Genomic DNA, 50,111 nt, shown 5'->3' on the forward strand with positions numbered 1-50,111 from the left:
GCAGGTCGCGGCCACCGACACCACCTCTACTCTGGCGACCGCAGGGGGAGCGACGCGATCATGCATCAGATGCAATAGCGGACGTTCTGGTTGACGTAAGCAACGTTATCGGCGGCCGAGCAGTGGTAGATCCGCTGAGGCCTGAGGGTGCTTGTACAAGCGCGCTGAAAGCTCCTCCTCTAGACGTCCCGTTTGACTGAAGGAGCCGTGTCAAATAGGACGTCCTCCCTCAACGTGTAGACGTTGCGCCGGCGTGGGGCAGCGAGGAGCGAAGTAGTCAAGGGGCGACGGCTGACGGTGACCAGGCCCAGCGCGCGCAGGCTGTCTAGTCCGCGTCTCCGCGTCTCCTCGGACAGTCTGTAATGAGCGTCGGCGATCCCCGGAGAGAACCAAATGGCCTCCTGCTGGCGGCCGGAGGCGCGGGAGAGAAGGATCAACAGCATCGCGAGCGCTGGTCCCCCGAGAGTTGCGATCCAGCCTTGAGTCCACAGCTCGCTCGGCACCTTGAAGTACCGGTGACGGCCGAAGTCGTCGCCCTTCTGCTTCAACTCCACGATCCGCTGGCCCGGAAGCGTGTACGGCAGCCCGCTCGCTGAGTCTTCAAGGAGGAGGATCCGCGGCGGGCCTCCGACCTTCGCCTCCACCTTGATCAACTTCAACTTAGCCAGCTGCCGGATAGCCGCGTTGACGCGCTGCGCTCCCCGTCCTCCGGGGTCGGGCAGTCCGATGAGCATCGCCCAGGCTCTCGCCGCCGCTACGACGTCATGCGGCTCGCCAACGGCCACCCAAAGCAGTGAGAGAGCGATCTTGAGTTTGACTTCGCCTCCTCGTCCGCCGCGGACGAGCTGCGCCATGGGCGGCGGCGGGCCGTTTGGGTCGTTCTGGTCCAGGAACGCGGCCCTGACCTGCGCAGCAGGGCGGTTGACCCGCTCCTTCAGTTCGCGAGCCACCTCGATCGAAGTCCTGACCCGGTCGCCAGTGTTTTCAGGCGGAGAAGAAACTGGCTGTGCCACCCGCTGTCCCTGGTCATCACTTAGGTCATTCCTAGTCTCCGCCACGGACAAAGGGTAGCACCGCCACAGGCCATGGGTATGACCGCTCCGAAGCATGGCCACGCAACGCTAAGCGCGTGTACGCTGCATGGAGCCTCCAGGGCGTGGGCCTCGCTGTCGAGCGAGGACACCAGTATGCCCTTGACAAGCAACGGGTCACGTGCGACTCTGCAGATGCTCATCACGTGAGGACGCGTCGGATCCCTGGCCGAAGCTCCTCATGAGGCGGGCAGATGGGGACCCATTACTCGCTATCTGTCCCGCCTCGGCGTGATGGCCAGGTAGGCCCCTCGCCTTCGGGCGAGGGGCCCTCTTGCCTGAGGAGGCCCAAGCCTGCGACTCCGCGAGCGCCGGCTAGCACCAGTCGATCCTCGTGCTGGTCGGCAGTAACCGAGGGCGCTCATCCTGGCCGGGCCGGCCGGGCGACGGTCCATGCATCTGGGTCCAGACGCACTTAAGGGGTCCGACCGCTAGGTCAGACCCCTCATGTGGCCATCCACATTAGGCACGCGGGACCCGGATGGCTGGGGAGTCCACATGCACGAACACCACTACGTTACATGCCGTCAAGGGAGGTGTCCAACCAATGAAGCCACGAGATGAGTTGGCCACCAGCTCGGAGCAGCAGAAGGATCTTGACAGGCTGTTGTCCGAGGCGCGCATGGGCAGCTACCAGACCGCGGCGGCGGGAGCGCCTGGCGCGGCCCTCTCGTCGCTCGACGTCTACGTCTACAACATGAGGCTTGCAGGCGCCCTCCTCGGCCCGTTGCACCTGCTTGAGGTGGTCATTCGGAACGCCATGCATGAGCAACTGACCAGGCACTTGGGACGCCCCGATTGGTGGGAGTCGGACGCCGTCACCTTCGAGGACTGGCAGGACAGGAGTCTGGAGAAGGCGGAGTTGGACGTCGACAGGGTCTGTAGGAACGGGGGGCGTGACCCGGTGCCGGGCGACACAGTCGCGGCGCTCGAGTTCGGATTCTGGGTAGGGCTGCTCGGGCCGGGCTTTGAGCGAGATCTGTGGCGCCCAGCCTTGCAGCAAGCGTTCCCCAACAACCGGCGCGGCCGCGACGGGCTGTACAAGATGCTGAGCAGACTCCGTCGGCTACGCAATCGAGTCGGCCACCACGAGCCTGTACATGACCGCGTCAACCTGCGGCAGTACGAAGACATCATCAACGCCATCAAGTTTGTGAGCGTGCCGGTCAGTGTATGGGTGGACGACCGATCACTTGTCCCAGTGGTGCTGCAACAAGCTCCCGGCACAGGACTCAAGGTGCAGCACTTCTAAGCGGCCGCTGTTTCTCTGACTGGAGTATCGCCGCGCCCATGTAGATCACCGACTTGCGTCGGCATGTGTGCCTGGCGACGGGTAGCTGCGTTGCAGCAGCGACGCTCGGTACACCCAGTCGCGGCAGGCCTATCGTTGCGCTCGTCCCTCGGATCCGGGTGGCGGAGTGCGCCCGGGGGCGGCCATAGACGGTGCTGATCGCGCCGGACCTGCCGCAGTCCTCAGGGCTGCCAGGCCTTGCCGGGGCGGGCTCTGTTTGCCGCCGAGGGATCTCAGACAGGATCCTGCTCACGTGATCAGCGAAGTTCCACGCCCACCCCAAGCCACAACTCTCTCTGGTGACGAGCCTCTAGCTGGTGTGGGCTGCACCGTCCGCGATTTCTGGGCGTGGTCGTTGTCAGACCTGCGCTCGAACACGGCCCGATCCAAACTGGCTGAGTTTCTCGTATCGCGAGCACTCGATGCCACCGGGTTCCCGCATGTCGAGTGGGACAGCTGTGATGTCCGGACGACCGACGGCATCGCTGTCGAAGTTAAGGCAGGCGCCTACCTGCAGACGTGGGAACAGCGCACGCTGTCGGCGGTCAGCTTCGGGGGCCTACGAGCACGTACGTGGTCACCCCAAGAGCGGCGCTACACCCCCAGCTCCACCTACAACGCCGACGTTTACGTGTTCGCCCTGATGCACGCGAGCGACCACGGCTCGTATGCCGCGCTAGACGTCGCGCAGTGGTCCTTTTGGGTCCTCTCCCAGGCGCACGTCGCGGCCACTGGTCAGAGTTCACTCGGCCTCAACCGAGTGAAAGCTCTGGCCGGGGAGCCCATTCCGTACGGCTTACTGGCCGCCGGCATACGCGCCGCAGCAAGCGCCTGACGGGGCCGAGTCTCGTCCCGGCGTCATCGGCGGACACAGCGGTGCGACTGAAGGATCTTCAGCAGAGTGTCGGCGAGCTGCGTTGGCGCCTCAAGGACGCGGGACGAAACGGAAGCCATGTCGAGCACAGTCCGGAGGCTCGACCGTCCAGGCCCTGAGCCTTGCCTACGGCTCATGCCGCCGACAGGGGGCGCGGCAACGTCTGCGCGCAAGCAGCGAACGTAAGGCACCACGCCGGGCGGGGTGTCACTGCGCGCTGTGCGACGACAGCTCTTCTGACCAAGCGGGCAGTGCAAGCAGCGGAAACTGCGCCTGTCTAGCAGTCAACTAGGCGTGCAGTGGCGCAAGGCCAGCTGTACTGACACTCCTGACAGACCTGCAGCCCATCAGCGTCTGCCCCCAGCGGGCGGTGCAACGCGCGCAACTCGTCCACCAGACACTCGTACGGACGACCACCGAAGTGTCGGTCGAGGTGCGGCTGCGCCGCCCGCAGCATGGCCCGAGCCACCTGGTACTGGCCGCCCGGCTGGGACAGTAGTAGGCAGCATGCGCGCGGCTGCCTCTACCGCCTCAGCCAGGTGCTCACTCACCGCAGCAGCATCGGCCGATTTGTGCGTGGTCTGAGCAGCCCACGACAGACCTTTCCGGCCTGGGGGTCTACAGCAGCGCCTCTGCGGCGGCCCGGTACGCCTCGTCTCGGTGCGTCTGCCGCCGCTCCCGTTCCTCGGGGTCCGGATGGCGCAGTGCTCCACGGGCGGGGTGGTAGGTCGGGATGACGGTGAGCGCGCCGGACCGGGCGACGTCTCGAAGGCTCGGGCGACGTCGCACAGCGCGGCTCCAACTGGATTGAGCCTCCTTCCCTTGCAACAGCACGACCTGTACGTGAGGCATGAGATCGAGCAGCTCGAGCAGCGGGTCGACGCCGGCGTTGAGCTCGGCGCCGGTCGGCGGTGTCTGAGACTCCTTGAACCAGGGGTAGGCGTTCCATGGCGTGACGTCTCGCGGTTCGATCCCAGCCTGGGCGAAGGCGAGGGCCTGCCGTTCTGCGGTCGGGTCGTCGTTCTCGATGCACAGGAAGCCAGAACCAACCCCGTCCTGGGTCGCTCGTCCGGGATCGCGAAGCACGGACAGGACGCGGGCCTCCACTCCCCCGTGCCAGGGGGCGACATGCGGCATCCACCCGCGGCCGTCTCGGTCGCGGAGCCGGTCGACGAGCTCGTTGACCGGGCGGACGTGCGGGGCGTAGCGGTCGCGTTCTTGAGCTTGGCGGAACTCAGCTCTCGCCATGAGTCGGTGGTCGGTCGTCATATGCCACGGCGGGCGCTCGGAAGCTCGAGCAGCGTCGGCTGCAGAAGATCGCGGCGCAGTCGAAGGGCAGCGACAAGTCGGTCATGCAAGGCGGCGTCGGAGCGGTCGGTGTCCCAGGCGTCCGCGAGCACCGCGATCCGGTGCTCCAAGGTCACGAGTTCGGAGTCCACACGCGACACTCTGCAGCACGGGTCAGACACAAACGCCTGGGACGACGACCACCACCGCCGCGGTTGGAGGAGTCCGCACGCCTACAGCCGCACCGACCGCCCCTGCGGCTGGCGCTTCGTCGTCGCGATCCGGGGCTCGTCCAGCTGACCGGCCCGAGCGCCGGCACCAGCCGCGGCGGGAAAGGCTGCCGCGGCGAGAGCCACCGGTGACGTCACGCCCGCTGCCGCGGGCTCGGCTCGCCCCCGAGGGGACGCTCCCCCGCGCTCGTCAGCAGCCTCGCGGTACGCCTCGAACACCGTGGCCGGCAGCAGCCCATGCAGCGTGGTGGCGCGGGCCATCTGCTGCGCCGCGCGCTCGAGCGGCATCGCTGCCAGCTCGCGGGCCAGGGCACGGGTGGCGGCGACGGTCCCCTCGGCGGTGCCCAGGTCCCATCCCTGCAGGTGCGCGTCGGTGACCCGATTGGCGAGGGGGCGCGCCGCGGCCGCTTCGAGGGACTGCTGCAGGACGTCGGACCCGTACTCCGCATACAGGGTGGAGGGGTCCGCGCCGGGTAGCCCGGGCGCGTAGGTCGGCCACGCATCTACAGCGCGGAGGAGGGGGTAGGCGGCGAGCGATGCGGCCGCGCCGGCGGCGTCCTCGTCGAAGGCGGTCACCACTCCCCTGTCAGCGAGCGAGAGGCGGGCGTCGAGCTGCGCGACGTGCTCGGCGGTGAGCGCGGTGCCACCGGGCGCGACGCCGACGTGCCGGCCTTCGCCGGCGGCGGTGACGGCGAGCGCGTCCCACGGCCCCTCGGTGATGACTGGGATGGCGCCCTGGTCGAGCGCAGCAGAGACGGCGGGGGCGCCGAGGCCGTAGAGGTGCTCGCTCTTGCGGTAGAGCGCCGTCTGTGGGGAGTTGAGGTACTTCGGGGCGGCGCCGTCCTTGCCGGCGTCGGGCTCGAGGGATCGGCCGATGAAGGCGATGACCCGGCCTGCTGCGTCCGGTGTCCCTGCCGTGGCGACGTCGTGCACGGGGAACATGACCCGGTTGCGGAACCGGTCGACGACGGTGCCGCGGTTGGTGCGCAGGCCGAGGCCGGAGTCGAGGAGCTGTTCGTCGCTGTAGCCGAGCTGGCGCAGGTGGTCGGTGAGGCTGGTCCAGGTGGCGGGCGCGTAGCCGACCCCGTAGCCGGCGAGGACCTCGGCGGGCAGCCCGCGGGCGTGGACGTGGTCCGCGACGGCGGAGGTTGGCTGCTGGAGCTCGTGCAGCATCCGCTCCATGTAGAAGACCTCGGCGTGCGCGTGGATCGTGAGCAGGACCGCCCGGTCGGTGCCGTAGCCGGAGCTCAGTGAGGTGGGGCCGGCCGCTGGCTGCTCGTGCAGGGCCGCGCGGGTGGCCTCGGCCCATTCGCGCAGGTCGACCGTGGCGGTGGTGCTGGCGGCGACGTGCTCGACGAGGTCGGAGTCGAGGGTCTCGGCCTGCTCAGGCTGGGTGACGGCCAGCACGGTGGTCGCGGCGGACAGCACCCGACGGGCGGTGTCGCGGACGACCTGCTCAGGGTCGGTGGCGTCGCGGCCGGCGGCCCAGCCAGCGACGTAGGCGAAGGTGTAGTCCTCGGTCGGCAGGCCGTGAGCGGCGGCGACGAGGTAGGCGACGGACTCAGCCTCGACCTCCTGCTCCGGGCGGCCATGCGCACGGCCGGGCTCGCCGTGCTCGCTGCCCGCGCCATGCCGGGGATCGTGAAGCAGGACGTGGCCCAGCTCATGCGCGAGGGTCTTGACGGCCTGAGCGTCATCGACGTCGGCGCGGATGACGACCTCGTCGGCCGCGAAGTCGGTGTAGCCGTTCGCCGGCGTCGTGTCCCCGCGGCTCACGGTGAAGCTCCGGTCGGCGGCGAGGGAGGCGAGCGCGTCCCACAGGCCGTCGGGCGCTGCGCCTTCGAGCAGCTGGGGTCGTGGTGGCTCGGGCAGCGGTTCGCCGGTGGTCTGGGAGACGTCCCACACGTAGGTCGGGCGGAAGCCGACGATCTGGCCGGTGCGCCGCTCGGCGTCACTGCCGCTGCTATCAACGCTAGGGGTGCTAGCCGCACTAGCGTCCCTATCCGCCGGGGTCGGCTGCTCCCCTGTCTCGCCGTCACGGCTGCGGCGGACGACGGGGGCCAAGATCGCTAGGCCCTTCTCGCCCTTGGTGACTTGGCGTCCGAGTGCCTGCCAGGCGCGGTAGCCGGCGACGGCGGTTGCGTCGGGCTTCTGCGCCGCGATGAGCAGCTGGTTGTTGAACGAGTACGTCGGAAACTTGGCGGCGGTATCGAGCCAGCGCTTCCAGTCCGAGCCCGTGGAGAGGGACCGGACCTGGGCGGCGAGTGTGTCGTGCAGGTCCGCGAGCTTCTCCTCGCGTGCCTGCTCCCTCTTGGCCTGCTCTGCGGCCGATACCGGCCGCCGCTTGGTGGCGGCCATCACCGCCGCCCGAAGTCGCGGGCTCCGGGGGCCCGGCGCTGTGCGGCGACCAGCTGGTCGATCGTGTCCTGCTGGGCGGTGACGGTGCGGCGGAGCTCGTCGAGCTGCTGCTGCAGGTCGGCGAGTACGGCCCCGGCGTCAACGGGCAGCGTGGGGGTGGCCATCGGTTCCTCCGGAGCGGGTGCGGGTGGCGGTCGGTTCGGTGCGGTCGAGCGAGGGCGCGGCCGCCAGATCGAGCAGCGGCACCGGATAAGCGGCAGCGGCGAGAGCGGGTGCCGTTGCGGTGGACCCTGGAGCGTCCTCGGCGGGAGTCGCGGGCAGCGGCGGGCTCTCGCAGGCAGGGTCTAGGTCGGTGGTCACCGTCGCGGGCCCTTGCGCTGCTGCGGTGCGGTGACCGGCGCGGCCGCGGTCGCCGGTGCAGATGCCGTGCGGGTGGCGGCTGCTGCGCCCTGCTCCAGGACCGGGGAAGGGGCGCCGGTGATGCCGGCGCGGGCGGCGGCCGCGCCAGCGGCGTTCATCGGCTCGGGGTAGGCGAGGGCGGAGAGCTCGGCGGCGGTGGCACCGTCGGCACGGGCCGCGCGCGCCTGGCCGCCATCGACCGCGGCGGCGACCCGCTCCGGCACCGCCCTGGCTACACCTTGCCTGTGCTCGTCGACGCGGACCGTGGCCGGGTTGTCGACCGTTGTCTCGTCGGTGATGGCGGCTGCCGTGTGCACCGCGGCGTCGCGGCCGCGGGCCGCCGCGAGGTCCTGCAGCTGAGCGGCGGCTCCCTGCTGCTGGGTGGGGACCTGGTCCACGCCGGCGGCCAGCTGCCCGGCCGCTGCCCGCTGAGGTGCGGGCTGCTCAGTGAGCAGGTCCCGCACCTGCCCGCGCAGCCGGTTCTCGACCTGCCGGTAGTCCTCCGGCGTGGCCGGCTCGAGGGGAGTCACAAGAAGGTCTGCCCCGGCGCGGGCGCGCTCGGCTGCGCGGTCGTAGAGCTCGGGGAACCCCTCGACCCGCTCCTGCGGCGAGGTCGGGTGGGTGAGGAAGTGCTCGACGGTGGCCTCGATCGCCTCTTCCCGACGGTTCGTGTCGCTGCCGGTGGCGGCGGCGAGGGCCCGGCTGTAGACCTCGGGCAGGTCGGGGCGGTGCGCGTCGATCCGGCCGGTGGCGCCAAGAACGGCTGCGGTCTGCTCGGCTGCGGCCGCGGCCGGAACGCCACGCTGGCGGGCGTCTGCGTAGCCGGCGTACGCCTCCCAGGACAGGGCCGAGCCGACCGCGGCGTGCAGCGCGTCACGAGGCGGCAGGCCGTAGTCCTTGAGTTGCAGGTACTGCAGGACGTTCGACTGCCCGGCGACCTCAGCGAGGGTGGGAACGCTCGCCGTCGCTCCGGCGGGCGCGGCGAGGACCGCTGGCCCGCCGCCGGCCGAGCCCGGTCGGGTCTGCTCGGCGGCGTCGACGGCCGCGACAATCGCCACCGCGGCCGCGGTCTCAACACCGCCCGCGGTCTCGTTCAGCGCTCCTCGGCGCTGCCCGGGCTGGCCTTCCCAGACGCGGGTGGCGGGCTGGTCGAAGTAGGGCGCCACGCGGCGCATGGCGTCGACGGGGGTCGCCCCGTCGGCGCGGAGCCGGTCGTAGCGCTCCATCACGTCCGGGCGCAGGGTCCGCAGCCGGTCCTCGGCGAGGCCGGAGACGCGCTCGGCCTCGGGCTGGGGCCGCCAGCCCTGCGCGGTCGCCCAGATGTGCCCGGTCTCCTGCAGGGTCACGGTCTCCCGGGTCCGCGGGTCGAGCAGCGGCGCCCACGTCGCGGTCGCCTGTGCCTGCCGGGCAGCCATCTCCGCGCGGGCAACACCGGCGGCGCGCTCGTCGGCGGCAGCCCGCAGACGCTCTCGGGACGCCGCGATCTGGGCGAGGGCTTCCGCGGCCATCGTCGCGACGCTCACCCACTGCACGACCTTGTTGCTGGCGTGGGCGATCGGGTCCTCGTGCTGCTCGTGGGTGGGCACGCTCATCGGGTCCTCCTGCAGGGTCGAGCTCGGGTGTCGGGATGGCAGAGTCAGGCAGCCGGTGTCGGGTCAGCTGTAGGTGTGGGTCATGGGCTCCCACCAGCCCTCCGGGGCCGGCAGCGAAGGCAGCGGCGGTGGCGGGCGGTGCTCGTCGGGCCGGCACTGGCCGAACGGGCCCGAGCTGGACAGCAGCACAGGGAGGTGGTGGTCCAGGTGGTGCGCGAACCAGGTCGCCATGCCCTTGTCAGGGTCGAGGCGGGCGGCCTCGAACGTCCGCCACAGCGCCTCCAGGCGCATGATCGCCTCGGCGTGGTCCCACCACTGCGCGCACCACATGCCGGACGGACCACCCAGGGTTCGGGCAAACGCGACGACGAAGAAGCCCTCGACGAACTCGGCCAGCGAGCCGAACAGCGGCACCCACTCATCCCTGGGCGCGACCGGCTCCCGCGGTGGCACCCCAGCAGCTGGAGCGGCGGGCTGGCGCTGCAGCAGGTCACCCACGAGGTCGTCGACGTCGCTGAGCCACTGCTCGACGACGACGAGCCGGTTCCCGGCCTCCTCCAGGGTGGTCGGCGCTCGGCGCTCGGGCTCCTCGTCGTCGAGCACGACCTCCGGCACGTCGGCGCTCACGACGACGCGCCCGCGGTCGTCGTGGCACCGACACTGCGCGCGTGCCAGGCCGGGTCGGGGATGCGCGCCTGCCGACCTTCCAGAGACGCCGCCTCGATCTCGGTGTTGCTGCGCGCGAGCGCTGCGGTGATCTCGTCCTTGCGCGGGCCGGAGTACCAGGGCGCGGAGTGCAGCAGCGCCGGCTTCGAGCCGGTGGACAGCACGATGACCCGGCCCTTGGGCAGGGCGCGGATCTCGGCAGCCGAGAGGATGCGGCGCTGCTGCACCGAGCGGGAGCGGGAGCGCGTCCCGTCGCCGGAGGACACGGAGATGACCTCGACGTCGCAGTCGCCGACCAGGCGGGAGATGTCTTCGGCGAAGGCTGGGTCGTCGGTGCCGGAGCCGATCACCTTGATGGTCGCCGCGCCGAACAGCGCCTTCATGCCGGACTCGCCCCACACCCCGACGCCCTGCGGGTAGGACTGCAGGATCGTGATGGGGATGATGCCGCGGCTGCCGAAGTGGCTGTAGAGCTGGGGAAGGTCCCCGATGCGGCAGATGTTCGCGGCCTCGTCGAGCAGCGCGAGCAGCGGTGCGTCGAGGCGCCCGCCGCGGGAGCGTTCCGCGGCCTGCACCGCCTCGCGCAGCACCCGGTCTGTCAGCGCCGTGACCAGGGGGGCGGCGGAGCCGCCGCCGTCCTTGGACAGCAGGTAGAGCGTCTGCCGGGACCCGGGCAGCGTCGAGGCGTGGAACTCCTCGATCTCCGAACCCGCGGCGGGCGGGTTGACCCACGCCATGATCGCGTCGTTGCGCAGGCAGGACACCGCGGTCTGCGCGGTGAAGAACACGCTGGTGCGGGTCTCCTCCGCGCGGTGCCGGGTAGCGTCCAGGGCACTCGCGATGACCGGGTAGCCGGCCTCCCGCAGCAGCTGCGCCGGCAGAGGTGAGGTCTCGTCGTTGACCCAGCGGTAGACGTCGCGCATCGTGCCGCCCGACACCGCGGCGGCGAGCAGCAGCCCCGAGAGCAGCTCCCGGCCGGCGGGGCCCCAGATATCGCGCTTGGTGCCGTCCTCGACGGTGCCGACGAAGTGACCGGCGAGCCGGTCGGCTTCCTCGACGTTGATCACCGCGCGCAGCGGGTTCCACCACCAGGTCTGCACGACCCGGCCGATGGACTGCGGGTCGAACACCCACACCCGCTCCCCGGTCTGCTTGGCGCGGAGTTCGGCGGTGGCGGCGAGCAGGTCCGGCTTGTTGGAGGTGGCGACCACCGCGCCGGGCGCTTCGAGGAGCTGGGGGATCGCGAAGGCGGTCGTCTTGCCCGAGCGCGGGGCCATGAATGCGAGCGCGACGTCTTCCCAGGAGCCGCGCAGCAGTCCTGCGCCGGGCTGCAGGCGTCCGAGCTGCCAGCCGACCAGCGACCCGGACAGGTCTTTGAGCTTCACCCCGGCCAGCGACGGGCGCAGCCGCGGGACCTGGCGGGCCAGGTGCAGGCGGGTGAGGTGTTCGACGTCGGCGCCGCGGGCCATGAGTCGGCCCGGGTCGGCGGGGCGGCGCGACCCGCGCACGAAGCCGCTCACGACGAAGGCGACCGGCACCACCAGAACGACCAGCACAGCGCCGGCCACGGAGTAGAGGTGGGCCGGGTCGGTGTGCGGCCACTGCGTCGCGAAGTGCTGCGCGGAGTGGCGGGCCATGTCGAGGGCGAGCAATAGGGAGAACGGGCCGGGGTTCCAGCTGCCCGGCCATGAGTTGGTGTGCCCGTGGTGGTGCGCCCAGAGAGCCTCGAGGACGCCGCCGGCGACCCACAGCGCAACGGACGCGGCGACCTGCAGCCCGAACGCGCCGAGAAACAGCCAGGTGCCGGCGACGCCAGCGCCGGCGCCCGCCGGGGCGACCGTGCGGGTCGGGGTCGCGGCCATCAGCGCCCACCCCCAAAGCCGCTAGCGGCTGCGGCCTGCTCGGCCTTGGTGAGGTCGATCGTCCAGCGCTTGTTGGTGTTGTGGACGTTGGACGCCTGCTCCGCGGCAGTCAAAGTGACGCGCACCGGAATGCCGGGGCGCTGCCCGACCTTGATGAGGAACTTCCCGCGCCCGGGCGGGGCGTCGTTCTCATCCCAGCCCGGCGGGGTCGACCAGGAGGTGACCTGCGCGGCCTCCGCGGCGGTGAAGGCGAGGACCTCGCGCAGCTCGGTCAGCTCCGCCGGCGGCAGCCCGCCGACGATGACGAGACCGGAGCGCTCGACGAACCCGCGGGCCTTGGCCCGGTCCTCCTCGTTCTTGAGCGCCCGCAGGTCGGCCATGGAGTGCGAGATCATGGCCTGCCCGACGCCCTCCTGCCGGTTCAGGCGGGTGAGGGAGTCGACCTTGTCGACCATGCCCTCACCGGAGCGCAGCACCCGCCACAGCTCGTCGAGCACGATGAAGAACCGGCGCTGCGGCGCGACGCCGGCGTCCGCGAGCTCGTTCGCGGCCTCCACCGAGCCGAAGCCCTCGTTCCAGCACGCCAGCAGGACCGCGGCCTGCAGGGCGTGGTCGTTGGAGGAGATGCCCGAGACGTCGACGCAGACGGCGGTCGCATCGAGGCGGAGACGTTCGCTGGTCGGGCGGGCGAAGATGCCGCCCAGCGGGCCGTCGATCAGCGCGAGCAGGGAGCGCTGCAGCGGGTCGACCACGCCGTCGTAGCGTTCCCGGTCGCCGCGGTCCAGCGTCGGGAGCCGCACCTCGGCGGGCGCTTCCTCGAGCAGGGCGACGAGGTCACCGAGCAGCGGCGCCGAGGCCACTGCCCCGGCGGCGATGCTGGCCTGGTGGCGGCGCTCGGCGAGCAGGCGCAGCGCGGCGGAGAGCACGGTGCGCTCGGTGTCGGTGGTGGCCGACCCGCGGACGAGCACGATGAGTGCGTCGACCATGTTGAGCCGGCGGCCGTGGGCTTCCTCCCGCAGCCGGGTCGCGCGCTCGTGTAGTCCGGCGGCGTCGAGCTGGGCGGCGGCGTCGTCGAGCGCGCCGGCGTCGAGGACGTTGAGCGAGCCGAGACCGCGGCCCAGCCGAATGATCTGCCCGCCGATCGCGCCCACGAGGTCTGCGTAGTCCGGCTTGAGGTCCCCGAGCACGAGCGGGACGACGCCCTGCCCGGACAGGCCGAGAACCAGCCGACGCACCAGCGTCGACTTGCCCAGCGCCGGGAGCCCGAGGACGAACATGCTGGGGTTGAGGATCAGCTTGGCGCGCTGGAACCACGAGATCGGGTCGCAGCACACCGTCGCGCCGGTCAGCAGCGACGGGCCGAGCGGCACCCCGACGTTCGGGGCCCCGCCGCCGATGACGAACGGGTAGAGCCCGCACACCTGCGTCGTGGAACCACGCCACTCCACCGGTGCCTCCACGTAGGAGACGCGGCCGTGCCCCGGCCCGGCGAAGCCGCGTGAGGTGAGCCGCGGCAGCTGGGCCGCCCCCTGAGCCGGCTTGGGCTTCCCGGCGGCTTTGTTCGCGGCCGCCTCGGACGCTGCCGTCCGCCGTGACCGCCGCCCCGCCGGCGGGCTGCCGTCGCCGTCGCGTGGGGCGGGGACTGTGGCGTCGGTCGGAATCAACCCGGGCGCCTGCGCTGCGGACCGGCGAGCGGCCCGGGAACTCCGGCGGAACGTGCGCATCGCTGCTCCTGAGTCGTTGACGGGTTAGAGGGCGTTGCGGAACACGTCGGGCATGACGACGTGCTTGGGGAGCACGACACCGACGCCGAGGGCGGCGGCGAACGAGGCGGCCTGGGAGCCGTAGCAGCGGCGCAGACGCAGTCGCGACGCGCCGCCGAGCTGGTCAACCGCCTCCGCGGCGGCCGGGAGCTGGGCGGGGTCGTCTACGGTCGCGGTCACCAGGACCGCCTGCCGCACGAGACCGGCGCCGGCGGCCTGCTCCGCGGCCGTCTGGCGCGCAGCGCTCAGGGCGAGGGTGTCGGCGGCGCCCGGCTGCCCGCGGCGAGCAGTGGCCACGGTGTTCGCGGTCTTGACGGCTTCGTCGGCGATCCGGGCGGCGGTCGCCGGGTCGAAGGGCCGGTAGACGAACGTGACGCGCTTGCGCGACAGGCCGGGGTGCGGGGCGAGCAGCCGCCCGAGGACCGAGGACTGCACGGCACCGGCCGGGGGGCTGATCGCCGCCCAGGTGATCGAGGCTGCGGACTCGTGGCGCAGCGCCCCCCACGACTCGACCTGCGCCATCGGCCCCGCGGTCTCCCACGTGACTCCTGAGTCCTCACCGGCGGCGTGCGCCTGCTCCAGCGCGAGCGCGGCGGCCGGGTCGTAAGCGACCCGTACGGTCTCCGCGAGTTCGGTCGGGGTCATCGCCCGCACCGCGCCGGCGCCCGTGCCGCGCAGCTGCGCGACCAGGCCCGGGAGGCGCTGCCCGATCTGCTCGGCCATCTCCCGCGCCGTCCGTACGCCCTTCGGCTTCGCCGCCGGAGCGGGCAGCATCGAGGGCAGGTCCTCGTCATCGGTGCCCGCAGCCGGGTCATGACCGCGCTCCAGTGCCGTGAGGTCGAGGACCGCCTGCGCGTCCTTGGACACCTTCGCCCGGCGCCCCTTGCGCAGCGGCGTCTCGTCCTCGACGGTCGCGGAGCGACGGGCGGTGAAGGTCAGGGTCACCCACGCGCGCACGGAGGCGGAGCCGGACGGGAACGTGGCCGCGGCCTCGCGGAGCATGGCCTGCGCCAGCGCCGGCGAGGACGGGTCGATCTGCCGGTGAATCTCCGCCGCCAACCGGGTGCCAGGATCGGGAGCCGTCTCTACCGTCACCGAGCACGCCTCGAGACCCGGCTCGTGGGCGAGGTCGGCGAGGAACCGGCCGAACAGCGCCACCCAGGTGTCGACGGTGTCTTGGTCGACCAGCTGGGAGCCCTCGGGCTCGCAGCGCAGCACCACCGCGTAGTGCCGGGCCGAGGGCATCGAGAGCAGCGCGAAGTGCTCCCCCGTGGAGCTCTGCGCGAGGAACAGCTCGGAGCGGGCCAGCAGGCCCGGGAGCCTGGCGGCACCGAACGCGACCGGTGCGACCGTGCCAGCGAGGTAGAGGTGCTGACGCTTGCGCTTCCCACGCCACCACGCCACCCGCGTCGTCGAGGTCTGCCACACGTTGCGCCCCGCCCGGTTCTTCTTGGCGATGCCACCGATGACGAGCAGGAACAGCACCAGAACGACACCGGCCCACACCCACCCGCGGCCCAGTTGCACCAGCACCGTGGCAGCGAGCCCGACGAAGATCAGGACGGTGCCGAGGGTGCCGAGCCCGAACAGGCCCGGGGACACCGGCACTGCCCAGTTGCCGTAGGTGCGGACGGGGTTTTCGGTGCCGGTTGTGGTGGTGGTCATGGCAGGAGGACCTCTTTCAGGGCGCGCGAGGGCCACGAGCGGGCGTCACGCGCCCGGCCGAGGAGCTGGATGAGTCGTGCCCCCGTCGGGGAGGGCTTGTCGGGTCGGCCTAGACGCCTAGGTCGACGGAGGAGTTCGTAGCCCCGGAAGCGGTGTTGCGCACCGCGGAGGCCGCCTGCATGCCGTAGTCGGCTGCGGTCGCCGCACCTGCGGTCGCCGCGCCAGCACCAGCTTTCGCGGCCCCGGATGCTCCGGCGCGAGCCCCGGCTCCGGCAGAGCCGGCCTTGCCGCCGAGGTCGGTGACGTTGAAGGACCCGTTCTTGCCCTGGCTGGCCGTCATCACGGTGGGGCTGCCCGCGTGGCCGGCTCCGGTCGGGCTTCCCGTTCCGACCAGGCCGGGCTGGTGGCTTCCGGTCTTGCTGGTCGACGAGCTCGAGGACGACTTGTGGTCGGCCAGCATCCGCGCGCCGGTGACTGCGGCCATCCCGGCCGCAGCCAGGGCCCCGCCGCCGCCGTGCGACGTGGCGGCCGCGACCGCTGGAGTGACCAGGCGCATCAGCGCGGGCAGGGCCAGGATGGACAGCATCATCATGAACATGCCGACGAGGACCTGGAACGTCGTCGAGCCGTCCCCGATCATGAAGAACGCGGCGGCGTAGACGATCGCCGCAGCCGGCTTGTAGAGCAGGTAGGCGACCGTCCAGGACACCAGCCGGTTGAACCACGCCTTGCCTGACTCGGTGCCCGAGCCCGCGGCCGCCAGCGGCAGGACGCCGGCCACGATGGTGAGCATGCCGACGCGAGTCAGCATGAGCATCATCTGCACCAGCGAGGCCAGGATGCCGACGAACCCGACGAGCATCACCAGCCCGGGGCCCATGCCGTTCGGGCCACCCGCCGCCGACGTGATGCCGGCCATCAGGGCGATCCGCTCGCCGAGGTGCCCGCCTGCGGCGTTGTCGAGGATGTAGGAGGAGAACTTGTCGGACGCCGTGCCCAGGGCGTTGATCGCCGCTACGCCGGCCCCCGCGGTCAGCACCCACGTCAGCGTGCCACGCACCGCCTGGTAGCCGTGCCGATGGTCACCGGAGTAGGCCATCCTCAGCCCGGCGACCATAATGCACAGCACCGCCAGAGCCACGGTGTACCAGTGCGTCGACGCCTGCAGATCATGCACCGGACCCGAGGACTTGCTCACAGTGGGCAGGTCGACGTCAGTCCAGAACGTCAGCGCGAACTGCGTCGCCTTCGCGAACCCATCGGCGATCCGCTGAGCCGCCGCGTCGAAGGCGCTGCCAGCCGCCTTCGACACTGCATCGCCAGCGGCACCGCAGACTGCTCCTGCAACAGGCACATCGCAGAGGCTCACTAGACACCTCCCCATGGGATGAAGCCGCTGAGGCTGGCGACCGGCTGCACATTGGGCGTCGTGCTTCCGTCGGGCTGAAGTTCGAGCCTCCAGTCGCCGTCCACCCACCTGACGGTGTTGGTGGACACGTGCATCGTGCCGTTGCTAAAGCGGCTCACCAGCTCGACGACCGCGAGGTCCGGCGAGTAGGTGACGAACTGGAAGCCAGCGATCTGGCCAAAGGTGCCCGAGGGGTCGTCCGCCGTCGCCTTCGCACGCAACTGCACGAACCTGTCGCGGCCGGCTCCAGCAAGAACCTGCTGCTCCACGACCTGCCGCCACCCCTCACCTGGGGTGATGAGGTAGCGGAAGACGAGATTGCTCGCCGAGAGCAGTGCACCGGTGGGTGTGCGGCTGTAGCCGGCGTAGACCGGGCCGTTGATGCGGCTCGGGCCATCGGTCGCGCTGCTGGGCAGAGCGACGCCCTGGAACAGCGACCAGGTCACGCCACGCGGCGCAGCGGTTGGCACCGTCGTGTCCAGCGGGGCGGGTGCGGACGGCGTGGGCGAGGCAGACTGCGAGGACCGCGTCGCTACCGACGCGGAGGGCTGGGGAGCCGCTTGTCCCGGCTCCCCAGCCCCGTGTCCGTGCGTCACCACAGCGAGGACAACACCGAGCGCCACGATCAACGCCACGACGATTCCTGCCACCACGACACCGGCCCGCGCCCGACTCGACTCCACGCTGTCCTCCTCGAACTGCTCCCGCAGGGGGTGGAGGTCCAGCATGGTCTGTGGCCCCTGTCAGGCGTCGAGGGCGTTGACGATCGGGCCCGCCGCCACCGCGACGATCAGGCCCATGCACACCTTGCCGAGCGAGGCGACCTGCTCGCCGCCGTCGTCGCCGCGGCGGTGGGAGATCACCATCTTGGTGCCGACGGCCATGAGACCGGCGACACCGGCCACCGTGACGCCCCAGCCGACCCAGTTGAGGACCGTCTGGAAGCCACCGGTCCCGGGAGGGGCCGTGTTGCTGACCGTGATGGCGCCGGCCGGGCGGGCTCCCGCCGCCGACACGAGGCTCATCGAGGTCGTGATGGCCAGCGCGAGGAGCAGCTGACGGGCCGCGTTGACCCGAGCGCGCAGCCGGGCCAGCGGCCGGAAGCGCCGGGCGGTGCTGGCCCCCGTCGGAGTCGTCATGAGTGGGTCCCCTTCCTGGGTGGTGGGCGGGGCTTGATCTCCGCCCGGTCCATGGCCGTAAACTATTGCTTACGGTGCGAGTCAGCCTAGGAAGGTGCAATGCGTGCTGTCAACTACCGCTTACAGGGCAACGATGGCTAGTGAGCAGCTGCCGTTCTGGCAGCATGGGGCGACGGGGATCACCACTGTGAGAGGCGCAGCGTGTCGGACGAGGGCGAGTCGCAGCCGCAAGGCCCACCGCCCCCTCGTGTCCGCTCCCTCTCCGAGAAGCTGGACCTCCTGTTCCGAGAGATCCATCCCTCCGGGCGCGGCGAGTTCAGCTACCGCGAGGTCGCCGAGGGCATCGAGAAAGCTGGCGGCCCCTCCACGTCGCACACGTACCTGTGGCAGCTCCGCACCGGCAAGCGCACAAACCCGACGATGCAGCATCTAGAAGCGATCGCGGGGTTCTTCCGCGTCCCTCTCGCCTACTTCGTCGACGACGCGACCGCAGACCAGGTCAACCGGGAGCTGTCGCTGCTCGCGGCGCTGCGCGACGCCAAGATCAGCTCCGTCGCGCTGCGGCTGGCGGAGCTGTCGCCCGAGGGCGTCGACGCGATCACGCGCATGGTCGACGAGATCAGCGCCGCGGAGTCAGCCGGTGAGACTCCACCCGACCGCAGGTCGCGCGGACCCGAAGTGCCACGGCAAGATAGGGCATAAGGGCACGAAGTGCCCTCGCCCGGAACGTGCGGGCAGGGACGCGCTGGTCTAGGGGTCTGGCTGCATGAGCTGGAAAGTGCGGAGGCGCTGCGAAGCGCGCTTGCGGGGGCTCCAGCTGCCGGCCGACGCCATGAGCATGCCTGACGTAGTCGCTCACCTTGAGCGAGCTCGCGGCCGGCAGATCGAGCTTCGGCCGTTCCACATGCCCGACGGTGGCCCGTCCGGTGTCTGGCTCCCCTCCTCGCAGGCTGACTACGTCTTCTACGAGGCCGCGACCAGCGCCCGCCACCAGGCGCAGATCATCGGCCACGAGCTCGGGCACATGGCAGCAGGCCACACCCCCGCCGTTCACCAGGCGCTGGGCCGACTCCCCTCCCTCTTCCTTGCGGGAGGAGCCGCCGACCTCATGCTGCTGCGCGACGAGTACGAGAGTGCCGAAGAGGACGAGGCCGAGACGATGGCCGACGCCCTGCTCGCCCGTATCGAGCGTGCCGCCGCGGTCGCCGGCGACGACGCGTTCCTCGGCGCGCTGCGCCGCAGCTAGCCCATGCGGTACGCCGAGCACCTGGCCGGTGACCTACCGCCGATCATCATCTGCGCGTGCGCCCTGTACCGGGTGCCCTCGACCCTGCGCCGCGACGCGACACCCGCCCTTCGCGCGCTAGGCGGCCTGATCTTCTGGCTGGCCGCAGGGATGACGCTGCTCTCGCCCCCCGTGTATCGCTTGGTCGACCGAACCCTTCACGTCCCTAACATCTCAGCGCTGCTCGGTGAAGCGGCAGGGCTGATCCTCGTCTGGCCGGGCCGGAACATGCTGCTCTACGAGGAGCACCCGGTCGAGAAGGCCCGCGCGATCAGCAGGCGGCGCTACTGGGGGCTGCCGCCCATGCTCCTGCTCAGCCTGGGCATGTGGTGGATCTCGCGGGGACCCACCAGCGATCCCGCCTACCTCGTGCACTCTGGCACGTCCCCTGCCGCCGTGGGCTACCTTTGCGTCGCCCGGTCGGGGGTCATCGTCGGTGCTCTCGACTGCTTCCGCTGGTGCTTGCACTACAGCCGAAGGACGCAGGCCGACCTTCGCGTCGGCCTGGCCGCCATGTCCTTCGCCGGCGGCCTCGCCCTGCTGATGGTGACCTACGAGAGCACCTACTACGTCGCCGGACTGGTGGGCAGAGACCTCGCACCCTGGGGCTCGGCGGAGCTCATCATGCGAGGCATCATCGGCGTGTCCACCTCCATGCTCGCGCTCGGTCTGGCCCTGCCGACCTGGTGGACGCGCAGCGGGACTGCGCTGCGCCGCTGGCGTGCCCTGCGCGACCTACGCCCCTTGTGGGTCGACGTCACCGCGGCCGTGCCCACCGTCGTTCGTCCCGTCTCCCGCTGGTCGCCGGAGCTGGCGCTGCACCGCCGAGTCGTCGAGATCCGGGACGCTCAGCTGGCGCTGCGCCGGCACGCGCAGCCCCTCGCACCCGCCGCGCTCGCCGTGGCGCGGGAGAGAGGTCTCGACGACGAGGTACAGCAGGCCTTCGTCGAAGCGACCGTCACAGCCGGCGCGGTCCTCGCCAAGCGGGCGGGGCTCGAGAGCAGGTCGGCCTCGGGCTCACTCGCCGTGGTGCACGGCGGCGCCAGCCTGCAGGACGAGACCGCGTGGCTGGTCCAAGTCGCGCAGCAGTACGCCGAGGCCAAGGCCCTCGCCAGCGCCCGCCTCTCGCTCGCCGACCACCCCGAGCCGCAACCAGCGCGTTAGCCGCGGGAGGGCAGCGCCGCGCGCACGCACGCACGGGCAGCGACGAGCGGGTTCACCACGCCGTCGCCCATGGCGACGTCGACGAGCTGGTTGAAGAACCGCGCATCCGCCGCGGCGGCGCGGAACCCGCCCCGAGCGGCGGGACCAACGCGACAGAACCGGACGGCGGCCGAGGTGTGCCGAAAGTGCCGTCGCAGCCGACGAAGCAGAGTCGTGCGGTAAGCCGCACCCGCGGCCTGACCCAGGTGAGCGGACTCCCCCGCGAGCGCGCCCGAGACAGCCGCGTAGAAGATGCCTTCGCCGCTCATGGGGTTCACCAGGGCAGCGGCATCACCGGTGAGCAGGATGCGCCCATCGGGCAACGCCGGCCGCGCAGTCGACAGCGGCAGACGGTGAGCCCGCCACGCACCCCCCTCGAGCTCGTACTCCGGCAGCAGCGCGGCCACGCCCTCGAGGAGCGACTCTCGGGTGACTGAGCGCCCAGCGCGCAGAAGGTCGATGTAGCCGACGTTCGATTGCCCGGTGCCGATCGGGAAGTCCCACGCATACGCCGGCCAGTCACGGCCGCGGCCGATGATGCGCGCCTTGTTGGCCTCCGCGGTGGGCAGGTAGGCGCGGATCGCTACCGCCGTGTGGCCATCGCGCTCATGCCGCAAGCCGAGCTGACGGCGCACGACGGACTCCGCCCCGTCGGCCGCGACGACGACCCCGGCGAGCAGGTCCCCGTCGACCACAACCCCGTCGGCCTGCCGCACTACGGTCCGGACTGTGTGCCGGCGGAGTTCCGCACCCGCCTTCTGTGCTGCCTCGACGAGGCGCGCGTCGAGGACCGCTCGCGGCACGATGTGCAGCGGCTCGCGCAACGGGTGGCTCGCCTCGATCTCCGCTGTCCCTAGCGAGAACCGGGTTACGGGCTGGTAGCCGTCGACGACGTGGCGGACGTCGTACCTTGCGAGCAGCGGAAGGACGTGCGCCGCGACACCGTCTCCGCACACCTTGTCGCGCGGGAAGTCCTCGCGGTCAAGCAGGAGCACGCGAGCCGACGGGTTCACGCGCAGGGCGGCGATCGCCGCCATCGAGCCGGCCGGTCCGGCGCCGACCACCACAACGTCCCAGGACTCCACCGAATCACCCTCGCACACCCGCTCATACCGGGCACTCGCACGCCGGCGCCCCTCCCCGCCTCCGTAAACTATGGCTTACAGTGGTCCTCGCCGGACTTGAGGACACCAGCCTGGAGCGACCGTGACGAACCGAGCCGCCGTGGCAATCGCCGCCGGCACCGCCGGTGTCGTACTGTCCGCTGGCCTCGTCACAGTGGTCACCGGCACGACGGCGGCCGCGGTGCAGTGCCTACCGAGCTCGGTCTCCATCACCGGGACAGTCCCGCCGTCCGCTGCGCTCACCCCGGCGCAGGCGGCGAACGCGACCACCATCGTGAGCGCTGTCGTCGACAGACGCATGCCCTCGCGCGCAGCAGTCATCGCAGTCGCCACAGCGATGCAGGAGTCCCGACTGCTCAACCTCGCCTCCGAGGCGGTCCCCGAGTCGCTCACCTACCCCCACGACGACGTCGCCCCCGGCGACCACGACTCCGTCGGCCTGTTCCAGCAGCGGCCCTCTCAAGGCTGGGGAGCCGTCCAACAGCTCATGACGCCCAGCTTCGCCGCGGGTGCCTTCCTCGACGCCCTGGAACAGGTGCAGGGCTGGGAAGCGATGCCCCTCACCCAAGCCGCCCAAGCCGTGCAGAGGAGCGGCGCGCCCGACGCCTACGCCCAGTGGGAGCAGCAGGCCCAGAGCATCGTCAACGGCCTGCTCGGCAGGCCTGACGATCCCGGCACCGGGGACCAGACTGTTGGCGACGCCCCAGGGCTCTACGTCGAGGGCGACGGCCTACTCGCCGCCCTCGCCGGCGCCACCCCGGTCACCTTCAACTCCGGGCTCGTCACCAGCTCGGTACAGCGCGGCCGCACGACCGCCGAGGGCATCGCTGACCTGACCGCGCACCGGACGACCCTCCCCGGCTCCCTGCTCGTCAGCCTCGGCGCAGCCGACCACCTCACCAGCGAGACGGCGAGCACGTACCGCACGCAGGTGCGCAGCGTCCTCGCCCTCGCGCACGACGGTCACACCGTCTACTGGCTGACCGATCCCGGCGCCGACGTCGCTAACGGCGTCCTGCGCGAGGAGGCGACCGCTGACAACGACCTCCAACTGGTCGACCTGGACTACGCCGTGCAGGCGCACCCGGAGTGGATGACCGGCACCGCGCTCAACGACGCCGGCGTCACGGGTGCGACCAAGCTGCTCAAGAACGCGCTCGGCACGAACACCGACGACGACCCCACCGACCCCACCAACGTCGACAGCGGGTCGGGCTGCTCCGACGGGCTGGGCGGCTACAGCAGCGTTCCCGTCGCGGACTGCACCTTCACCCTCGCGCGCGCCAACCCACGGAGCTGCCAGGACGCGATCCGCTGGGCTCTCGCCCAGCAGGACGGGCCCGCGCAGTGGTATCGCAAGTGCCTCAACTTCGTAGCCCGCAGCTACGGCTACGCCCACTCGGGAGTGGGTGCCCCGTACACCGCCCGCGAGTTCTGGCTCGAGTCCACCCACCAGCACCCGCTCGACCCAAACCCGCCGGCTGGGGCGCTCGTCTTCTGGAACGGCGGAAGCGCCGGCCACGTCGCGCTCTCCGCTGGCAACGGCCTCGTCATCAGCAACGACATTCGCGGCCACGGCACGATCGCGCTGGTTCCCCTCAGTGAGATCACCGAGCGGTGGCATGACCCCTACCTCGGATGGGCCGACCCGTACTTCCCGGCGGCGGCTTGATGCAGAAACTAGGAGCGACACGCCGAGTGACGTACCGCGAATCTGATTCCGAGCATGCCAGTGTGATCCACATGGCAGAGCGACGTGGTCACGGTGGACGCCCCAGCAAGGGCCCCCGCGAGCCGTTGATCAGTCGCGTCCCGGAGAAGCTCGCGCACACCGTGCGAGATGCTGCGGACGCTGCCGGCCTCAGCGTCAACGACTACATCGGGAACCTGCTAGCGCAGGCGCACGGGCACCCGCCGGTAGCTCCGGCGGCCAACCCGGACCAGCTCCAGATGACCGCCTAGCGGTCAGACCGGCGCCGACAAGGCTCCGGGAAAGCAGAAGACCCCGCCCCCTGACTTTTGCCGGGCCAGGGACGAGGTCTTCCAACGTGCAACAGGAGGAAGCGTACCCCGAACCCCCGACAGGGGGGCACCCACACCCGCGAACACGCACGCCGCATCGGCGTGTCGTGTCGTTGGGTCGCGCCTCCCTGCCGTCCCGCGCGAGCTCGAGCAGCCCGCGGCGGCCCTCTCCCCTGCCCGCGGCAATCCGCGGACCGGGACGCGGGCCGCCGTCCTCGAGCCGCTGTCCGACGCCCTACAGGCGCTTGACGACCGGGGCACGCTCGGCGCTGCCCGCAGCGAGCAGCCGCCTCTCCCCGGCATGCCCGCGGCCGCCCCTACGGGCGGCACCCCGGCCTACCGTGAGGCGAGGCGCCGCGCCCGCCACCGCTCGGCCCAGCGCACAGCGCTCGCGCAGGTGGGCCCTGCGGCGGCGCTCCCCCGTGGCTCGGTCCGTGCAAAGGGACAGGCCGCATGGGTAGCCGCGGTCGCCGCCCACCCCGACACCGCGCTGCTGCGCGCCGACGCGCACACCAACCTGCGCTCGATCGCCGCCACGCTCGCTCGCTATGCCGACTGGAACGAGCTGACCTCACGGCCCACCTGGGCGCGGCTCGCCGCCCTGGCCGGCGTCTCCGAGCGCACCGTCGCCCGCTGGACCGCCTGGCTGCGCCAGCGCGGCCTGCTCGGCGTCGTCGAGACCGGCTCCACACCCGCGACCCGGCCGATGGCCCTGCGCGACGTCGAGGGCAACCGCGCCGCGCTCTACCTGCTCTGCCACCCCGTCTCTCTTGGCAGCGCCGCTCGACACCCGCAGGCCAGCGACCCCCGCCTCAGCGAGCCCACGCTTGTTGCTCCTGTGGATGAAAGTGGCATGCCCTCTGGCCCAGCTCCGCAGGAGATGCGCCAGAACGGGCGCGCAGGCGCGGTATTGAGCCAAGCGCCGCTTCGCGGCGTGGCGATGACAACCAGGCCAACGAACCCCGCAGAGCCCCCAGCGGGGTCAGAAGACCCCGTCAGCACCCCAGGAGCCACTCAGGAAGCCAAGAGCGCCAGGACGACAGCCTGGGGCCGGCACACGCCCGCCCGCACCCGTCGCGACATGCTCGCCCTCGTCGACCGGCTCCAGGCTGAAGGCCCCGTCTACCGCGCCGTCGGCTCCCCCCGCCGCCTGCGGCACCTGCTCCGCCCCTGGCTCAACGCCGGCTGGACCATCGCCGGACTCGAGTGGGCCATAGACCACAAGCCCGACGGCGAGCCCTGGCGCTACGCCTGGCGCAGCGTCGACGAGCTCCGCAATCCCGCTGGCTGGCTCCGCCACCGCCTCCGCCGCTGGACCACCGAGGACGGCGCACCCCTGCCGGACCCCCGAGCCACTCCCCCAGCGCCGCAGCCCGTGCCTCAGCGACCGGCGTCCTCGTCTGCTGGCCCGAACGCCGAAGCCCGCGTGTTGCTCGCTGCCGCACGCGCCAAGGCGGCGGCCGCGACCCGCACCCGCCGCCCGCGGACGTACGACCTGCTGCCGACACTGCCGTGAGGCGCAGGCCCCGACGAGACCAAGGTCTTGGTCGGCCGGCAGGGCCGCGCAGGCGTCCCGCACACTGCACGTGTGGTGTTGAAACTCTGCGAGGTGCTGCATCAGGGGCGCTGGTACCCCGGCGAGGTCCTCACCTGGCAGCACATCGGAGAGCGCTGGCGAGCAGTCGTGCGCTACCGGGTCGCACCCGGCGAGCAGTACCAGCAGGCCCGCTGGCAGGACGAGTTGCGGCCGGGAGGCGAACCCCTACGCGTTGTCGGTGACTGAGCCCGCGTAGCCGCCTGACAGCAGCTTCTCCAGCGTGGAGCGGGCGTCGGCCTTCGAGCTGTAGCCCTGGCCGCCGTCAGTGGCGACGACCTGGCCGTTGCTCGCCGTCACCCTGAACCCGAACTTGCCGTCCGCGCGCTTGAACAGTTCGCCAGCCATCACGCAGCCCCTCTCCTCGCCGGCCTTCGGCGATCGGGCGGTGCCTACCGCAGCGAAGATCACCGTAATCCTCGCGATGCGCCCCGTCGGTGCCCTCCCCCGGGTGCGTGAACCTGCGAGACTTCTGCGGTGTCCCAGGACCCGGACGAGCGACAGCGGCTGCTCGACGAGCCCGGCAGCGGTGACGACTTGCCGATCGCCGTCTCGGCCTACCAAGCGCAGAAGTGCGCAGCGATCATCGAGGCTGCCCTACACGGCCAGATCGGCTACGACGCGCCCGCCCAGACCGCCTTGCAGTTCCTGCGGCACGCGGCCAGCGAAGCCGCTCTAGGGCTCGGGCGCATACACCCCACCAGCTCGTCGCTCTGGACCTCGCTGCGCGAAGTTCCCTGGCCACCGCCCGGCGGCCCGCGGCCCCAGCCCGACGTCTCGGAGTAGGCCGCTCCGCCAAGCGCTCCTAGCGTGCCTAGTGTTCCTAGCCTAGTTAGCCGATCTAGTCGATTAGTCACCCTACAGAGCACGGCCCTGGCGGGCCTACGCATCGGAGCCGGCTACGCCGGCGCGGAAGAGCTCATCGGTTCTTCCCTCCCGGCAATCGATGCTGGGGCCCCGCAGCCTGCGCGCAACCGCCCTCGCCTGCGGCGCCGGCCGCCTCCGAACCATCACCCGCTGCGCTCCCTGCGGTCGCTGAGCCCGCGGGTGATCGTTCTCGTCGCCTGACCGGACGGTTGCACTCCAGCTGCTCTACGGGCCCCTTCATCTCTTCTTGCCGGGAGGGGGCGACAGCGGTCGGACACCCCAGGTCCACCACCCACCACCCGGCAGGAAGGAGCCCACCGTGGCTCAGCACAGCAGCACCATCGAGGCGGGCACCGGCGCGACCGTCGCCTACCTCGACGCGGACCCCTGCATCCTGCTGGTGGACGTGAACGTCCGCACGCAGGTCCGGCTCGACAAGGAGTTCGTCGCCAGTGTCAAGGCCCAGGGGGTCCTGGTGCCGATCGTCGCGGTCCGCACCACCGAGGGCGCGCTGCGCGTCCGGTACGGCCACCGGCGCACCCTCGCGGCGATCGAGACCGGGCGAGAGACGGTCCCCGTGATCGTCGCCGCCGACGAGTCCACCGACGACGCCGGGCAGATCGACCGGCTCGTGGGCCAGTACGCCGAGAACGAGCACCGCACCGGGCTGACCGTGGCCGAGAAGGTCGGGGTGGTGGAGCAGTTGAGCGCGTTCGGCGTCAGCCACGCGCAGATCAGCAAGCGGCTCGGCATCAAGCGCGACACCGTGAAGGACGCCCTCGCCGTCGCCGCCTCCCCCATCGCCAAGAAGGCAGCCGAGCGGTACGAGGCCACCCTCACCCTCGACCAGGCCGCTGTCGTGGCCGAGTTCGACGCCCTCGCCGACGAGGACACCGTCAAGGCCCTGCTGGTCGACGCCAACACCGGCGGGCGGCAGTTCGCGCACATCGCGCAGCGCGCCCGTGACGAGCGCGCCGAGCAGGAGCGCCGCCAGGAGTTCATCGCCTCCCTCGGCGGAGTGCCCATCGTGGAGCGCCCCTCCTACCGCAACGACGAGCCGGTCAAGCGCCTGGGCAGACTTCTCGACCAGCAGGGCGAGCCGCTGACCGTCGAGACGCACGCCGCGTGCCTCGGCCACGCGGCCTACGTGGACAAGCGCACCGCGTGGGTCCCGGCCCCTCGCCCCGAGTCCGACACCACCGGCGAGCAGGGCGGTCAGGACACCGAGGACGACGACAACGCGCTCGGTGCGACCGACCTCGACCTCGACCCCGACGCGGAGGACGCCCTCTACGACGACGACGAGGACGACTACCCCGAGGACGAGCAGGACGGCTCCTGGGAGGAGACCTGGGAGGCGGAGTACGTCTGCACCGACCCCAGCCGCTACGGGCACACCGCCCGCTACGGCGGCAGCAGCGAGGCCGCTCCGCTCAAGGCCGCTGAGATGAGCGAGGAGCAGCGCGAGGAAGCCCGCGAGGCCCGCCGCACGGTGATCGCCAACAACAAGGCGTGGGACAGCGCCACCACCGTCCGCCAGGAGTGGCTGACCGGCTGGCTCACCCGGAAGTCCGCCCCTAAGGGCAGCGGGCTGTTCCTCGCCGCCGCCGTCGCGTCCGGCTCCCACGCGCTGACCCAGGCGTTCGAGCGCAACCACCCCACCGGGCGGGTGCTGCTCGGGCTGGGTGAGGCCACCAGCGCCCGCATCGGCGCGGGCCAGGCGCTCGCCGGGCTGCTCAGCGACGTGTCCGAGGCCCGCGCCCAGGTCGTCACCCTCGGCCTGGTCCTCGGCGCGCACGAGGCCGCTCTCGGGCGGCACTCCTGGCGCAACGTCGACAGCGGCACCCGCCGCTACCTGACGTTCCTGGCCGAGAACGGCTACGGCCTGTCCGACGTGGAGCGCCTGGCCTGCGGTGAGCACCCGCTCCCCGAGGTCGACGAGCCCGACGCCGCCTAGCCGCTAGGGCCGGGGAGGGAGCGATTCCTCCCCGGTCGACGGCGGGCGGGAGCGGCTGTGGGGGCATCGAGCCCCCACAACCGCGAACGCCACTCCCAGCCGCCGGGCAGCGCCGGCGCGACACACCGAGCAGGTTCCCACCACCGACCGCCTAGCGGCCCTAGCGTGCCTAGTGACGCTAACTAGCGCAGGTAGCGCAGATAGGAGGCTCAGGTGCCAGCCAGGATCGCAGTCGCGAACCAAAAGGGCGGCGTGGGCAAGACGAGCGTGACCCTCGGCCTCGCTGCAGCCGCGAGCCGCCGCGGCGACCGGGCTCTCGTCATCGACCTCGACCCCCAAGCGAACGCGACGACCGCCCTCGGCATCGAGCCCGACGACGCCGCGCTCACCGTCAACGACGTACTCGCCGTGTCCCGCGCCGGGAGCCTCGGCGACGTCATCACGGCCAGCGCGTGGGAAGGGGTCGACGTCGCGCCCAGCACGCTCGACCTGTCCAACCGCGACCTCGACGGAGCCCACGACTTACCGTTCCGGCTCCGCGAGGGACTCCAAGGCATCGACCTCGAGCGCTACGCCGTCGTCCTCATCGACTGCCCGCCGAGCGTCGGCCGGCTCCTGCTCACCGGGCTCGTCACCGCCTCCCACGCCCTGCTCGTCACCGACGCCACCGCCGACGGGCTGCGCGGCATCGGCAACGTCGAGAGCACCGTCGAGCTCGTCGCCAAGCACATGAGTCCCGGCCTGCGGATCGCCGGCATCGTGCTCAACCGCCGCCGCCATACCGGCGAGCAGGACTACCGCGAGGCCGAGCTGCGCGAAGCCTTCGGAACCCTGGTCACCGACGTCGTGCTCCCCGAGCGCGCCGCCCTGCCCGCCGCCCACGCTGCGGCCCAGCCCATCGGCTCCACTGCCAACGAGGGCGCCCGCGTCCTGACCACCCTGTTCGAGGACCTCTACGCCGACGTCCTCGCCCGCACCGCCACCGCAGGAGTCGCGTCGTGAGCCCCGAGCGCAAGCCCGCCCTCAAGCGTCGCACCGAGCTGCACCCCGTCGAAGCCCTAGCAGCGGCAGCCAACGAGACGACTACAGCTCCCGCCGCTGCACCCGCCAGCGAGCGACCCACGGGCGAGTCCGTCGGCAAGGTTCAGTTGAACGTCGCCGTCACCAGTGCCGTCCGCGGCCGCGCGCAGCGAGGCGCCCTCACCCTCGGCGCCCGCGAAGGCCGGCGCATCGGCCTCGCCGAGCTCGTCACCGCCGCGCTCGAGGAGTACCTCGACAAGCACGGTCTCTAGAACTCCCGCGCGGGCCAGAGCAATCTGGCCGCCTGGGCGCGCCGCACTGGGGTTGCGGCTCAAGCGAGGGACCCGGCTACTGGGAAATAGCCGGGTCCCTCTCGCTATTCCTAGTCCCACTAGTAGTCCTAGTCTAGTTAGGCAAAACGCGCCCTTCCGCAGCCTCATAGGTGGACGGCCCTAGGCAAGCGTGTGACGACTTGCGGACGTCGGGGACTGCGCTCTGCGAGGATCCGGTCTGTGATCACCTTCAACGACATCCTGCGTGCTGGCGGGGTGGATCCCAGTCGAGTGAAGTTGCTGCGACACACGGAGAAGGGCCAACAGCTGCTCGAGCTGTGGCGTGCCAACAGGCCCTTGGTCGAGGCCTATCAGAGTCGGCAGAAGACCGGGTTCTTGGACGGCGTGGACCACGTCGCCTGCTTCCTCGTCAGCCGTGATGGCCGCGAGGTCTTCGGTGGGCTCTACCGCGTCGGTGCCTGGGAAGCGGCTCCGCCAGGCGACCGCGACCCGATCACTGGTGAGGTGGACGTTCACCGCGCAATCTACGAGCTCACCGCCGAGCCAGCGTTCGCACCCTATGAAGATCGACTCGTAATCCGTTGGTATCTCGCAGGCAAGCACCCTGGGTTTTGGCAGTGGGCGGACAAGCAGCCGAAGCCGGTCGAAGAAATCGCAACCCAACAGGAGCGTGCGTTCCCCGGCTGGCTGGAGTTCTCGAGCCCTGTAGACGACCTCGACCTCCTGCCGAGGACGTGGCGGGAAGTGCTGCGCTCAACGTCCGGCGTATACCTGCTCACTGATGCTCGTGGCAAGCACTACGTGGGTTCGGCCAAGGGCGGCGACGGCTTCCTCGGTCGCTGGGACGCTTACCGGGGCGGCCGACCCGGAGGAAACGTCGGGCTGGTTGGAGCTGCTGGCCCGTTCGCCGTCTCGGTGCTCCAGACCTTCGACCCCAGTACGTCGGACCAGTCCGTCGAGCGGGTGGAGTCGCTCTGGAAGGACAAGCTCGGCGCCCGGCTTGTCGGCTACAACCGCAACTAGCCTCCGTTGAGCCGAGCCTGGCCGCCACGGCGCGCGGTGCAGGCCTCCTCCCGAGGTTGGTCGTTGCCGACGTCGAGACGCCCCTAGGCGTCCTAGTGTTCCTAGCCTAGTTAGCCGATCTAGTCGATTAGTCACCCTACAGAGCACGGCCCTGGCGGGCCTACGCATCGGAGCCGGCTACGCCGGCGCGGAAGAGCTCATCGGTTCTTCCCTCCCGGCAATCGATGCTGGGGCCCCGCAGCCTGCGCGCAACCGCCCTCGCCTGCGGCGCCGGCCGCCTCCGAACCATCACCCGCTGCGCTCCCTGCGGTCGCTGAGCCCGCGGGTGATCGTTCTCGTCGCCTGACCGGACGGTTGCACTCCAGCTGCTCTACGGGCCCCTTCATCTCTTCTTGCCGGGAGGGGGCGACAGCGGTCGGACACCCCAGGTCCACCACCCACCACCCGGCAGGAAGGAGCCCACCGTGGCTACCACCATCGAGCGGGTCCGCCTCACCGAGCCCCGCCAGGCCGTCGAGGCGATCCCGTACCTGCTCGGCTTCCACCCCAGCGAGTCGCTGGTCGTGCTCGGCCTGCGCGACGGTCGCGTCGCCGTCGCGCTCCGGGTCGACCTCGATAGCCCCGAGGACCTGCTGCGCGACGCCGCCCGCACGTTGCTGCGCCACAGCATCACCGCCGGCCTTCTCGTCATCTGGACCGCCCAGCCCGACGTTGAGGTCGCGGCGATCAGCGGCCCGATCCTGCGCCTGTGGGAGCGCGACGGGTTTCTCGTCCCGGCCGTGCTGGTCACCGACGGCACCGTCCTGCACAGTGAGAACGGTGTGCAGCGGCTGAACTTCACCGACACCCCGCTCGCGGCCCCCGCCGTCGCGGCGGGCACCCACCCGCTACCCAGCCGGGACGCGCTGGTTGAGAGCATCGAGGGCGAGCCCGCCACCGACCCCACCGCCCGCCAAGCCACCGCCACCGACTGGCTCACCGCGGCGACAGCCTTCCACGCCGACCCAGCGGCCACGCTGCCCGACGAGGCCACCGCATCCCTGCTCAACAGCCTCGACGGCCCTGACCGACTGCTCCGCGACCGGGTCCTGGCATCCCTGGTCGGGGGAGAGGACGCCGTCGTCCCCGCCGTCGTCCCCGCGGCCCTGGTCACCTACCTGGCGCGCCGTGCCCGCCCCAGGGACGCCGGGATCCACTGCCTGCAGGCCACGTCGGCCCTGCTCGCTGGATCCAGCATCGTCGCGCACGCCGCCCTCGACCGCGTGCACGTCGAGCACAGCCTCACCGTGCTGCTCCGCCAGATGACCGACCTCGGAACTCCGCCGCAGGCCGTCGCCGCCGTCCTCGTACAGGTCGCGAACGAGGCCGGTCCGCTGGCCTAGCCACGGCGAGGGGCGGGTGCCGTCAGTGGCACCCGCCCTGCGTGGGAGCGCGCGGCGACCCGGTTGAAGCCGGGGGAGCGGTGCCCGGCGCCATCGAGGCGCCGGGCACCGCACGCCGCGACGGAGCGCGGCGACAGGAACCGGCTCCGCCGGTGCTGAAGGCCTACTCGAAAGCGGCCCGTCGGCTGCACGGCGTACGCCGCCTGAGGACGTCGACGCGGAACGCCACGACCAGCGCCGCATCTGCACGTCTTCGCTCACGTCAGCCTCGTCGTCGGCCGCCCGCAGTGGACCTGTGCCCCCTGCGCGTGTACGACCGCGAGGTCGCCACCGGGGGAGTGGCTCTCGTCAGCGGCCGTCTCGGTGGGTTGTGCCGACGCCGCGCGGCCGACAGCCGCGCGGCCGACAGCCGCGAGCAGCGCAGCGGGCCAGGCGGTCCGCGCGGCGGTCCAGGTCAGGTGGGTGGCGTACGCCAGGATGTGAGCATGTCTCACCCGCCCGCCCCGCTCGCTGACACCCCAGCGCTGAGGAAGGCTCGCGGAGCCTTCTTCACTCCCGACGAGATCACTGCCTTCATGGCGCAGTGGGCAATCACGTCGGTCGAGGATCACGTTCTTGATCCATCTGCCGGCGACGCGGCCTTCCTGTCGGCTGCGGTGACGCGGCTGCGTGAGCTCGGCGGCGAGTCTGGAGGCCAGCCTGTCGTCGACGGCGTCGAGATCCACGAGCAGTCCGCCCGCATCGGTCGCGCCCGGGTGCGCGCGGCCGGCGGAGACGCTCGGTTCCGCGTCTCAGACTTCTTCCTGGTGTCTCCCTCGCCCACGTACGACGCGGTGATCGGGAACCCGCCCTACGTGCGCTATCAGGGCTGGACCGGCCCAGCGCGCTCGCGCTCGCGTGAAGCGGCCTTGCAAGCCGGTGTCTCTCTGACGGGGCTTGCTTCGAGCTGGGCTGCGTTCACGGTGCACTCAGCTCTGTTCTTGAAGGAGGGTGGCCGGCTGGCACTAGTTCTGCCGGCCGAGCTGCTGTCGGTGAACTACGCCGCTCCGGTCCGGCGGTTCCTGTTTGATCACTTCCGTTCCGTTGAGCTGGTCCTGTTCGACGAGCAGGTGTTTCCCGAGGCTGAGGCTGACGTAGTGCTGCTCCTGGCCGACGGGTACGGGCTAGGCCCGACCGACCACGCAGTCATCCGCCAAGCTCGCGGCGCTCGTGACCTGCGCACCCTCGGCGCCGGGACGACGTGGACTCCGCCGGACCCGTCAGGGAAGTGGACCGGCTCGCTCGTCAGCGCTGCGGCCATCGAGCCGCTGGCCGGCCTCGCCGCCTCAGGGTTGTTCAGCTCGCTGGAGACGTGGGGGGACACGACGCTCGGCATCGTGACAGGCGCCAACAGCTACTTCACACTGTCACCGGCTCGTGTCAGCGAGCTTGGCCTACGCCGCAGCGAGCTGCTGCGCCTGTCTCCGCCCGGATCCGCGCACCTTCGTGGCTTGGTGCTGTCGGCTCGCATGCTCACCCGCCTAGGTGCTGCCGGACAATCGACCTACCTTTTTTATCCCGGCCAGAAGCCCTCTCCGGCAGCCATGCGTTACATCGAGATGGGTCATGCCACCGGGGTCGATGACGCCTACAAGTGCCGTGTCCGCAGGACGTGGTACCAGGTACCGCTCGTACGCCCAGCAGACCTGTTGCTGACTTGCATGAACGCAGACACCCCACGTCTGACCACCAACCAGGCTCAGGCTCACCACCTCAACTCTGTGCACGGTGTGTACCTCCGTCAGCCACACCGCGAACTAGGTGCCGACCTGCTTCCGCTGGCGAGCCTCAACTCCTTGACACTGCTCAACGCGGAGATGGTCGGCCGTTCATACGGCGGCGGCATCCTGAAGCTGGAGCCCAAGGAAGCTGACGTGTGGAGCGTGCCGTCCCCCAACCTGGTCGCCGACCGCGCCGATGCACTGCGGCTGATCCGCCGCCAGGTCGCTCGCACCCTTCGGGTGGGTCGCCTGCTCGACGCGGTCGCGATGGTCGACGACGTGTTGCTCGTCGCCCCAGGTCACCTGAGCACGGCGCAAGTCGCCCACGTGCGTAACGCACGAGACGAGCTTGTGCGCCGACGGATGACGAGGTCGAACGGTGCCAAGTAGCAAGGCGTCGGCGAAGGTCCTAGCTTGGCCACTGTTCGACCGCATCGTGGCCGACGCGATGGACGGCGGCGACTACACCAACCCGTGGTCGAAGCGGCCGGACGGAACCTTCGTCTTCGAACCCGACTACGGCACCCTTAGACGCCTGCTCGGGGTGCCCCTCTACCTCAAGGCCCCCACTACCACCGGCGTCCCCGCGCTCGCGCTCGATGTGTGGATCGCCTACGAGCTGCGCCGCGCAGGGTTCGACCCCGACGCCGTCTGGCCGCGCGCGACCCACCCTCGCATCCTGCCCGGACCGATCGCCCGACTGCTGGAGAAGGACCTCCTCCCTGCGAAGATTCGTGATCCTTTGCAGGCCCGGTTGATGAAGGAGGGCAACGTCAAGGGCGTCACGCACTCCAGCGCATCGATCCTCGGAAAGAACTACCTCAAGCAAGTCGACGTGATCATGACCGACTGGGCCACCGGTCCGGAGCTGCTCATCTCGACCAAGCGAATGGACTCCTCGTACGGCAAGAACGCGCCGAACCGAGTGGAGGAGTCCTACGGGGACGCGAAAAACCTGCGCTTGCGCCACCCTCTAGCGGCTCTGGGTTTCGCGTTCGGTCTGCGCACCGACATCTTCACGAAGGAACCAGAAACCGCCGACTGGCTGCTTGACCTGCTCGCCAAGCTCGGCCGCGAGGAAGACGCCTACCGCGCTACCTGCGTGATCCTGATGGACTACGGCCAAGACGTCACACTGCCTGACGACGCCGAGGGCAGCGACGACGGGGAGGACCGCAGCGCCGCAGCCGGGCTCGTCGATCAACCCGCCGAAGAGGAAGAGCCGGTCGAGGTTCCCAGGTCACAGGTCGAGCAGCAACTCGCTGAGCTCCCTCCCGTGCGGATCGACCACGACAGGACACCCGCGAGCCTCTCCCCAGCAACGTTCCTCGCAACGCTCGTTGAGCATGTGCTCGACCAGACACCAGTCAACATGCACCGAGGCGCACGCTTACGACGCCGAGACGCGGCGCTGCAGCGGGCTAAGTCGAGTTGACTTGTCCCCACCTGAGTGCGTGACGGAGAGGAGTCCACGTGCCGCTGCTCCCTGACGGCTTCGACTGGAGCGCTGCGTACGCACTCGCTGCGCAACCCGAGACGGAAGCAGACTTCGCAGCCCTGCGACTCACCTCTCGGACCTACATCAGCAAGACCTTCCTCTTGCAGCACGGCACCGTCCAAGACCTCGGCCAGCCCGCACGGTATGTCCATCGTGTGTTCGACCACCGAGTGATCAGTGAGGGCACACCCGAAGACGACTACGAGTGGACGGAGTACGTGGTGCGTGAGTCTCCCGGAGGAAGGGTGCAGATCACGCTGCAGGTGGCTAGAACCGCTGGCGCGGTCCGAAAGATACAGCTCCGACGGGTAACCACCACGAAGGCAGGAAGCGCCCTCGAAACCCTTGTCGAGTTCGACCGTACTGAATCTTCGCGTCTGGTCTCGCTCATCAAGCTGCTCGATGACATCCCGATCGAGGGCGACACGACCGTCTTGGTGGATGACGACTTGGTGCGCGACCTTGCCGACCACCCCGAGGCTCTCCAAGCTCTGTACGCCCACGACCCTGAGCGCTTTCGGCGCTTCATCGAGAGTGACGTGTCCGCGGAAGATCTCGTCGCCGTCGCCTACCGCCGGGGTGAGGTTGAAGAGTTCCGCAACCTGCTGCATGACGACGACTACTTCGACCTCGCGGCAACATCTGCCGGCGGGCCCGAGAAGGTGTGGCAGCAGTTCCTCGAGCGCAACCCGTGGGTGCTCGGCTTAGGCCTCTCCGGTCAACTGTTAACGTCTTGGGACGACGAGAAACTGGAGCGAACGGTCGCCGGCAGCTCGGTGGTCGGCGCAGGTAAGCGGGTAGACGCCCTGTTGCAGACGAATGGCCGGCTGAACATGCTGGCCTTCGCGGAGATCAAGCACCACCGCACCCCGCTGCTGCACCACGACCAGTACCGCGCCGGCTGCTGGGCACCCTCGCACGACCTCTCGGGCGGCGTCACTCAGGTGCAACAGACCGTCCACCGAGCCCTCGACACGATCGGGGAACGGCTGCACGTGCGGGGAGCCGACGGGGCCGAGACCGGCCAAGTGGCCTTCCTCATGCAACCCCGCTCGTACCTGATCGTGGGGCACCTCAACCAGTTGACCGGCGTTGGCGGCGTGCACCCTGAGAAGCATCGCTCTTTCGAGGTCTATCGCCAGAACCTGCATCGACCCGAGATCGTCACCTTCGATGAGTTGCTCGCCCGCGCCGAGTGGAGCGTTGCTCTAGCGGAGAGTTCTGGGGGATAGAGCGCGACGCAAGGCCGATGGCTTCGGCCCTGCAGTCAGCTTCACTGCGCTTGCCGAAGCGGTAATGCGACAATCAAGCAGCATGACCAGTCACAACCACCGTCAACTAAACCCGCAGCAATCCCGTGTGGTGACCGTCAGTCCTCGAGCGTCGCTGCGAGGCTGAAGTTGTCCCGCGCCCTACTGCGCAGCTCCAGCAGTACGTCCTGCCGCTTGAAGTCGACGTTGAATTCGTCGACTTGGGAGTCCCTTGCCCGCTGGTCGTAACGCTGCTTGAGCGTAGCTGCAGCGATGCGGCTGGGCTGCCTGAGCGAGGCGGCCAGCGCGACTAGATCGGCGGTAGCCGTCGCCGGGTCGAGCAGAAGCCTCCGCAGCTTCTCATCCGAACGCAACACCTGCCCGACCATGTAGATCAAAACCATGCGCGTGAGTTGCCAACTCTTGCGGTAGGCCTGAGGGACCCGGGCCTTCTCCGACTCCACGACCTGCTTGATCGCATCGACCAGGACGACGTGCGCGGCGGTGATCGACTCGTTGAAGATCATGGCGTGGTTCTCGCTCTCGAAGAGGGCGAGGCGCTTCACGGCCAGCCAGGGCTGCTCGTTGTAGACGGCGCAAAGGAGCTGGGCCGCGTCGTCATTGGAGATGACCTTGCCCGCGGCTGCGCTAAGGGTGGCGTCTGGTCGAGTCTCGTAGGTGATAGTCGGAAAGTTCACCGCGAAGTCACTGACCAACTTCTGCTGCGGTCCTCTCAGGGCCACGAGGTTTCGGGCGTTGACCGCGCTCTGTGTGTTGCTGCGCCAGGAGATCTCCTTCGCCAGCTGAGGACGGCCGGCGACCTCCACAAACTTGACGAAGACGCGCAACTCGTTCGTGAGCTCAGCGTCGGCGTCAGCTCTGGCGAATGCGATGGTCGACTGAGCGCCGTTGACGACGGACGGTTTCTTGGCGACGAGCCTGTCCTCCTCGAGGACAAGCTCGTCGCAAACGACGGTCATGCCGTTATGGAAGGCAAGGAAGTCCTTGTGCTCGTGCTGGCGTCTGATTGCTCCATCGAGCTGATCGCGGACGCGGTTGCGCCGCACTTCGCGCCGCACGTTCAACTCGAACAGTGTCCGATTGTCGATGCCGTCCCATTGGACGATGTCGATGGCCCGTACGGAGGCCATCACCACGCGGTTCGGGGCGGTTCCGAGCACGATCCGCTCGTCCGCCGAGCAGGGCGCCTCGATGTCAGCGGTCGTGATGGCCGGTGTGGCGACTGCTTGAGCCAACGGACCAAGGCGGTTGAGGTCGTGAACCGTGAAGTAGCCCGGACGCTGGGTCGCGTTGGTCGAGGCGACGAGGCGCTTGGCTGAGCCGTTGAGCACCCCGCTGGTGATCAGCGCAATGCGGACACGCAGTCTTCCCTCGGTGTAGGCGCCAGCCCGCAACTTCCGCACGAGGTCGAATCGTTGAATGAGATGCCGCAGCTTGTCCTCGACACGCCCCGACAGGAGCGCCTCCAGACTCTCCACGGTTGTGAAGTGCGCAGCGGCCGAAATCAGGCCGGTCATCGACGTCACCCCGACGTTAGTCGGGGCCTCGGTGTACTTGCTCTGGTAGATCACCAGCGTTTCGGGGGCGTCCTCCCCGCTGGCTGGCTCGAGATAAAGCGCATCAACGCCGTTGTCGTCATCTCCGTCACAGATGAACTCGTAGGCATCGAGGTCGTCGAGCCCCACGACGTTCCGGAGGAACCACAGCAACAGGACAGAGCGCTCCTTGGCAAGACCGCCGGCTTCGTCCAACGTCGCGAGCTTCGCGAGGAGGTCGTACATCTGCTGTCTGTTGAGGCGATCGCTCGGCAGAGCGGGGCTGGCCGTTGGCATCCCCCGACCGTAGCTGGAGCCAGCGGGCGTCGGGAAGGTTTGCTCTGCGTACGGTGTCCTCACGGATCGCGGTCCCGTAAACGGTCGTTTGCGGGACTGATGCGCCGCGCAACCGGTCTGTGCCACAAACCTTGGCTGAGGGTCGGTTACGTGACGTTGGTTTCGTGCACCAGTTCTGCTACACGGGCTCACGCTCGGGCTTGCCTGCCGGCGGCGGGGGAGCGGGTGTGTAGCGAAAACGAACAATTTCGGGATGCGGACCCAGCTGCCGCTCGCTCGTCGTCGGCTGCATGGTGTCGCTGCCGTCCTGGTGGCTTGTCGCAGCTCAACGGTCTCGTTCAAGAGCGCCGGTCGAGTGCGGTGCGAGCCAAGCGTGTCAGGGTGTCGCTGCCCCCATCGAGTTGTGGTGTTGCGTTGAGGCGCAGCAGTGTGTCGTCCTGTCGCACGAGCACCTGGGGGCCTGCCTCGCTTTCCGTGGCGTAGGCCTCGTCACCGAAACCAGGGAGGGGCGTCATGGACGTCATGCCTGACTTGCAGCTGCCGAGACCGCTGCGCATCGCTGCGAGGTATCGAGCCGCCTGACCCGGCGCGAAGGTGATGACGTCCTCGTAGATTGTGGTGCCGGTCGTGTCGCGGTAGCCCTGGTACACCTCGGCGCCGACGGTGGCGTACGCGACAGTCCTTGTGCAGTGCGCCGGGTCGGGCAAGCTCGAGTTGCCGCCCGGGATGGGCCCCATGTCTGTGGACGGGCTCCAGATCTGCCAGTCGGGGCCGATGTCACCGGGTAGTAGGAAGCCCGCCGGCACGTGGGTCGGCTTGGCGTACGCGGCGATGCCGGGCAGTGTCCGCGGTGTGACGCCGGTCAGGCGAGCGAGCATGGCCGAGGCGAGGGCATCCAGCCAGTCGTTGGTGAGCCCCAGCTGCGTTCGGGCGTTCAGCGGCGTGACCGTGGTCACGACCCCGCGCTCACCCACTAAGACGATGACGGCCCACTCCGGTGGCTGCTGCGTCGAGGTGCGGTGGGCGATGAGCACCCGAGCTCCGTCGCGGATCGTGTTGGCCAGGATCTCGCTGCTGCTGGGAGGGACCTGCCCCGCGCCGGACTTGATGGTGTACCCGTCGGAGCGGCAGGCGGCACCAAGACCGGCTGCGGTGAACCACGCTGCCGCGTCGGCGGCCGAGCCGAACTCTTCCGCTTCGGTGGACAGCGACCAGGCCGGGTCGGTGTCTGTGGTGCTCAGCGAGTCGCTGACCTGCATGCGGGAGGGACCCGAGCCGGGCGACCTGCCTCCGTCGGGGTAGTCGGCGAAGGAGCCCCACGGCTCGGCGAGGTCACTGGCCTGGACGAGCACGGATCGGGGCAGCGCTGGTCCGATGGCAGGCTGTGGCTGGCTCTCCGGCAGGGTGGCGCAGTCCACGGTCGGAATGGGCGCTGCAGTCATGGTCACGACAGGAGGCGTGGTGGGCGGCGAGGTGTCCGTGCGGCCGGCATGTCCGGGGACGATCACCGCGGCCAGCGTGCCGGCGAGAGCTACCGCGGCGGCCAGCGCGCTGACGCTGACCCGTCGCCGGCGACGGCGCTGGAGCGCGGCAGCCATGATCGACTCGGCGTTCAATGCAGGGATGCCAGGGCGGGTGTCACGGAGTGGTGCGAGCAGTCGGTCGTCGCTGGTCATGGCATATCTCCCACAGGCTCTGCTGCCTGCGCCCTCAGCTTCGCCAGGGCTCGGGCGCTGGTGCTTTTGACGGTGCCGGCGGCGATGCCCAGCTCGAGGGCGGTCTGCTGCTCGGAAAGGTCTTCGATGAAGCGGAGGATGACGACGGCGCGTTCTCGCCTGGTCAGGCGCGCGAGGGCGCGGCGGAGGGCGTCGCGATCGTCGGCGTTGTTGACTGTGTCCGCTGCGACGTCGTCCGGCGTCTCTGCGGTGAGTGATTCGCGGGAGTGCCGCCGCCACCACGACACCTGGCCGTTCAGTACGGATCTGCGGACGTAGGCGAAGGGATCCTCGTCTCGGATCTTGTCCCAACGCAGGTACGCGCCCATGAGAGCGGACTGGACGAGGTCCTCGGCGCGGTGTCGGTCACCGCAAGCAAGCTCGGCTACATGCAACAGCCGGCGGGCAGAGCCGGCGACGAACGCCGTGAACTCCTCCCTGTCCCGCTCACCAGTCACCACTCCCACAAACTAGAGACGCCGAGCAGCTGCCATCGGTTCGGTGCCCGAAGCGGTCATCTCGCACGCCGTGCTTCCGCCCGCTGCGGCGACGATCCTGCTGTCCGCCTGGTAGGAGCGGCGGTCACGCTAGGACTCCTCAGCGCGGCAAGAGCGTGAACTCGACAGGTCAGACGCGAGGGTCACTCTCATCGTCGTAGGGCTCAGGCCAGCCGCGAGCCCGGTACTCGTCGTTGCTCTTCCGAGCCCAGCTCGAGGGGAGCCAGTTGACGTTGCCGTTCCCTCCACCGCGCCGCGGCTTGCCGCCAGGCGCGAAGAACCCGCCGAACACAACGATGAGGATCGCCGCAACGCCGACTACCCCAAGGATGATCTGTTCCACCCGTCATCGCTCCTTGGGTCGGTTAGCCGCTCACCTCTTATGAGCGTCTCCGGATAGAAGGCGCACAAACGATCTTGCGGTCATCGGCATGACCGTGAACTCGGCTGGGGTTGTCGGTGCCTCCTGACACGCTGCGTGGGTGGACTCTCGACTGGTCGACCTGAACGTTCGAGTGGCCTTGCTGGCCGATGCATGGCTCGACAGCGGTGACGATGCGGTGCTCGTTCGCTTGGAGGCCGCGGTCGCAGCGAGGCGCGACTACCTTCAGCCCGCCCTCCAGCTGCTGCTCTGACCTCGGTCGTTTCTGGCACGACTCGGGGAGTGGCGGCCACCGGCCCGCCGCTGAGCGTGGCTGTCTGTTGCAGAACTGGTGCACGTAATCAACGTGTCACGAGGGTCCCTGTCGGACCCTTTCGCTACGTTCCGGGGCATGGGGCACCTCCTGGGCTACGCGCGGGTCTCGACCGCGGAGCAGAACGCCGACCTGCAGACCGACGAGCTGACTGCAGCCGGCTGCTACCGCGTCTACGTCGACCACGCCTCCGGGTCGCTCGACCGGCGCCCGCAGCTGGACAAGGTGCTCGGGGACCTGCGCCCGGGGGACACGCTGGTCGTGTGGCGGCTCGACCGGCTCGGTCGCTCGCTGCGCCACCTCATCGACACGGTGACCGCGCTCGACGAGCGTGAGGTCGGCTTCCGCTCGCTGCGCGAGTCGATCGACACCACCACCGCCGGTGGCCGGCTGGTCTTCCACCTGTTTGGCGCGCTCGCGCAATTCGAGCGGGAGATCATCAAGGACCGGACCGTCGCCGGCCTCGCCGCGGCGCGGGCCCGTGGGCGCGTTGGTGGCCGGCCGACGAAGCTGACCGACCGCCAGCGCCGGGAGGCGCGGCGCATGTACGACGCGCGTGAGCTCACGGTCGAGCAGATCGGGGAGGTCCTCGGCGTGTCCCGGACCACCATCTACCGCGCGCTGACCGAACCGCCCGCGCCCAGCCCGGCCGAGCAAGCCCCCCCTCCTCCTGGCCGCTCTTCGCGCGCGAAGGCGCGCGCATGACCGCGGGAGAGCGGCTGGTCACCGTGCTGACCACTCTCGCCGTTCCGGAGGAAGCCGACCCCGAGGACGCTGCCGCGCTGCTTGCGCTCGCGGCGGAGTCCACCGCGCTGCGCGTCGTGCACACCACGGCTGTCGAGGGGCACCTGCCAGCGCCCGGGACCACAGTGACGCGCGGTAGGCAGCCGCGTCCCTGGCTGGTCGTCGCGCTCGAGGAGAACGGCGCCGTGCTGCGCGACCTTGCTGGCAGCACCGTCCGGGTCAACTACCGCGGGTTGTCCCCTGACCCTGTCGTTGCCGCGGAGCCAGGAGCGGTCGAGTGATGGCGAACCCGACCGGGCCGTGTTGGTCACTGCTACTCGAGCGACCGCGGACGCGCTCCGCCGAGCTCACCGGCCGGGCGGTCCCGACCGCGGCCGGCGTCTACGCCTGGTTCCACCTCGGGGAGCCCGTCTACGTCGGGATGACGGGGGCGAAGGGTGGACTTCGCGGCCGTCTTGGCCGGCATCGGGGTGCGGGGCGTGACCTGAGCCGGTCGTCGTTGCGGCGCAACGTCGCGGCGCACCTGCTGGGCATCCCGACCACAGTCAGCAGGCAGCGTCCCTCGGTTGTCAGCGAGCAGGACGCCGACGTTGTCACCGCGTGGATCCGGGACCTCGAGGTCGCGTGGGTGGAGCAACCGGATGCGGCGGCCGCCGCGGCCCTGGAGCATGACCTGCTTGCTGAGTGGCAGCCGCCACTCAACCGTGCCGGCGCTGCGCGAGGCCGCGTCGTGTGACGGGCTGGCGGTGCGGTGGGTAGGTGAGGCTCGCCAGGTGTGCGCTTGTCACTGGGACGTGCACTGCTTGGTGGGGGGCGTCCGGGCAGTTGGGCGACCCTACTTGCCCTCCCCACGCGGCACGCCGGCCCGGCCGGGCGACGCATCATGGTGGACGTGCTCGCTCCCTCGCTGCGTCCGATGCTGGCTTCTGCGGCGAGCTCGTCGGCCGTGGTGAGCGATGACTGGTTGGTCGAGGTGAAGCTCGACGGGTGGCGCGCGGCCAGGTGACTGTCGACGCGCGCGGGTTGGTCGTTAGGTCGCGCACGGGGCGCCGGCTGTCGCACGCGCTGCCGGAGTTGGCGGGTCTGGTCGACGCGCTCGGTGGGCGGTCAGTGGTGCTTGACGGTGAGCTTGTCGCGGGCGCTGGGGCGGCACGTGACTTCTATGCGCTGGGCCCTCGCATGGCGCGGCGGGCGGGGTCCGGCGGATGCCGGGTGTCGTTCGTTGCGTTCGACGTGCTGTGGCTCGACGGGCGGAACGTCTGCGCGCTGCCGTACCTCGAGCGGCGTGCGCTGCTCGAGGAGTTGGGCCTGGCAGGGGAGTGCTGGTCGACGTCGACGGTGTTCGACTGTGCGCCGGAGGTGCTGCTCGCGGAGTGTGCGGAGCGGGGGCTGGACGGTGTGGTGGTGAAGCACCCGCGCGGCCGGTACCGGCCGGGGGCGAGGTCGTGGGACTGGGTGAAGGTGAAGACCTCGAAGTGGCGGGCCGAGCATGCTTCACGTCGTCACGACGTCGCCTGAGCAGCGGCTAGGACGCGGTCGGCGGCGGTCAGGCGCGGCGGCCGCGGTGAACGAGCCGGAGCGGGTAGGCCGGCATGGGGAGTAGCAGCTCGATGTGCTCGGCGATGACGGCGGCGGCCGCGGCGGGTGTCGCCGCGGCCGCGGGCAGCGTCGCAGTCTGCAGCGTGACGCCACCGCCGACGGGGTCAGCGGTCGGGTTCTCGGCCCGGCTGAGCCGGACCACGACGCGCTCAGCACCTTGCGCGACGAGGGTGACCTGGTCGACGTGGGTGGTGCGTTCGGCGCGGCCGAGGAGCAGGCGGAAGGCGGCCGACGTGTCGGGCTGGTGACGGCTCGGGGTCCACCACTCCGCGAGCAGCGGGCGCAGTCCGTGGGTGCGCTGCAGGGCGTGAACCACCGCGGCAGCGTGGTCCTCGACCCATCGTGCGGTGCCATCGGTCAGGGTGAGCCGGCCGTCGACGAGGTCGTGCTGATAGCCGGGGATGCCGCCGACGTCGACCTCGTTGACGGTCCCGGCTTGCGCTTGTCGCCCGTGATGGCGCACGACGTCGGCGAGCGCCGCGGCGAGTTCGGCGGCGTCCTGGTCGGTGCGGGGGCGGTCGGGTTCGTGAAGGAGCGGTGTGGCGGTGGGGACGCCTTGTGCGCTGTAGTCGGTGAGCGTCACGGTGACCAGGTGCGCGCGGCCGGTGCCGGTTTCCGGCTCGTAGAACGCGCCGGCGGGATCGTCGTGCTCGACGGTCAGGTGCAGCTCGCGAGCGCCCAGGTCGGGGCCGTGCAGCACGAATAGGCCGCTCGCTGCTGCGGGTCGCAGGCCGTGCCGGACCTGCTCGGCGGGGCGGCTGATGGCGAGTCCGGGGCTTACCCGGCCCACCTCGTGGAGCAGCCGGCGGGTGTAGCGGTGGACCGTGGTGCGCGGCACGGTGCGCAGCCTAGAAGCGAGGTCAGGCCACGTCGTCGATGACACCGGAGGCACCGTCCTGCTCGGCGGGGCTCTCGCCGCTTGCGTCGGTGGAGGACGGCTCGCTGGCTGCAGCCCGGCGCCCGGACCGTGCTCTCGTCGGTCGAGAGGGCACCGTGTGTCCAAGGTTGGTCAGTGCGTCCGGCGTCCACCCGGCCGCGAGCGCGGACTTCCATGCCGCGGCGTACGTGGCTTCTGCAGCGGTCACTGACGCCTGCGCGTCGGCCACGAGCTGGTCGGCCTGGCGTTGCGCATCAGAGATGAGCTCCGCCCCCCGGGTGCGTGCGGAGTCGACACCGACGGTCGCGTCTGCGCGCGTGGCCGAGGCGGCTCCAAGCTCGCCGGCGGCCTTCACCATCGTGTTCTCCAGCAGCGCCTGCGCCGCCCGCTCCGCGTCTCGCCTCGCGCTCTTGCTGTCCGCCATGGCACGCCTCCTCCGTTGTCAACTATGGCTTACAGCAGGCTACCTGAGACGCGGACGTCTCAGCTGAACCGCGTGCCTCTGGCGCGGACCGCCCCCTCGTGGGGCAGTCGTAGGAGCGCGGCCGGTTGCCCGGCGCGCGCACTGTCGGCGGGCATGAGGGCGGCGCCGTGGGGAAGTGCAAATGCGGAAGCAAGATATGGTTTTGGCTACCAGACCTCTCGCGCTGCGCGCGCTCGGTCCGCTAGCGTCACCTGCAGAGCGAGACCCGGCAGGGTCCCTTAGAAGCTCAGAGCCGATGACCGGGCGCGGTCACGGCACAGCAGAACTCGAAAAGGCGAGAGAGGGGGAGTGGCGGTGGACGAGGCGAGCGGCCCGGCTGAGCAGGGGTCACGGGCCGGCGAGTCTCCTGCCGTTGGTCGGCATCGCGAGCACCAGTTCCCGGGCCGGCCGCACCGGGTCCACGCGCGGTTCACCGTCGAGGAGTGGGTGGAGCTGACGCAGGCGGCGGAGCGGGCGGGGCTGACGCCGACCGGCTATGTGGCGGCGTCGGCGATGGCGACGGCGAGGGGTACGACCCCGCCGGTGGGGTCGGTCGCGCGTGACGCACTGGGCGAGTTGATGGACGCTCGGCGGGCGCTGACGGCGTTCGCCACGAACGTGAACCAGGCCGCGAAGGTGCTGAACTCCGGCGGGGAGGCGCCGGAGTGGCTGGCCCGGGCGGCCGGACTGTCGGGGCAGGCGGTGCGGCGGATCGACAAGGCGACCATCGAGCTGATGCGCAAGATGCCGTGAGTGTCTTCGACCGCGTGCTGCGCGGGTTCGCTGCTGTGGCCCTCGTCGTCGCTGGGGTCTTCGCGGCGCTGGCGGGAGACTGGCCGGGGTCGGTGTTCTACGCGGTGTTGCTGACGTGGGGCGTCGTGATGACGGTCAGGCAGCTCCGGCGACGGGACCTTGAGCGGTGATCGGGAAGGTGCTCCGCGGGCACAGCGTCGGCGGGTTGCTGCGCTACCTCTACTCCGAGTCCCCCGCGCAGCAGGGCGAGTTGGGTGGCCGGTCGCGCCACGAGAACCCGCACCTGGTCGGCGCGTGGGACGAGACGGTGTGGTCACTACCGGAGCTCGAGCCCGCGGTGCGGGCCGCATCCCGCGACTTCATCCCGCTGACCGCGTTGCTCGAGGCGCCGCTGGCGCGGGCGCAGGTCGGCCGGGAAGCCGAGCCGGTGTACCACCTCATCCTGCGCAACCACGCCGATGACCGGGTCCTCACCGACGCCGAGTGGGGCGAGATTGCCCGCGACACCCTCGACCGAGTGGGCGTGGCACCCGCCGGCGACGACGGCGCCGGGCGGTGGATCGCGGTCCGGCACGCCGACGACCACATCCACATCGTCGCCACCCTCGCCCGGCAGGACGGGGCGCGGATCTGGCCGCGCAACGACTACTACCGCGTCCGCGAGGCATGCCTCGCGGCGGAGGAGCGGTACGGGCTCAGCGTCCGCACCGCCGACGGGAACCGCACCGCGGACCCGCGTGCCTCGCGCGCGGAGCAGGAGAAAGCCGTCCGAGTCGGGCGCCCGGAGCCGGCTCGGGAGACGCTGCGCCGGCTGGTGCGCACCGCCGCCGCTGGGTCGGAGTCGATCGAGGAGTTCGTCGCCCGGGTCGGTGCCAGCGGGGGAGTGGTGCACCTTCGCGAGTCCCAGCGGAACCCCGGGCAGGTCACCGGCTACGCCGTCGGCCTGCACACCGATACCGACCGCACCGGCCGGCCCATCCTCTACAGCGGCGGGAAGCTCGCCGCCGACCTGTCCCTGCCCAAGCTGCTCGCCCGATGGGGTAGCGACCCTTCCACGAGCCCGCACACCGTCCGCGCCGAGGACCTGCGGGCGAGGGTCCGGGCCGCCGCCGACCGGGCGAGCGGGGTCGAGGAGTTCTTCTCGCTGCTGTCCCAGGACGGCATGCTCGTCCGCCGCCGGGAGTCCCAGCAGCACCCCGGCCAGCTCACCGGGTACGCGGTCGCCCTCGACGACGGCAGCGGCGACCCGGTCTTCCACGGCGGCGGCCGCCTCGCCGCCGACCTCACCCTGCCTCGGCTGTCGGCCTGCTGGGGCGGGCAAGAGCCTGACGCCGGCGGCACCGCAGCGACGGGACCGGCCGGTGCGACAGCGCCGAGCGAGCCGGTTCAGCCGACCCGTAGGCAGCGCGGTGGCCGGGTGTCTCTCAGCGCCGAGGAACGTCGGCGCGTGCTCGAGCAGGCGGCGACCGCAGCCCGTGACGCGGTCGAGCAGATGCGTGGCAACGCTGGCGGTGACCCGCGCCTCGACGCCGACACGGCCTGGGCGGCGGCCGACTACCTCGCCTCCGCGGCCCGGGTGGTGGAAGGCCCTGCAGGTGGCTCGCTGACCCGTGCGGCCGGCATGTTCACCCGCGCCGCGAGGGAGCCGTACGGCCGGGTCCCCGAGCCCTCCACAGCCGGGCACGGGCTGCGCCTCGCCGCCCGTGCCATGACCGCCGCTCAGCGCGTCGCACGCGACGACACCCGCCAGGTGCTCCAGCTGCTCGCCCAGATGGCCGCCCTCGCCGACGCGATCACGCGGTTGCGCGAGACCCAGCAGAGGGCCGAGCAGGCTGCGGCCGCCCGCGAGGCGGCCGACCTCGTCCGCGGGGATTACTACCAGCGCGCGGCCGCCGCGCCCGCCGCCGCGTACTCCCATGCCGCTGCAGTCCCCGACGAGCAAGCCGCCGCAGCCCGCGCAGCGGGCGAGCCGGCTGGGGCCGGCGCCGACGCGACGACCCGGCGACCTGGCCGGCCGCGGCTCCCCACGCTTGACCCCAAGGCGATGCCCCAGCCGAAGCGCCAGCCGGGCCAGCGGCGAACTGACTGACCCTCGTACACCTGTTCGAGCAATGCCATGCTGAGGGCATGGCCGGCGGGATGACTCCGGGACGGGGGCCGACGCTCGCTGAGCGGACCGCCGCAGCCCGGCTCGCGCAGATCCCTGAGAGCGTCCGGTCTCGGCACTGCTGGGTGATCGACCCGCCGCAGCGACCCGGCACCTGGCCGGGAATCGTCCTTGAGTGGAACCGCGGCACTGACGGCTGGCACGGCCGCGTGGCCTACCTCGTTCAGCTCGACGATCAAGCAGCGCTGGTGATCGCCGAACTGCCGGCCGAGGCCCTGCGCCCTCTCGAGGGCTAGACCGCACAGCACGAGGGGCCCGGCGATTGCCGAGCCCCTCGTGGGATGGCGAGCCGCCGCTACGCGGCGGCAGTTGCCGCGGGACCGTCCTCCTCTGGCTCCGGCAACTCTAGGAGGAGCACCTTGCCGGTCTCGTGGACCACCCTGTCGACCCTGACGTAGACCTCGTCGCCCTCGGCGAGCTCGCCCGGCGCGTTGAGGTCCTTGCGCAGGTCTTCGGTCATGTCCTTGGCCAGCAGCATGGCGGGCCTGGTGAACCCGTCCAACTTGACCAGGCAGTAGCCGCCTCGACCGTCCTGCTCAGGCACGACGCGCGAGATTGCGCCGTACCCCTGCCAGCCGACCTGCGGCAGTGAGCCGGTGAACGAGGCGGGCGCCGTCGTCGCGGAGGAGACGCTGCGCAGCTCCAGGGTGACGCGTCGCTGCAGCGTGTCGACCTTGAAGACCTCGACGTCGACGGAGTCACCGACCTGGAGTTGCCGGCCACGCAGCTGACCGGAGGGGACCAGGCCGTTCACGGGGCCTTCCACCTTCACGAAGGCTCCCAGCCCGTCGATCACGTTCCTCACCACGCTGGTGAACACTCGACCCACGGGGAACTGCCTGGCGATCTTGGTCCAGGGGTTCTCCTCGCCCGCGAGGAGGGTGTACTTCAGCCCCTTCTCGGGGTCGACCGTCGCGGACCCGTTCACCCTCGTGCCGACGGGGAACCGGCGGCTCATGTCGGTGATGATCTTCGCGTAGTCGACGTCGGCGTTGCTGAGTTCTGCCACCCCGCCGTCGTCGAGGCGGATGGTGGCCGCCTCGTTGTCCACCGCGATGACCTTGCCGGGCGCCTGCTTGCTGGAGTAGCCCTGCAGCGGTGCAAGGGTGTTCTCCTCGGCCGGCTCGTCGAGCAGCGCTTGGATCTGCTGCTCGATCTCGTGCTTCGCGCGCATCGTCTCCTTGAACGTCTCCGCGTAGCGGATGTAGCGGTCTTGCCCGCGAACGTCCGAGGGGATGTCCATCTCGTTCTGCGTCAGCACGATGATGCGCTTGTTCAGCATGCGCGCCATCGCGAACTCGTAGGCGACGTTGGGGTTCCTGGTGGTGCAGTCGCAGATGACGATCTCCGCCCGGCAGATGCTGCGGAAGATCAGCTCGTCGACTGCGGTCGGCCCGTAGACCTCGTCCACGCGAAGCGGGGTCAAGCTCAGCCCCTCGAGCGTGGGCTTGAGGACGTCGCCCCAGAAGTCGTCGAAGTTGAAGGTCGGGCCACCCGGTGAGAGCTCACGGGTGCCGTAGGGCATCGCGACGAAGACGACGCCCGGCTCGGGGTTGTAGGTACGGGTGTACGAAGGAGGCATGACGCCCACCTCTCTGCTACGGGACGTGGTCAACGTCCCGGAGAGACCGGCGTCCCCAGCCGCCATGCCCAGCCAGTAGCTGGGGCCGCCAGCCTCACCATCAGGATGCGGGGAAGGGCTTTCCCCTAGAGCCACTGGGGCTTCAGGAGGAGTCACTCTCCTGAGTCATGCCTTCATGGCCTTGAAGGTATCGTGCCTCAGATCACACTCGGTGACAAGCACTTGTTGGCGACCTAGCCCGGAGAAGCGTGAAGGCCGCGAGCCCAAGCGGCCCCGGCCTTCGTAGGTGCGTGCCGCGGTGACTAGTCGCGCACGCATCCTCGCCTGCCAGCAGTTCGATACAGAACTCGCCGGCGCCCTGTTTATGCATCCTGATGGGCCGGTAGGCGGCACCCACCGTCCGAACCAACGGCTAAGAAGCCGTCGTAAACGGACCCCGCTAGTGTGCGCCATAGTTGCAAGAGATTGCAAGGGGGCTCGCCGATCCGTCAGGCGAACGGACGAGCTGCTGCGCTCGTTCCACGGCGCCGGTTCCCGCTCGCGCCTGTCTGCCTTGGCTCACGGCTCACAGTCGGAGCCCCCGGCGCTCGGGGAGGGGCGGAGGACGCCTCAGCAGGCATCACGGACGCGTCCTCCGCCGCACGGGCAGGTGCGCCGTTGAGAAGGCGACGCGGCGAGTCAGGAGCCGCCTTCCACGTCGGCGGCGCTGCGGTAGCCCCTGTGGCCGGGGACGGGCCGTGCAGCGTGGCCGCCCCCCCATCTGCCGCACGACGCGTTCGGGTGGCAGGTTGGCGAGCTCGCCAGGGAGCGCGGCTGGCATGGCCTCGTGGTTTCCTCGTCCAGCTCGACGACGGTCCGACTCCGTAGTCACCGAGCTGCCGGCCGACGCTTGCGCCCGCTCGAGGACTGAGGGCGACCAGCGCGAGAGGCCGCCGGTTGCGGGAGCGCTCGGCGTCCCGCTGCACGAGACAGACAGGACGGGTGGCCAGGCGAAAGCCCTGCTGATCCGCAACGCCCTGGCTCACGCTGGGGTAGATGCAGCTGTCGGGCTAGCCTCCCGCCCCGGCGTTGGGCTGAAGCAGGCTTGGCACCAAGCTGACCTAGCGATGTACGCGGATAAGCGGAGCGAAGGACTTACTCCGTCGTGAGGACTCGACGGGTCGCAGGACGACTGGTAGTGACGGGTATCGCTGCCGGCCGTATCAGGGTGTAGGGGACGCGTCAGCAGTCCTCATGCACGACGAGAAGGTGGCGTCGGTCGGG

The 50,111-nt window shown here is 70.5% G+C and carries 47 protein-coding genes; 25 read left to right on the forward strand and 22 right to left on the reverse strand.

The window, feature by feature from the left end; genetic code table 11:
* Nucleotides 1-179: 179 nt before the first annotated feature.
* Nucleotides 180-950 carry a hypothetical protein gene (locus tag CLV35_RS01040; protein WP_121191584.1) on the reverse strand — a complete coding sequence of 257 codons (771 nt, stop codon included), beginning with the start codon at nucleotides 948-950 and terminating at the stop codon, nucleotides 180-182.
* A gap of 706 nt (nucleotides 951-1,656) precedes the next feature.
* On the opposite strand from CLV35_RS01040, the gene CLV35_RS01045 reads away from it, so the two are divergent.
* Nucleotides 1,657-2,343 (forward strand): hypothetical protein, encoded by a 687-nt coding sequence (locus tag CLV35_RS01045; RefSeq protein ID WP_147431830.1) that lies wholly within the window; start codon nucleotides 1,657-1,659, stop codon nucleotides 2,341-2,343.
* Between the two features lie 292 nt (nucleotides 2,344-2,635).
* Nucleotides 2,636-3,217 (forward strand): hypothetical protein, encoded by a 582-nt coding sequence (locus CLV35_RS01050; RefSeq protein ID WP_183061562.1) that lies wholly within the window; start codon nucleotides 2,636-2,638, stop codon nucleotides 3,215-3,217.
* A 657-nt stretch (nucleotides 3,218-3,874) separates the two neighbouring features.
* Here the strand turns inward: CLV35_RS01050 and CLV35_RS01055 are convergent.
* From CLV35_RS01055 to CLV35_RS01105, 12 genes are all read right to left on the reverse strand, one after another.
* On the reverse strand, nucleotides 3,875-4,504 hold the full coding sequence (locus tag CLV35_RS01055) for a uracil-DNA glycosylase (protein ID WP_121191619.1): 630 nt from the start codon (nucleotides 4,502-4,504) through the stop codon (nucleotides 3,875-3,877).
* A gap of 17 nt (nucleotides 4,505-4,521) precedes the next feature.
* Nucleotides 4,522-4,695 (reverse strand): hypothetical protein, encoded by a 174-nt coding sequence (locus CLV35_RS19790; protein WP_183061563.1) that lies wholly within the window; start codon nucleotides 4,693-4,695, stop codon nucleotides 4,522-4,524.
* A gap of 81 nt (nucleotides 4,696-4,776) precedes the next feature.
* Nucleotides 4,777-7,131 carry an ArdC-like ssDNA-binding domain-containing protein gene (locus CLV35_RS01060; RefSeq protein WP_121191587.1) on the reverse strand — a complete coding sequence of 785 codons (2,355 nt, stop codon included), beginning with the start codon at nucleotides 7,129-7,131 and terminating at the stop codon, nucleotides 4,777-4,779.
* Complete coding sequence (locus tag CLV35_RS19795) at nucleotides 7,131-7,295, reverse strand: hypothetical protein (protein WP_183061564.1); 165 nt, start codon at nucleotides 7,293-7,295, stop codon at nucleotides 7,131-7,133. Before CLV35_RS19795 ends, CLV35_RS01060 begins: the two co-directional genes overlap by 1 nt.
* Before the next feature lie 192 nt (nucleotides 7,296-7,487).
* Nucleotides 7,488-9,122, reverse strand: coding sequence for a hypothetical protein (locus CLV35_RS01065; RefSeq protein WP_121191588.1), 1,635 nt, complete (start codon nucleotides 9,120-9,122; stop codon nucleotides 7,488-7,490).
* A gap of 63 nt (nucleotides 9,123-9,185) precedes the next feature.
* Nucleotides 9,186-9,749, reverse strand: a complete 564-nt coding sequence (locus tag CLV35_RS01070) for a DUF4913 domain-containing protein (protein ID WP_231121282.1) — start codon at nucleotides 9,747-9,749, stop codon at nucleotides 9,186-9,188.
* Nucleotides 9,746-11,650: a type IV secretory system conjugative DNA transfer family protein gene (locus tag CLV35_RS20280; RefSeq protein ID WP_121191589.1), complete on the reverse strand. Its 1,905-nt coding sequence runs from the start codon at nucleotides 11,648-11,650 to the stop codon at nucleotides 9,746-9,748. The genes CLV35_RS01070 and CLV35_RS20280 overlap by 4 nt, the downstream gene beginning before the upstream one ends.
* Nucleotides 11,650-13,098, reverse strand: coding sequence for a hypothetical protein (locus CLV35_RS01080; RefSeq protein ID WP_231121284.1), 1,449 nt, complete (start codon nucleotides 13,096-13,098; stop codon nucleotides 11,650-11,652). The genes CLV35_RS20280 and CLV35_RS01080 overlap by 1 nt, the downstream gene beginning before the upstream one ends.
* A gap of 300 nt (nucleotides 13,099-13,398) precedes the next feature.
* Nucleotides 13,399-15,078: an SCO6880 family protein gene (locus CLV35_RS01085; RefSeq protein WP_121191590.1), complete on the reverse strand. Its 1,680-nt coding sequence runs from the start codon at nucleotides 15,076-15,078 to the stop codon at nucleotides 13,399-13,401.
* 109 nt (nucleotides 15,079-15,187) lie between these two features.
* Entirely contained in the window at nucleotides 15,188-16,390 is a 1,203-nt protein-coding gene (locus CLV35_RS19800) for a hypothetical protein (protein WP_183061565.1), read from the reverse strand.
* 56 nt (nucleotides 16,391-16,446) lie between these two features.
* On the reverse strand, nucleotides 16,447-16,932 hold the full coding sequence (locus tag CLV35_RS19610; RefSeq protein ID WP_147431831.1) for a hypothetical protein: 486 nt from the start codon (nucleotides 16,930-16,932) through the stop codon (nucleotides 16,447-16,449).
* Between the two features lie 297 nt (nucleotides 16,933-17,229).
* Complete coding sequence (locus CLV35_RS01105; protein WP_121191593.1) at nucleotides 17,230-17,625, reverse strand: hypothetical protein; 396 nt, start codon at nucleotides 17,623-17,625, stop codon at nucleotides 17,230-17,232.
* Nucleotides 17,626-17,826: 201 nt separating this feature from the next.
* On the opposite strand from CLV35_RS01105, the gene CLV35_RS01110 reads away from it, so the two are divergent.
* From CLV35_RS01110 to CLV35_RS01120, 3 genes are all read left to right on the forward strand, one after another.
* Entirely contained in the window at nucleotides 17,827-18,327 is a 501-nt protein-coding gene (locus CLV35_RS01110; RefSeq protein WP_121191594.1) for a helix-turn-helix transcriptional regulator, read from the forward strand.
* Nucleotides 18,328-18,529: 202 nt separating this feature from the next.
* A complete protein-coding gene (locus tag CLV35_RS01115) occupies nucleotides 18,530-18,871 on the forward strand; it encodes a hypothetical protein (protein ID WP_147431832.1) in 342 nt (113 codons plus the stop codon).
* A 3-nt stretch (nucleotides 18,872-18,874) separates the two neighbouring features.
* Nucleotides 18,875-20,074, forward strand: a complete 1,200-nt coding sequence (locus tag CLV35_RS01120; protein WP_121191596.1) for an MAB_1171c family putative transporter — start codon at nucleotides 18,875-18,877, stop codon at nucleotides 20,072-20,074.
* Here the strand turns inward: CLV35_RS01120 and CLV35_RS01125 are convergent.
* Entirely contained in the window at nucleotides 20,071-21,198 is a 1,128-nt protein-coding gene (locus CLV35_RS01125) for a geranylgeranyl reductase family protein (protein ID WP_121191622.1), read from the reverse strand. The two genes, CLV35_RS01120 and CLV35_RS01125, sit on opposite strands and share 4 nt — an antisense overlap.
* A 139-nt stretch (nucleotides 21,199-21,337) precedes the next feature.
* Here CLV35_RS01125 and CLV35_RS01130 point away from each other — a divergent pair, with 139 nt between their 5' ends.
* Entirely contained in the window at nucleotides 21,338-22,909 is a 1,572-nt protein-coding gene (locus CLV35_RS01130) for a hypothetical protein (RefSeq protein ID WP_183061566.1), read from the forward strand.
* A gap of 651 nt (nucleotides 22,910-23,560) precedes the next feature.
* Complete coding sequence (locus CLV35_RS19805; protein ID WP_183061568.1) at nucleotides 23,561-24,775, forward strand: helix-turn-helix domain-containing protein; 1,215 nt, start codon at nucleotides 23,561-23,563, stop codon at nucleotides 24,773-24,775.
* 246 nt (nucleotides 24,776-25,021) lie between these two features.
* On the opposite strand, the gene CLV35_RS01140 is transcribed toward CLV35_RS19805, so the two are convergent.
* A complete protein-coding gene (locus CLV35_RS01140) occupies nucleotides 25,022-25,201 on the reverse strand; it encodes a YegP family protein (protein ID WP_121191623.1) in 180 nt (59 codons plus the stop codon).
* Between the two features lie 129 nt (nucleotides 25,202-25,330).
* Here CLV35_RS01140 and CLV35_RS01145 point away from each other — a divergent pair, with 129 nt between their 5' ends.
* From CLV35_RS01145 to CLV35_RS01185, 9 genes are all read left to right on the forward strand, one after another.
* Nucleotides 25,331-25,639 (forward strand): hypothetical protein, encoded by a 309-nt coding sequence (locus CLV35_RS01145; RefSeq protein ID WP_121191599.1) that lies wholly within the window; start codon nucleotides 25,331-25,333, stop codon nucleotides 25,637-25,639.
* A 400-nt stretch (nucleotides 25,640-26,039) separates the two neighbouring features.
* Nucleotides 26,040-27,677: a ParB/RepB/Spo0J family partition protein gene (locus CLV35_RS01150; RefSeq protein WP_147431833.1), complete on the forward strand. Its 1,638-nt coding sequence runs from the start codon at nucleotides 26,040-26,042 to the stop codon at nucleotides 27,675-27,677.
* A gap of 213 nt (nucleotides 27,678-27,890) precedes the next feature.
* A complete protein-coding gene (locus tag CLV35_RS01155; RefSeq protein WP_121191601.1) occupies nucleotides 27,891-28,679 on the forward strand; it encodes a ParA family protein in 789 nt (262 codons plus the stop codon).
* On the forward strand, nucleotides 28,676-28,969 hold the full coding sequence (locus tag CLV35_RS01160) for a hypothetical protein (RefSeq protein WP_121191602.1): 294 nt from the start codon (nucleotides 28,676-28,678) through the stop codon (nucleotides 28,967-28,969). The genes CLV35_RS01155 and CLV35_RS01160 overlap by 4 nt, the downstream gene beginning before the upstream one ends.
* 240 nt (nucleotides 28,970-29,209) lie before the next feature.
* Nucleotides 29,210-30,013 carry a GIY-YIG nuclease family protein gene (locus CLV35_RS01165; protein WP_121191603.1) on the forward strand — a complete coding sequence of 268 codons (804 nt, stop codon included), beginning with the start codon at nucleotides 29,210-29,212 and terminating at the stop codon, nucleotides 30,011-30,013.
* 464 nt (nucleotides 30,014-30,477) lie between these two features.
* Complete coding sequence (locus CLV35_RS01170) at nucleotides 30,478-31,395, forward strand: DUF4192 family protein (RefSeq protein WP_183061570.1); 918 nt, start codon at nucleotides 30,478-30,480, stop codon at nucleotides 31,393-31,395.
* Nucleotides 31,396-31,880: 485 nt separating this feature from the next.
* The gene (locus CLV35_RS01175; RefSeq protein ID WP_121191624.1) at nucleotides 31,881-33,545 is read left to right on the forward strand and encodes an N-6 DNA methylase; all 1,665 of its coding nucleotides are present in this window, start codon (nucleotides 31,881-31,883) and stop codon (nucleotides 33,543-33,545) included.
* Nucleotides 33,546-33,591: 46 nt separating this feature from the next.
* On the forward strand, nucleotides 33,592-34,590 hold the full coding sequence (locus tag CLV35_RS01180; RefSeq protein WP_231121288.1) for a hypothetical protein: 999 nt from the start codon (nucleotides 33,592-33,594) through the stop codon (nucleotides 34,588-34,590).
* A gap of 38 nt (nucleotides 34,591-34,628) precedes the next feature.
* Nucleotides 34,629-35,885: a Shedu immune nuclease family protein gene (locus tag CLV35_RS01185; protein WP_231121290.1), complete on the forward strand. Its 1,257-nt coding sequence runs from the start codon at nucleotides 34,629-34,631 to the stop codon at nucleotides 35,883-35,885.
* 137 nt (nucleotides 35,886-36,022) lie between these two features.
* On the opposite strand, the gene CLV35_RS01190 is transcribed toward CLV35_RS01185, so the two are convergent.
* From CLV35_RS01190 to CLV35_RS01205, 4 genes are all read right to left on the reverse strand, one after another.
* Nucleotides 36,023-37,756: an AIPR family protein gene (locus tag CLV35_RS01190; protein ID WP_121191606.1), complete on the reverse strand. Its 1,734-nt coding sequence runs from the start codon at nucleotides 37,754-37,756 to the stop codon at nucleotides 36,023-36,025.
* Nucleotides 37,757-38,094: 338 nt separating this feature from the next.
* Nucleotides 38,095-39,204 carry a hypothetical protein gene (locus CLV35_RS01195; RefSeq protein ID WP_147431834.1) on the reverse strand — a complete coding sequence of 370 codons (1,110 nt, stop codon included), beginning with the start codon at nucleotides 39,202-39,204 and terminating at the stop codon, nucleotides 38,095-38,097.
* Nucleotides 39,205-39,428: 224 nt separating this feature from the next.
* Nucleotides 39,429-39,932, reverse strand: a complete 504-nt coding sequence (locus tag CLV35_RS01200; RefSeq protein ID WP_121191608.1) for a SigE family RNA polymerase sigma factor — start codon at nucleotides 39,930-39,932, stop codon at nucleotides 39,429-39,431.
* Nucleotides 39,933-40,098: 166 nt separating this feature from the next.
* On the reverse strand, nucleotides 40,099-40,311 hold the full coding sequence (locus CLV35_RS01205) for a hypothetical protein (RefSeq protein ID WP_121191609.1): 213 nt from the start codon (nucleotides 40,309-40,311) through the stop codon (nucleotides 40,099-40,101).
* A gap of 139 nt (nucleotides 40,312-40,450) precedes the next feature.
* Here CLV35_RS01205 and CLV35_RS19810 point away from each other — a divergent pair, with 139 nt between their 5' ends.
* The 5 genes from CLV35_RS19810 (at nucleotide 40,451) to CLV35_RS01225 (ending at nucleotide 42,925) form a co-directional block, all read left to right on the forward strand.
* Nucleotides 40,451-40,603 (forward strand): hypothetical protein, encoded by a 153-nt coding sequence (locus CLV35_RS19810; protein ID WP_183061573.1) that lies wholly within the window; start codon nucleotides 40,451-40,453, stop codon nucleotides 40,601-40,603.
* Between the two features lie 138 nt (nucleotides 40,604-40,741).
* Nucleotides 40,742-41,368 carry a recombinase family protein gene (locus CLV35_RS01210; RefSeq protein WP_121191610.1) on the forward strand — a complete coding sequence of 209 codons (627 nt, stop codon included), beginning with the start codon at nucleotides 40,742-40,744 and terminating at the stop codon, nucleotides 41,366-41,368.
* On the forward strand, nucleotides 41,365-41,688 hold the full coding sequence (locus CLV35_RS01215; protein ID WP_121191611.1) for a hypothetical protein: 324 nt from the start codon (nucleotides 41,365-41,367) through the stop codon (nucleotides 41,686-41,688). The genes CLV35_RS01210 and CLV35_RS01215 overlap by 4 nt, the downstream gene beginning before the upstream one ends.
* Nucleotides 41,688-42,143, forward strand: a complete 456-nt coding sequence (locus tag CLV35_RS01220; protein WP_147431835.1) for a GIY-YIG nuclease family protein — start codon at nucleotides 41,688-41,690, stop codon at nucleotides 42,141-42,143. The genes CLV35_RS01215 and CLV35_RS01220 overlap by 1 nt, the downstream gene beginning before the upstream one ends.
* A gap of 251 nt (nucleotides 42,144-42,394) precedes the next feature.
* Nucleotides 42,395-42,925, forward strand: coding sequence for an ATP-dependent DNA ligase (locus CLV35_RS01225; protein ID WP_183061575.1), 531 nt, complete (start codon nucleotides 42,395-42,397; stop codon nucleotides 42,923-42,925).
* A gap of 28 nt (nucleotides 42,926-42,953) precedes the next feature.
* Here the strand turns inward: CLV35_RS01225 and CLV35_RS01230 are convergent, their stop codons facing one another.
* Nucleotides 42,954-43,844, reverse strand: a complete 891-nt coding sequence (locus CLV35_RS01230) for a hypothetical protein (RefSeq protein WP_121191614.1) — start codon at nucleotides 43,842-43,844, stop codon at nucleotides 42,954-42,956.
* A gap of 22 nt (nucleotides 43,845-43,866) precedes the next feature.
* Nucleotides 43,867-44,307, reverse strand: coding sequence for a hypothetical protein (locus CLV35_RS01235; protein WP_121191615.1), 441 nt, complete (start codon nucleotides 44,305-44,307; stop codon nucleotides 43,867-43,869).
* Nucleotides 44,308-44,661: 354 nt separating this feature from the next.
* On the opposite strand from CLV35_RS01235, the gene CLV35_RS01240 reads away from it, so the two are divergent.
* The 4 genes from CLV35_RS01240 to CLV35_RS01250 are packed head-to-tail and all read left to right on the forward strand — an operon-like array spanning nucleotide 44,662 to nucleotide 47,502.
* Nucleotides 44,662-45,099, forward strand: a complete 438-nt coding sequence (locus tag CLV35_RS01240) for a plasmid mobilization protein (protein WP_121191616.1) — start codon at nucleotides 44,662-44,664, stop codon at nucleotides 45,097-45,099.
* Nucleotides 45,096-45,269, forward strand: a complete 174-nt coding sequence (locus tag CLV35_RS19815; protein ID WP_183061577.1) for a hypothetical protein — start codon at nucleotides 45,096-45,098, stop codon at nucleotides 45,267-45,269. The genes CLV35_RS01240 and CLV35_RS19815 overlap by 4 nt, the downstream gene beginning before the upstream one ends.
* Complete coding sequence (locus tag CLV35_RS01245; RefSeq protein ID WP_121191617.1) at nucleotides 45,266-47,188, forward strand: relaxase/mobilization nuclease domain-containing protein; 1,923 nt, start codon at nucleotides 45,266-45,268, stop codon at nucleotides 47,186-47,188. Before CLV35_RS19815 ends, CLV35_RS01245 begins: the two co-directional genes overlap by 4 nt.
* A gap of 38 nt (nucleotides 47,189-47,226) precedes the next feature.
* Nucleotides 47,227-47,502 carry a hypothetical protein gene (locus CLV35_RS01250; protein ID WP_231121292.1) on the forward strand — a complete coding sequence of 92 codons (276 nt, stop codon included), beginning with the start codon at nucleotides 47,227-47,229 and terminating at the stop codon, nucleotides 47,500-47,502.
* 59 nt (nucleotides 47,503-47,561) lie between these two features.
* Here CLV35_RS01250 and CLV35_RS01255 read toward each other — a convergent pair whose 3' ends face one another.
* Nucleotides 47,562-49,004: a S1 RNA-binding domain-containing protein gene (locus CLV35_RS01255; protein ID WP_147431836.1), complete on the reverse strand. Its 1,443-nt coding sequence runs from the start codon at nucleotides 49,002-49,004 to the stop codon at nucleotides 47,562-47,564.
* Nucleotides 49,005-50,111: the final 1,107 nt, after the last annotated feature.

It is taken from the genome of Motilibacter peucedani (genome assembly GCF_003634695.1).
In the GTDB taxonomy this organism is placed as follows: domain Bacteria; phylum Actinomycetota; class Actinomycetes; order Motilibacterales; family Motilibacteraceae; genus Motilibacter; species Motilibacter peucedani.

What these genes read in the sequence shown, in the direction of transcription:
- CLV35_RS01065 (WP_121191588.1), bottom strand. Translation starts at nt 9,122, where the DNA reads ATGAGCGTGCCCACCCACGAGCAGCACGAGGACCCGATCGCCCACGCC.
- CLV35_RS19805 (WP_183061568.1), top strand. Translation starts at nt 23,561, where the DNA reads ATGCCCGCGGCCGCCCCTACGGGCGGCACCCCGGCCTACCGTGAGGCG.
- CLV35_RS01250 (WP_231121292.1), top strand. Translation starts at nt 47,227, where the DNA reads ATGGCCGGCGGGATGACTCCGGGACGGGGGCCGACGCTCGCTGAGCGG.
- CLV35_RS01235 (WP_121191615.1), bottom strand. Translation starts at nt 44,307, where the DNA reads ATGGCGGACAGCAAGAGCGCGAGGCGAGACGCGGAGCGGGCGGCGCAG.
- CLV35_RS01120 (WP_121191596.1), top strand. Translation starts at nt 18,875, where the DNA reads ATGCGGTACGCCGAGCACCTGGCCGGTGACCTACCGCCGATCATCATC.
- CLV35_RS01115 (WP_147431832.1), top strand. Translation starts at nt 18,530, where the DNA reads ATGCCCGACGGTGGCCCGTCCGGTGTCTGGCTCCCCTCCTCGCAGGCT.
- CLV35_RS01140 (WP_121191623.1), bottom strand. Translation starts at nt 25,201, where the DNA reads ATGGCTGGCGAACTGTTCAAGCGCGCGGACGGCAAGTTCGGGTTCAGG.
- CLV35_RS19795 (WP_183061564.1), bottom strand. Translation starts at nt 7,295, where the DNA reads ATGGCCACCCCCACGCTGCCCGTTGACGCCGGGGCCGTACTCGCCGAC.
- CLV35_RS01105 (WP_121191593.1), bottom strand. Translation starts at nt 17,625, where the DNA reads ATGACGACTCCGACGGGGGCCAGCACCGCCCGGCGCTTCCGGCCGCTG.
- CLV35_RS01085 (WP_121191590.1), bottom strand. Translation starts at nt 15,078, where the DNA reads ATGACCACCACCACAACCGGCACCGAAAACCCCGTCCGCACCTACGGC.
- CLV35_RS01210 (WP_121191610.1), top strand. Translation starts at nt 40,742, where the DNA reads ATGGGGCACCTCCTGGGCTACGCGCGGGTCTCGACCGCGGAGCAGAAC.
- CLV35_RS01175 (WP_121191624.1), top strand. Translation starts at nt 31,881, where the DNA reads ATGTCTCACCCGCCCGCCCCGCTCGCTGACACCCCAGCGCTGAGGAAG.
- CLV35_RS01190 (WP_121191606.1), bottom strand. Translation starts at nt 37,756, where the DNA reads ATGCCAACGGCCAGCCCCGCTCTGCCGAGCGATCGCCTCAACAGACAG.
- CLV35_RS01215 (WP_121191611.1), top strand. Translation starts at nt 41,365, where the DNA reads ATGACCGCGGGAGAGCGGCTGGTCACCGTGCTGACCACTCTCGCCGTT.
- CLV35_RS01060 (WP_121191587.1), bottom strand. Translation starts at nt 7,131, where the DNA reads ATGGCCGCCACCAAGCGGCGGCCGGTATCGGCCGCAGAGCAGGCCAAG.
- CLV35_RS01220 (WP_147431835.1), top strand. Translation starts at nt 41,688, where the DNA reads ATGGCGAACCCGACCGGGCCGTGTTGGTCACTGCTACTCGAGCGACCG.
- CLV35_RS01055 (WP_121191619.1), bottom strand. Translation starts at nt 4,504, where the DNA reads ATGGCGAGAGCTGAGTTCCGCCAAGCTCAAGAACGCGACCGCTACGCC.
- CLV35_RS20280 (WP_121191589.1), bottom strand. Translation starts at nt 11,650, where the DNA reads ATGGCCGCGACCCCGACCCGCACGGTCGCCCCGGCGGGCGCCGGCGCT.